This is a genomic window from Sphingomonas sp. P3_C5 (assembly GCF_056402635.1).
The window spans coordinates 1-55,895 of sequence record NZ_JBFUHA010000002.1; the positions used below are offsets into that span (position 1 = coordinate 1).

The 55,895-nt window shown below is 65.0% G+C and carries 56 protein-coding genes (1 of these 56 running past the window's edge); 27 read left to right on the top strand and 29 right to left on the bottom strand.

The window, feature by feature from the left end:
• Window positions 1–1,460 (top strand): terminase (locus AC1DVS_RS06125; protein ID WP_478021283.1); only part of this gene is annotated, 1,460 nt, incomplete at its 5' end.
• Between the two features lie 17 nt (window positions 1,461–1,477).
• Here AC1DVS_RS06125 and AC1DVS_RS06130 read toward each other — a convergent pair.
• From AC1DVS_RS06130 to AC1DVS_RS06145, 4 genes are all read right to left on the bottom strand, one after another.
• Complete coding sequence (locus tag AC1DVS_RS06130) at window positions 1,478–2,020, bottom strand: GNAT family N-acetyltransferase (RefSeq protein WP_478021285.1); 543 nt, start codon at window positions 2,018–2,020, stop codon at window positions 1,478–1,480.
• Between the two features lie 81 nt (window positions 2,021–2,101).
• Window positions 2,102–4,726: a TonB-dependent receptor plug domain-containing protein gene (locus AC1DVS_RS06135; protein WP_478021287.1), complete on the bottom strand. Its 2,625-nt coding sequence runs from the start codon at window positions 4,724–4,726 to the stop codon at window positions 2,102–2,104.
• A 174-nt stretch (window positions 4,727–4,900) separates the two neighbouring features.
• On the bottom strand, window positions 4,901–6,238 hold the full coding sequence (locus AC1DVS_RS06140) for a DUF3443 family protein (RefSeq protein WP_478021288.1): 1,338 nt from the start codon (window positions 6,236–6,238) through the stop codon (window positions 4,901–4,903).
• On the bottom strand, window positions 6,235–6,669 hold the full coding sequence (locus AC1DVS_RS06145) for a DUF2844 domain-containing protein (protein WP_478021289.1): 435 nt from the start codon (window positions 6,667–6,669) through the stop codon (window positions 6,235–6,237). Before AC1DVS_RS06145 ends, AC1DVS_RS06140 begins: the two co-directional genes overlap by 4 nt.
• A 190-nt stretch (window positions 6,670–6,859) precedes the next feature.
• Here AC1DVS_RS06145 and AC1DVS_RS06150 point away from each other — a divergent pair, with 190 nt between their 5' ends.
• From AC1DVS_RS06150 to AC1DVS_RS06175, 6 genes are all read left to right on the top strand, one after another.
• Window positions 6,860–7,228, top strand: a complete 369-nt coding sequence (locus tag AC1DVS_RS06150) for a GntR family transcriptional regulator (protein WP_478021290.1) — start codon at window positions 6,860–6,862, stop codon at window positions 7,226–7,228.
• A gap of 3 nt (window positions 7,229–7,231) precedes the next feature.
• Window positions 7,232–8,143, top strand: a complete 912-nt coding sequence (locus AC1DVS_RS06155; protein ID WP_478021292.1) for an ABC transporter ATP-binding protein — start codon at window positions 7,232–7,234, stop codon at window positions 8,141–8,143.
• On the top strand, window positions 8,140–8,829 hold the full coding sequence (locus tag AC1DVS_RS06160) for an ABC-2 transporter permease (protein ID WP_478021293.1): 690 nt from the start codon (window positions 8,140–8,142) through the stop codon (window positions 8,827–8,829). Before AC1DVS_RS06155 ends, AC1DVS_RS06160 begins: the two co-directional genes overlap by 4 nt.
• Window positions 8,830–8,945: 116 nt before the next feature.
• Window positions 8,946–10,109, top strand: coding sequence for a hypothetical protein (locus AC1DVS_RS06165; protein ID WP_478021295.1), 1,164 nt, complete (start codon window positions 8,946–8,948; stop codon window positions 10,107–10,109).
• Window positions 10,110–10,144: 35 nt separating this feature from the next.
• On the top strand, window positions 10,145–11,251 hold the full coding sequence (locus AC1DVS_RS06170) for a DUF2336 domain-containing protein (RefSeq protein WP_478021297.1): 1,107 nt from the start codon (window positions 10,145–10,147) through the stop codon (window positions 11,249–11,251).
• Window positions 11,248–12,630: a sensor histidine kinase gene (locus AC1DVS_RS06175; RefSeq protein ID WP_478021299.1), complete on the top strand. Its 1,383-nt coding sequence runs from the start codon at window positions 11,248–11,250 to the stop codon at window positions 12,628–12,630. The genes AC1DVS_RS06170 and AC1DVS_RS06175 overlap by 4 nt, the downstream gene beginning before the upstream one ends.
• A 147-nt stretch (window positions 12,631–12,777) precedes the next feature.
• Here AC1DVS_RS06175 and AC1DVS_RS06180 read toward each other — a convergent pair whose 3' ends face one another.
• Genes AC1DVS_RS06180 through gltX form a run of 3 tightly spaced genes read right to left on the bottom strand, consistent with a single transcriptional unit; the run spans window position 12,778 to window position 15,713 of the window.
• Window positions 12,778–12,963 carry a hypothetical protein gene (locus tag AC1DVS_RS06180; protein ID WP_478021301.1) on the bottom strand — a complete coding sequence of 62 codons (186 nt, stop codon included), beginning with the start codon at window positions 12,961–12,963 and terminating at the stop codon, window positions 12,778–12,780.
• Complete coding sequence (locus AC1DVS_RS06185) at window positions 12,960–14,246, bottom strand: citrate synthase (RefSeq protein ID WP_478021303.1); 1,287 nt, start codon at window positions 14,244–14,246, stop codon at window positions 12,960–12,962. Before AC1DVS_RS06185 ends, AC1DVS_RS06180 begins: the two co-directional genes overlap by 4 nt.
• A 21-nt stretch (window positions 14,247–14,267) precedes the next feature.
• Window positions 14,268–15,713: a glutamate--tRNA ligase gene (gene gltX / locus AC1DVS_RS06190; protein WP_478021304.1), complete on the bottom strand. Its 1,446-nt coding sequence runs from the start codon at window positions 15,711–15,713 to the stop codon at window positions 14,268–14,270.
• A gap of 79 nt (window positions 15,714–15,792) precedes the next feature.
• Here gltX and AC1DVS_RS06195 point away from each other — a divergent pair, with 79 nt between their 5' ends.
• Both AC1DVS_RS06195 and AC1DVS_RS06200 read left to right on the top strand, forming a co-directional pair.
• Window positions 15,793–18,009 carry a ComEC/Rec2 family competence protein gene (locus AC1DVS_RS06195; protein ID WP_478022091.1) on the top strand — a complete coding sequence of 739 codons (2,217 nt, stop codon included), beginning with the start codon at window positions 15,793–15,795 and terminating at the stop codon, window positions 18,007–18,009.
• Window positions 18,006–18,638: a 2OG-Fe(II) oxygenase gene (locus AC1DVS_RS06200; RefSeq protein WP_478021306.1), complete on the top strand. Its 633-nt coding sequence runs from the start codon at window positions 18,006–18,008 to the stop codon at window positions 18,636–18,638. Before AC1DVS_RS06195 ends, AC1DVS_RS06200 begins: the two co-directional genes overlap by 4 nt.
• Here the strand turns inward: AC1DVS_RS06200 and lexA are convergent.
• The 3 genes from lexA to AC1DVS_RS06215 all read right to left on the bottom strand — a co-directional run bounded on the left by lexA (window position 18,632) and on the right by AC1DVS_RS06215 (window position 21,314).
• A complete protein-coding gene (gene lexA, locus AC1DVS_RS06205; RefSeq protein ID WP_478021308.1) occupies window positions 18,632–19,312 on the bottom strand; it encodes a transcriptional repressor LexA in 681 nt (226 codons plus the stop codon). The genes AC1DVS_RS06200 and lexA overlap by 7 nt on opposite strands.
• A 69-nt stretch (window positions 19,313–19,381) precedes the next feature.
• Entirely contained in the window at window positions 19,382–20,581 is a 1,200-nt protein-coding gene (locus tag AC1DVS_RS06210) for a molybdopterin molybdotransferase MoeA (RefSeq protein WP_478021310.1), read from the bottom strand.
• A gap of 52 nt (window positions 20,582–20,633) precedes the next feature.
• On the bottom strand, window positions 20,634–21,314 hold the full coding sequence (locus tag AC1DVS_RS06215; protein WP_478021311.1) for a 2OG-Fe(II) oxygenase: 681 nt from the start codon (window positions 21,312–21,314) through the stop codon (window positions 20,634–20,636).
• 177 nt (window positions 21,315–21,491) lie between these two features.
• On the opposite strand from AC1DVS_RS06215, the gene AC1DVS_RS06220 reads away from it, so the two are divergent.
• Window positions 21,492–23,039 (top strand): TolB family protein, encoded by a 1,548-nt coding sequence (locus AC1DVS_RS06220; protein ID WP_478021312.1) that lies wholly within the window; start codon window positions 21,492–21,494, stop codon window positions 23,037–23,039.
• Here the strand turns inward: AC1DVS_RS06220 and moaC are convergent.
• From moaC to AC1DVS_RS06245, 5 genes are all read right to left on the bottom strand, one after another.
• A complete protein-coding gene (gene moaC, locus AC1DVS_RS06225; RefSeq protein ID WP_478021314.1) occupies window positions 23,005–23,505 on the bottom strand; it encodes a cyclic pyranopterin monophosphate synthase MoaC in 501 nt (166 codons plus the stop codon). The genes AC1DVS_RS06220 and moaC overlap by 35 nt on opposite strands.
• Window positions 23,502–24,287, bottom strand: coding sequence for an indole-3-glycerol phosphate synthase TrpC (gene trpC, locus AC1DVS_RS06230; protein WP_478021315.1), 786 nt, complete (start codon window positions 24,285–24,287; stop codon window positions 23,502–23,504). The genes moaC and trpC overlap by 4 nt, the downstream gene beginning before the upstream one ends.
• A complete protein-coding gene (gene trpD / locus AC1DVS_RS06235; RefSeq protein ID WP_478022093.1) occupies window positions 24,284–25,279 on the bottom strand; it encodes an anthranilate phosphoribosyltransferase in 996 nt (331 codons plus the stop codon). Before trpD ends, trpC begins: the two co-directional genes overlap by 4 nt.
• 118 nt (window positions 25,280–25,397) lie before the next feature.
• Window positions 25,398–25,982 (bottom strand): anthranilate synthase component II, encoded by a 585-nt coding sequence (locus tag AC1DVS_RS06240; protein ID WP_478021317.1) that lies wholly within the window; start codon window positions 25,980–25,982, stop codon window positions 25,398–25,400.
• 11 nt (window positions 25,983–25,993) lie between these two features.
• Window positions 25,994–26,752 carry a phosphodiester glycosidase family protein gene (locus AC1DVS_RS06245; protein ID WP_478021319.1) on the bottom strand — a complete coding sequence of 253 codons (759 nt, stop codon included), beginning with the start codon at window positions 26,750–26,752 and terminating at the stop codon, window positions 25,994–25,996.
• Window positions 26,753–26,896: 144 nt separating this feature from the next.
• Between AC1DVS_RS06245 and AC1DVS_RS06250 the strand changes: the two genes are divergently transcribed.
• Complete coding sequence (locus tag AC1DVS_RS06250; RefSeq protein WP_478021321.1) at window positions 26,897–27,319, top strand: hypothetical protein; 423 nt, start codon at window positions 26,897–26,899, stop codon at window positions 27,317–27,319.
• 167 nt (window positions 27,320–27,486) lie between these two features.
• Here the strand turns inward: AC1DVS_RS06250 and trpE are convergent, their stop codons facing one another.
• Both trpE and AC1DVS_RS06260 read right to left on the bottom strand, forming a co-directional pair.
• The gene (gene trpE, locus AC1DVS_RS06255) at window positions 27,487–29,022 is read right to left on the bottom strand and encodes an anthranilate synthase component I (protein WP_478021323.1); all 1,536 of its coding nucleotides are present in this window, start codon (window positions 29,020–29,022) and stop codon (window positions 27,487–27,489) included.
• Window positions 29,006–30,973 (bottom strand): peptidylprolyl isomerase, encoded by a 1,968-nt coding sequence (locus AC1DVS_RS06260; protein WP_478021325.1) that lies wholly within the window; start codon window positions 30,971–30,973, stop codon window positions 29,006–29,008. The genes trpE and AC1DVS_RS06260 overlap by 17 nt, the downstream gene beginning before the upstream one ends.
• 135 nt (window positions 30,974–31,108) lie before the next feature.
• Here AC1DVS_RS06260 and tpiA point away from each other — a divergent pair, with 135 nt between their 5' ends.
• The 3 genes from tpiA (at window position 31,109) to AC1DVS_RS06275 (ending at window position 33,567) form a co-directional block, all read left to right on the top strand.
• Window positions 31,109–31,858 (top strand): triose-phosphate isomerase, encoded by a 750-nt coding sequence (tpiA, locus tag AC1DVS_RS06265; protein ID WP_478021327.1) that lies wholly within the window; start codon window positions 31,109–31,111, stop codon window positions 31,856–31,858.
• Between the two features lie 297 nt (window positions 31,859–32,155).
• Entirely contained in the window at window positions 32,156–32,959 is an 804-nt protein-coding gene (locus AC1DVS_RS06270; protein ID WP_478021329.1) for a helix-turn-helix domain-containing protein, read from the top strand.
• A 68-nt stretch (window positions 32,960–33,027) separates the two neighbouring features.
• The gene (locus AC1DVS_RS06275) at window positions 33,028–33,567 is read left to right on the top strand and encodes a hypothetical protein (RefSeq protein ID WP_478021331.1); all 540 of its coding nucleotides are present in this window, start codon (window positions 33,028–33,030) and stop codon (window positions 33,565–33,567) included.
• Here AC1DVS_RS06275 and AC1DVS_RS06280 read toward each other — a convergent pair.
• The 4 genes from AC1DVS_RS06280 to AC1DVS_RS06295 all read right to left on the bottom strand — a co-directional run bounded on the left by AC1DVS_RS06280 (window position 33,564) and on the right by AC1DVS_RS06295 (window position 36,986).
• Window positions 33,564–34,193: a class I SAM-dependent methyltransferase gene (locus tag AC1DVS_RS06280; RefSeq protein ID WP_478021333.1), complete on the bottom strand. Its 630-nt coding sequence runs from the start codon at window positions 34,191–34,193 to the stop codon at window positions 33,564–33,566. The two genes, AC1DVS_RS06275 and AC1DVS_RS06280, sit on opposite strands and share 4 nt — an antisense overlap.
• Before the next feature lie 58 nt (window positions 34,194–34,251).
• Window positions 34,252–35,076, bottom strand: a complete 825-nt coding sequence (locus AC1DVS_RS06285) for a sterol desaturase family protein (RefSeq protein ID WP_478021335.1) — start codon at window positions 35,074–35,076, stop codon at window positions 34,252–34,254.
• Window positions 35,073–35,732, bottom strand: a complete 660-nt coding sequence (locus tag AC1DVS_RS06290) for a class I SAM-dependent methyltransferase (protein ID WP_478021336.1) — start codon at window positions 35,730–35,732, stop codon at window positions 35,073–35,075. Before AC1DVS_RS06290 ends, AC1DVS_RS06285 begins: the two co-directional genes overlap by 4 nt.
• Before the next feature lie 195 nt (window positions 35,733–35,927).
• Entirely contained in the window at window positions 35,928–36,986 is a 1,059-nt protein-coding gene (locus tag AC1DVS_RS06295) for a helix-turn-helix domain-containing protein (RefSeq protein WP_478021338.1), read from the bottom strand.
• Between the two features lie 134 nt (window positions 36,987–37,120).
• Here AC1DVS_RS06295 and AC1DVS_RS06300 point away from each other — a divergent pair, with 134 nt between their 5' ends.
• From AC1DVS_RS06300 to AC1DVS_RS06330, 7 genes are all read left to right on the top strand, one after another.
• Complete coding sequence (locus AC1DVS_RS06300; RefSeq protein WP_478021339.1) at window positions 37,121–37,441, top strand: ArsR/SmtB family transcription factor; 321 nt, start codon at window positions 37,121–37,123, stop codon at window positions 37,439–37,441.
• A complete protein-coding gene (locus AC1DVS_RS06305; RefSeq protein ID WP_478021341.1) occupies window positions 37,438–37,923 on the top strand; it encodes an SRPBCC family protein in 486 nt (161 codons plus the stop codon). The genes AC1DVS_RS06300 and AC1DVS_RS06305 overlap by 4 nt, the downstream gene beginning before the upstream one ends.
• Before the next feature lie 80 nt (window positions 37,924–38,003).
• The gene (locus AC1DVS_RS06310) at window positions 38,004–38,399 is read left to right on the top strand and encodes an MAPEG family protein (RefSeq protein WP_478021342.1); all 396 of its coding nucleotides are present in this window, start codon (window positions 38,004–38,006) and stop codon (window positions 38,397–38,399) included.
• Window positions 38,400–38,482: 83 nt separating this feature from the next.
• Window positions 38,483–38,608 (top strand): hypothetical protein, encoded by a 126-nt coding sequence (locus AC1DVS_RS06315; protein ID WP_478021344.1) that lies wholly within the window; start codon window positions 38,483–38,485, stop codon window positions 38,606–38,608.
• A 253-nt stretch (window positions 38,609–38,861) separates the two neighbouring features.
• On the top strand, window positions 38,862–39,386 hold the full coding sequence (locus tag AC1DVS_RS06320; RefSeq protein WP_478021346.1) for a helix-turn-helix domain-containing protein: 525 nt from the start codon (window positions 38,862–38,864) through the stop codon (window positions 39,384–39,386).
• 104 nt (window positions 39,387–39,490) lie between these two features.
• The gene (locus AC1DVS_RS06325) at window positions 39,491–40,207 is read left to right on the top strand and encodes a VC0807 family protein (RefSeq protein ID WP_478021348.1); all 717 of its coding nucleotides are present in this window, start codon (window positions 39,491–39,493) and stop codon (window positions 40,205–40,207) included.
• Between the two features lie 164 nt (window positions 40,208–40,371).
• On the top strand, window positions 40,372–41,538 hold the full coding sequence (locus AC1DVS_RS06330; protein WP_478021350.1) for a hypothetical protein: 1,167 nt from the start codon (window positions 40,372–40,374) through the stop codon (window positions 41,536–41,538).
• 52 nt (window positions 41,539–41,590) lie between these two features.
• On the opposite strand, the gene AC1DVS_RS06335 is transcribed toward AC1DVS_RS06330, so the two are convergent.
• Window positions 41,591–41,989, bottom strand: coding sequence for an SRPBCC family protein (locus AC1DVS_RS06335; RefSeq protein WP_478021352.1), 399 nt, complete (start codon window positions 41,987–41,989; stop codon window positions 41,591–41,593).
• Window positions 41,990–42,038: 49 nt separating this feature from the next.
• On the opposite strand from AC1DVS_RS06335, the gene AC1DVS_RS06340 reads away from it, so the two are divergent.
• Window positions 42,039–42,713: a bifunctional transcriptional activator/DNA repair enzyme AdaA gene (locus AC1DVS_RS06340; protein WP_478021354.1), complete on the top strand. Its 675-nt coding sequence runs from the start codon at window positions 42,039–42,041 to the stop codon at window positions 42,711–42,713.
• 10 nt (window positions 42,714–42,723) lie between these two features.
• On the opposite strand, the gene AC1DVS_RS06345 is transcribed toward AC1DVS_RS06340, so the two are convergent.
• Complete coding sequence (locus AC1DVS_RS06345) at window positions 42,724–43,812, bottom strand: pectinesterase family protein (protein WP_478021356.1); 1,089 nt, start codon at window positions 43,810–43,812, stop codon at window positions 42,724–42,726.
• A 20-nt stretch (window positions 43,813–43,832) separates the two neighbouring features.
• Entirely contained in the window at window positions 43,833–47,279 is a 3,447-nt protein-coding gene (locus AC1DVS_RS06350; RefSeq protein WP_478021358.1) for a TonB-dependent receptor domain-containing protein, read from the bottom strand.
• A gap of 225 nt (window positions 47,280–47,504) precedes the next feature.
• Between AC1DVS_RS06350 and AC1DVS_RS06355 the strand changes: the two genes are divergently transcribed.
• Entirely contained in the window at window positions 47,505–48,350 is an 846-nt protein-coding gene (locus tag AC1DVS_RS06355) for a rhamnogalacturonan acetylesterase (RefSeq protein ID WP_478021360.1), read from the top strand.
• Window positions 48,351–48,414: 64 nt separating this feature from the next.
• Window positions 48,415–49,296: a DMT family transporter gene (locus tag AC1DVS_RS06360; RefSeq protein WP_478021362.1), complete on the top strand. Its 882-nt coding sequence runs from the start codon at window positions 48,415–48,417 to the stop codon at window positions 49,294–49,296.
• Window positions 49,297–49,341: 45 nt separating this feature from the next.
• Here AC1DVS_RS06360 and AC1DVS_RS06365 read toward each other — a convergent pair whose 3' ends face one another.
• Window positions 49,342–50,421 (bottom strand): Kelch repeat-containing protein, encoded by a 1,080-nt coding sequence (locus AC1DVS_RS06365; protein ID WP_478021364.1) that lies wholly within the window; start codon window positions 50,419–50,421, stop codon window positions 49,342–49,344.
• Between the two features lie 203 nt (window positions 50,422–50,624).
• On the opposite strand from AC1DVS_RS06365, the gene eat reads away from it, so the two are divergent.
• The 3 genes from eat (at window position 50,625) to AC1DVS_RS06380 (ending at window position 53,179) form a co-directional block, all read left to right on the top strand.
• Window positions 50,625–51,983, top strand: a complete 1,359-nt coding sequence (gene eat / locus AC1DVS_RS06370) for an ethanolamine permease (protein ID WP_478021365.1) — start codon at window positions 50,625–50,627, stop codon at window positions 51,981–51,983.
• A gap of 26 nt (window positions 51,984–52,009) precedes the next feature.
• A complete protein-coding gene (locus AC1DVS_RS06375) occupies window positions 52,010–52,474 on the top strand; it encodes a YcxB family protein (protein WP_478021367.1) in 465 nt (154 codons plus the stop codon).
• 138 nt (window positions 52,475–52,612) lie between these two features.
• The gene (locus tag AC1DVS_RS06380) at window positions 52,613–53,179 is read left to right on the top strand and encodes a cupin domain-containing protein (protein ID WP_478021368.1); all 567 of its coding nucleotides are present in this window, start codon (window positions 52,613–52,615) and stop codon (window positions 53,177–53,179) included.
• Between the two features lie 93 nt (window positions 53,180–53,272).
• Here AC1DVS_RS06380 and AC1DVS_RS06385 read toward each other — a convergent pair whose 3' ends face one another.
• The 4 genes from AC1DVS_RS06385 to AC1DVS_RS06400 all read right to left on the bottom strand — a co-directional run.
• Window positions 53,273–54,142 (bottom strand): OmpA family protein, encoded by an 870-nt coding sequence (locus AC1DVS_RS06385; RefSeq protein WP_478021370.1) that lies wholly within the window; start codon window positions 54,140–54,142, stop codon window positions 53,273–53,275.
• Window positions 54,126–54,443, bottom strand: coding sequence for a hypothetical protein (locus AC1DVS_RS06390; protein WP_478021372.1), 318 nt, complete (start codon window positions 54,441–54,443; stop codon window positions 54,126–54,128). The genes AC1DVS_RS06385 and AC1DVS_RS06390 overlap by 17 nt, the downstream gene beginning before the upstream one ends.
• 92 nt (window positions 54,444–54,535) lie before the next feature.
• Window positions 54,536–55,300 (bottom strand): hypothetical protein, encoded by a 765-nt coding sequence (locus AC1DVS_RS06395; RefSeq protein WP_478021374.1) that lies wholly within the window; start codon window positions 55,298–55,300, stop codon window positions 54,536–54,538.
• 4 nt (window positions 55,301–55,304) lie between these two features.
• Window positions 55,305–55,895: the 3' portion of a hypothetical protein gene (locus AC1DVS_RS06400; RefSeq protein ID WP_478021376.1), read on the bottom strand. Its footprint extends 684 nt past the window's final position; the window shows 591 of its 1,275 coding nt (coding positions 685–1,275); its start codon lies beyond the right edge, outside the window — the gene reads right to left on this strand; its stop codon occupies window positions 55,305–55,307.

Genomic DNA, 55,895 nt, shown 5'->3' on the forward strand with positions numbered 1-55,895 from the left:
TCGCCGGCCCGCGCGCCTGGCAAAGTGACGTCATGGCGGCAATCGGATCGCACCTAACCGATCCTGCCACGCGCTTCACGCCGTGCCGGATCGCCCGCGCGTCGGGCCACGGCATCGGCAAGTCAGCGCTGATCGCGATGCTGGTCAAATGGGGGCTGGATACGGGGATGGATACGCGTGTGGTCGTCACCGCCAACACCGAGAACCAGCTGCTCACCAAGACCAGCCCCGAGATCATCAAATGGCATAATTTGTCGATGACGAAAGACTGGTTCCGCCCGACCGCGACGGCGCTCGTCTCCACAACGCCGGGGCATGACCGCAGCTGGCGATCCGACCTCGTCACCTGGTCGGTCACCAATACCGAGGCGTTCGCTGGCCTCCACAATCAGGGCAAGCGCATCATCCTGGTGTTCGATGAAGCCTCGGGCATCCCCTCGAAGGTCTGGGAGGTGGCGCTCGGCGCGCTCACCGACGAGGAGACCGAGATCATCTTCCTCGCCTTCGGCAACCCCACCCATAATACCGGCCCGTTCCGCGAATGCTTCGGCCGCTTCCGAAACCTGTGGGACGCAAAGCAGATCGACAGCCGCGATGTGGAGGGCACCAACAAGGCCTATCTCGACGAGCTGGTCGAAACCTATGGCGAAGACAGCGACATCGTCCGCGTCCGTGTCCGCGGCCAGTTCCCGTCGAGCTCGTCGATGCAGTTCATCGGGACCGCGCTGGTCGACGCCGCCCGCGTCCGCCCCGCCTATCCCCTGATCAGCGACCCGATCATCTTCGGCCTCGACTGCGCGCGGTTCGGCGACGATCATTCGACGCTCGCCATCCGCCATGGCCGCGATGCCCGCACAAGGCCGTGGAAGCGCTGGCACAAGCAGGACTCGATGACGCTCGCCGGCGATGTCGCGCTTCAGGCGCAGCTCCACTGCCCCGATGCGATCTTCGTCGATGCGGGGAATATCGGGGCGGCGGTGATCGACCGGCTGCGGCAATTGGGTGTCCCCAATGTCCATGAAGTCTGGTTCGGCGCCCAGGGCCGGGAGGCGCACTGGGCGGGCGAGATGCGGGTCAAGACAGCCAACAAGCGCTCCGAGATGTGGACCAATATGCGCGGCTGGCTCGAAGGCGGCGCGATCCCCGACGAGGAGACGCTCGCCACTGACCTGACCGGGGTCGAATATGGCTATGCCGCCGACCAGGTCTCGATCCAGCTCGAGAAGAAGGAGCATATGAAAGCCCGCGGCCTCGCCTCGCCCGACGATGCCGATGCGCTTGCACTAACCTTCGCCGAACCGGTGATGCCGCTCACGATCCAGCCCTATGTCCATCCCTCGCGTGACGAATGGCGGCAGGATAGCCGCAGCGACCGCCAGCCGGAGGGGGACGAGTACCAGGAACTCTGCCGCCAGCTTTCTGAGCCGAACCCGTTCTGGCCCCGGGACATCTATGATTGATGCCGGGCTCCGCCGGTTCAGTCCGGAAGCGCCTTGCCCATGCGGATCAGCGGGACAGTGACGCCGTTGATCGGCGCCGAGGAGACATGCTCGATCGGCAGATAGCCGCAGGCGCGGTAGAGTGGTTCGCCCGACAGCGTGGCCATCATCTCCACCCGCTTGAAACCATGCGCGCGGGCGGCCGCCTCGCACAGGTTCATGATCAGGCGGCCGACGCCCTGCCGGGCGAAATCGGGATCCGTGTACATGGCGCGGATGCGGGCTGCGTCTATTGCCGGGTCGAGCGGCTCGGGCTCGCGGGTCACGACGCTGTCGTCGCCGCCATAGAGCGTCGCGCGCCAGCTCCAGCCGCCGCAGCCGGCGATCGCGCCGCCGCTCTCGATGATGAAATAGGTCTGGTCGCGCACCAGCTGGCTGTCGAGGCCCATCACCTTGTGGCTGGCGCCGACCTGTTCGGGCGAGAGGAAGCCCTGCTGGAGATGGCCGATCGAGCGGCGCATCAGCGCGCGCAGGGTTTCGAGATCCTCGATCCGGGCGAGACGGTGGGTGAAGCTGGGCATTGGCCTATCATGTTCCGAACCGGCCGGAAGTCAAAGGATCCGGAAGCGCGGCGGCGCTCCCGGATCCATTGCTTGCGCGGATCAGTATTTGGCGCGCACGCGAACATACCAGAGGCCGCCGTTGAAGCCGAACGGACCGCCGTTGCGCGGGAAGATCTGGCCGTCGGCGGTGCTGTAGGTGATCGGATAGACCGCGTTGGCAGCCGATTGCTTGATCTTGTCCGGACGGGTGTCGAGCAGATTGGCGGCACCGACCGTCAGGGTATAATGACGGGCAAAGGTGTAGCTGACGTCCAGGTCGGTCGTGAATTTCGAGCTGAAACGCTGGCCGGGATAATCGACCTCGTTCTGCCACCAGCTGTAGAAATTCTCGCGTGCGGTGATGCTGAGATCCCCCATCGACCAGTTGGTCGTGAAGATCGCGCGGTGGTTCGGCGCGAGATGGGCGACGTCGATGACCTGCGCGTCGCTGATCACCGATGTGTCCCGCTTGGTCACGGTGCTCTTGTTGTAATTATAGGCGAGGGTGAAGTTGAGCAGCGCCTCGCTGAGCGTGGTGCGATAGGTGGCGACCACATCGACGCCCTGCGTCCGCGTGTTGAAGCCGTTGGTGAAGTAATTGATGTTGCCGCCGGCGCCGACCGCCGCGAGCGCCGGTTGGGCGATGACGTCCGCCGCCGTCACCGTGAAGTTCTGGGTGATGCCGATGCGGTTGCGCACATCGATGCGGTATCCGTCGACCGTCAGCGTCAGCGCGCTGATCGGCGTTGCGACGAAGCCGACGCCGTAATTGGTCGATTCCTCGGGCTTCAGCGTCTTCGCCCCATAATAGCGGGCGATTGCGGTGCTGACGGGATAAGTGCCGGTCTGCACCTGGTTGCCCGCGACGAAGTTGGTGGTGAGGATCTCGTCGTTCGACTGCCCCGGCGACGGCGCATGGAAGCCGCTGCCGATGGTGCCGCGGACCGAGAAGCCGTCGACGATCTTCCAGATCGCGTTGAACTTGCCGACCCAGGCGCTGCCGAAGGTATCATAATGCTCGTAGCGGCCGGCGACGCCGACGCTCAGCGCCTTCACGATATCGGTTTCGAGCGCGACATAGCCGGCATAGCTGGCCTGGCTCCAGCTGCCCGAAGCCTCGGGGCTGGTGCCGCCATAGCCGCTTGCACCGGGCGACTGGCTGGCGACGTCGGTTGGGAGATGACTGTAAACACCGGGGCTGACCAGCGTATAGAGCTGCTGCACGGCATAGGGCCCGGCGCCATAGGATTGCGGATCGCCGGCGGTCTGCTGATAGGTTTCCTTGCGCCATTCGCCGCCACCCGAAATCGTCAGCGGGCTCGCCAGGCCGATCTCGAGCGGATAGCTGAGATCGAGATTGGCGTCGGCTTCCTCCTGCACCAGCGTGCCGAACTTGAAGCTGGTCTTGGATTGAGGGCCGAAGGAAGCGCTCAGCGAGCCGTACATCGAAAGATCGAGTGTGTTGCGGCTCAGCGTCCCCGACAGGTCATAATGGAGGCCGCCAAGATCGCCCTTGTAGCCGGCGGTGCCGTAGATCTCCTCAGTCACGCCAACGAATTGCGGCGTGAAGCCTGCCGGATAGATCGTGCGGAACTTGAACGTATTGGCGTCCCTTACGAAGCCGCCGGCCGGGCAGGTCGGGGTGGCGGCGGGGCAGGGCGTCAGATAGATCGGATTGAACGACCCATTGGCGCCCAGCGTATGGGTTACGCCTGCCTGATCGACCGCGGTGGTGGTGAGAACCGGGCGATAATTGAAGCTCTCGGTCGAGCTGCTGTGCGCGAAATTGACGAACAGATAGAGCTTGGAATTGTCGGTGACGTCGATCGCCGAATTGAGCAGCAGCTTGTAGCCGTGCGACGGCGAGGAGCCCCAGAGCTGGGCCGGCTTTGGATAATTGGGGATTTGCGGGGCGAGCGCCGGGACCAGCGCCGCGAAGTTGGCGGCGGCGGGCCGCGTCGCGCCGCGGCTGGTCTGCTCGTCCTTGTGATATTCGGCGCTCAGATTGATGAAGCCGATATCGCCGATGCCGAGCCCGTAATTGCCTGCGATCTGGTAGCTCTTGCCGTCGCCATCCTGGTAATATTGGCCGAAGCGGCCGACCACATCGAGGCCGGAAACCTCCTTCAAGCCGTAGTTGAGCACGCCGGCGATCGCGTCCGAACCATATTGCGCGGTTGCACCGTCGCGCAGCACTTCGAGGCTCTTGATCGCAATCGAGGGGATCGCGGAAATATCCGAGCCCTGCGAGCCGAAGGAGAGGCCGGTGTCGCCGCCGGTATAGACCTGGACCAGCGCGCTGCGATTATAGCGCTTGCCGTTCATCATCACGAGAACTTCGTCGCTCGGCAGCCCGCGCAGCGAGGGTGCGCGGACGAAGCTCGATGCGTCGGAGATCGTGTTCTGGCCGACATAGAAGGACGGGACGACGTTCTTCACCTGATCGAGCATGTCGGCTGCGGGTTGCGCGTTGAGCTCGGCCGAACTGATGATGTCGATCGGCGATGCGGAGGTCGTCACGGTCCGGTCGGTACGGCGCGTGCCGATGACGACGATGTCGCTCTTGTCGTCGTCAGCGCTTGCGGTTTGCGCGGCGGCGGCGTCGCTCAGCAACAGTGCCGTGGCAATTGCTGTCGATGTGAAAAGAACGCGCGCGCGATATGCTGCTTTGACTTGTCCAGCCATTGGAGATGCCCCTTTTACCTTGAATACGGTCTATTAACCGCCGTTCAGGGCATCCCCTCGGTAGGTATCGAAAGCTACGCTCGCCCGGGACATTGTCAATCCCGGGACTGCCGCACAAAACCACTTCGGCGCATTACTTGGGCGGTTGGGCCGGCCGCGCTCGATCCATTCCGATCAGAAAGCGAGATACGGCCCCAGCACCGAGCCCGCCTGGCGGCCCTCGATAGCGGTATAGACGCTGCGCCCGAAGAAGAAGGGCATGCCGAAATCGAAGCTGTTGGCGAAGGGCAAGGGCGGGGTGACGAGGGTTGGGTTGATGCCGAGCCCGGGCGCGACGTGCGAGGAATTGGCGACGTTGAGCGGACTGTACAGGGTGAAGGCGCCGCTCGCCGTTGCGCCGTTGGTCGCGGTCAGCGTCGGCGAGAGCGACACTGGCGAGAGCGGGCAATAAAAGGCGATCAGGCCGCTATCGGTGCAGGGGTTCAGGCTGGTGTCGATGAAGAAATAATCATTGCTGCCGCTGTCGATGAAACTCTGGGTCAGCGACTTGCCCTTGTAGGTCGCGGTGAGCAGGCCCGGCCCGCGATTGCTCGACGAAGTGGTGGCGGGCAGGATGTTCGCTGCGGTCAGGCTGTTGTTCGCCTGGGTGCCGATGCCGAAGGTCACCGTGCCGGTCAGGGTCGGCACGCCGGCTTGGGCGACCGCGGGCATGGTCAGGATCGTGCCGTTATTGTCGACCGGGAAGGCGGCGACCGGATTGGGCAGTTGCTCGAACGGCGCCGAGGCATTGGCCGCGCGGCCGATGATCGCGCTGCATCCGGCGGCCGGGCAATCATAATAGATTGCGGCCGACTGGCCTCCGTTCACGGTGCAGAAGCTGCCGCAATCGGTGATGGTCGTGCCGACGCCGATGATGCCGTTGGCGCCGAAATCCTGCACCGTCACGATCGGGCTGCCGCCGCCCGCCGAGCAGGTCGCTGGAATTGTCGCGAAGGTGCCGGTGTCGCCGATCGTCTGGAACGGCATGTTGGCGACCTTCTCCCCCGCGATCGAAAAATCGGCGTGGCGCACCGATCCGAAGGCGAAGGAGTTCACATATTGATAGCATTCGCCGACCGCATTGTGGCTTGCGTCGCTCTGGGTCGGCAGTGCCGCGAGCAGGCTCGCATTGAGCACCGGCTGGACGATCCGGAGGCCGACCGAGCCGGTGTCGAGGATGATATGGTCGATCGTCTGGCAGTTGCTGGTCGATCCCGGCGCGCAGATGGTGATCGTCACATAGGGTTCGTTGAACGCGGCATAGCCATCGGGGCCCAAGCCGAGCGCGGCGGGGCCGGCATCGAGCGTGACGGTGGCGGTGTTCAGGACTGCGGTTGGCGTGGGGGTTGGTGTTGGTGTCGGCGCGGGGGTCGGCGTGGGCGTTGGGGCGGGCGTCGAGGTGCCGCCGCCGCCGCTGCATCCGGCGAGCGCGAGCGCTGCGAGCAACGCGGTGAAGGGGCGGACCTTGATCATGGCTCCTGCGCCAGATCGCTGGTCGAATATCCGCTCGGCGCAAGCGAGGGGATGAAGGCGACGCCGCTGAACCAGCCCATATGGCCGCTGGTCTGGATCTGCAGATCGGGCTGGCTGACCTGGAGCGGGCGACGCAGCGAGTGCATCGTCCGGCCGATCGTTCCGCTCGAACCCTGCAGCGCGGCGAAGTGGCGGCCGAGCAGGGTGCGCAGATCGGGCTTGCCGGGGCCGGACCAGGTGATCGCGAAGACCTGGCCTTTGGCGTTGGTGAACTCGCGCACCACGCCGCCATTGGCGCGGGTGATGTCGTGGCGCGAGTAACTGTCCTTGGCGACCGTGGCGATGCGGGTGCCGATATGAGCGCTGTCCGCCTTCACGCTTGCGGCGCTGCCACCCAGTTCGGCATGCGCGCAGGCCGGGGCGAGGAGCATGAAGGCGAGGGGGAGTATGAGAGACCTGGAACCTGGGGGCACGATCAGCGAACTTTCGTGAAAAATGAACCGGTTACGCTGCGGGCTCCCGACCGTTGCGAACCGGGTGGAGAGTATCGGTCGGCGGACGGCTGTCAAGCGGATACGCTGCCGGGGTTGACTGGGGGTGGCAGCTGTATATACTGTGTATATGGAATTTGGATTTACGTTTTCACAGACCGACAGCCGCCCGCTGTATCAGCAGATCATGGAGCAGATAAAACAACGCATCGCGGTGGGCGACTGGCCGCCCAACACGCCGCTGCCATCGATCAGGGAGCTCGCGACGGGGATCAAGGTCAGCATCATCACCGTCAAGCGCGCCTATCTCGAACTGGAGCGCGAGGGGGTCATCGTCACCCAGCAGGGCAGGGGGAGCCGGGTCAACGACACGGTCGATCTGAGGACGATCCAGCGAAAAGAGCTGCTCCATCACCTGAAACAGGCCGGGAAGCTGGCGGACACGCTCGGCATTCCGGACGACGAATTACTGCGCCTGATAGATCAGAACAGGGAATAAAAAATGCATCTACCCATGGCCATCGAGTGCAGGGGCATCAGCAAATGCTATCCGCATTTTCAATTGCGCGACGTCGATCTGTCCTTCGAGCAAGGCACCGTGATGGGCCTTGTCGGCCCCAACGGCGCCGGAAAATCGACGATCCTGCGCATCGTGATGGGGCTTCTCGGCCCGGAAAGCGGTTCAGTGAAGGTTCTGGGCTATTCCATGCCCGACGAGCAGATCGCCGCAAAACGCAATATCGGCTTCGTTGCCGAGGACATGCGGCTTTACGAAAGCGAGACCATCGCTTTCCACATGGACTTCGTGCGGTCGATCTTCGACTCCTGGGACGAAGATTATGCCGGCCTTTTGCTGCGCCGCTTCGATCTCAACAGGAACCAGAAGGTCAAGGGGCTGTCACACGGCCAGAGGGTCAAGGCGACTTTGTTGCTGGCGCTCGCACGCCGCCCGAACCTGCTGGTGTTCGACGAGCCGACAACGGGTCTCGATCCTGCGGTCCGCAAGGAAGTGCTCGACGAGATGATGAACGCGCTCGAGGATGAAACGCGCTCGATCCTGTTCTCGTCGCACAACACTTTGGATGTCGAGCAGATCTCCGATTACATCACCTTCGTCCATGGTGGCCGCGTCCTCGATTCCCGCAACAAGGAGGATTTCATCGATGGCTGGCGCCGGCTGCGCCTGACCAACGCCAATGCGGCAGCTCTGCCGAAGCTGCGCAATATCAAGGGCGTGCAGCGGAGCGGGCGTCTGTGGTCGGTTATCGTCAACGATTATGACGATGAGGTGCCGGGGGAGTTCACCGCCGCCGGACTTGAGGTCAACGCCGTCGAGCGGCTGACACTCGAAGAAATATTCCTGGCCAATGTCAATTTCGCCAAGGCGAACGCCCAGCCGGAGCTTGCATCATGAGCGCGTCGATCGTCCCCCAACTCGTCCGCAAAGACTTCCGGTTGATGAGCCGCACCATAGCAATGTTCGGCCTGGTCAGCCTTGTCGCTATCGGCATCCTGGCGGCGCTGTACGGGCAGGTGCCGACATGGATGCTGCTCAATATGGGCTTCCTGCTGCTGATGAGCCCGGTGGGCACCTGCGGCATCGTCATCCTCATGAAGACCAACGTCTTCGAAAAGGAAAAGTCGACTCAGCCCTTCATCATGAGCCTGCCGGTGACAGTGAAGGAATTCACCCGGGCCAAGCTGCTGGTCAATCTGCCCGTGTTCGGCGCCGGCTGGCTGGCGATCAGCGCGATCGGATTCTACTTCGCCTTCGGGCTTGGCCTTTTCCCGCTCAGCACGGTTCCCTTTGCGGCGATGATCTCGCTTGGCGGCTTCCTCGCCTATACCGCCATCCTCTGCGTCAGCCTGATGTTCCAGTCGCTCGGGATTACCGTGCTGTCCATCGCGATCGTGGAGATGGCCACGACGGGCTATCTGTCGACGATCGCCTATCTCGATCCGATCGCCCACCATGTCGCAGGCCCCCACGCCGTCTGGAATTCGGCGGCGATCGCGATCGCTGGAGCGCAGGTCGGTGTGGCTATCTTGCTGATCGTGGCGACCATGTTCATCCAGAACATGAAGCGGGATTTCATCTGATCGGCGCGCTGCTGAAATCGGGCGTTCGAGCACAGCAGGCTGGCGACCACCGGGCGCCTGGAGGCGCTGATCGCCGCCGTGTTGCGGGAAAGGCGGACACGCCCTACCAGCCCATCATGCTTGCCGGACTGATTTTCGCGACTGAGGATGCCGATGATCGGCCGGGAACGCTGGCCGCGACGCTGCCGTTCGGCGGGCTGACGCTGATCGAGTTCCAGGCGCGGCTGCTGGTCGCGGCGGGGGCGTCGCAGATCATCCTGGTGATCGAGCGGCTCACGCCCGAGTTGCTCGGCGCGATCAACCGGATCGGGCGGCGCGGGGCGTCCGTCGACGCGGTTCGCACCGCGGGCGAGGCGGCCGAGAAGCTCCATCCGCTGTCGCGGGTGATGGCCGTCGCCGATGGGCTGATGACGACCAACGAGATGATGACCCCGATGCTCGCGGTCCCCGGCGATGTGCTGCTCGTTACGGACGATCGCGAGGGCGCCAGCCGCTATGAGCGGGTCGGCGTGCGGACTGCCTGGGCGGGGCTTGCCCTGCTCGACCCGAAACGAATCGCCGAGGTGGCGGCGATGCCGAAGGATTATGATTTCCAGTCGACCCTGTTGCGGGTCGCGGCGCAGTCGGGCGCGGAGCAGGTGCGGCTGCCGGCGGGCGCCGCCGCCGAGGCGCATGGCATTGAGCGCGATTCGCGGCGGCTGGCGGAGAAGGGCAGGGCGATCCTTTCGGCGCTGGTGCCACGGCCACGGCCCTGGGCCGATCATTTCATCCTCGCGCCGCTGGCCCGCCTCGCGCTGCCGCGGCTGGTCGCGAAGAACGTGCCGAGCGTGGCGGTGGGCGGATCGGCGGCGGTGCTTGCGGCGGGGGGATTCGCTGCGCTCTGGTTCGGCTGGCCGGCGAGCGGGTTGCTGCTGGCGATTCTCGCGATGATCGGGTTTTCGATCGGCGAGACGGTTGCGAATCTGCGCGACGAGGCGCTCGGGGTCCGCCTCCAGCGCATTGCCTTGCTGGCGACTCCAGCGTTGGCCGCGCTGCTGCTTGGGCGGGGCTCGGCTGCGGGCTGGGTGGCGGCGATCGCTGCGATCCTGGCCGCCGCGCTTGTCGAGCGCGCCGGCACTGCCGCGACGCGCCGGCGCTGGTGGGCAAGCCCGCTGGCCTATCCATTGATAATGTTGCCGATTATCGTGTGGGCGCCACCACTCGCGGCGCTCGCTTTTGCAGGCGTTTATGCAGCCGCAACGCTCAGCGGAGCCATTGAGGCGTTTCGTGAAAAGCCTTAGGCTGGTTTTAACGATAAATCCCTAGATCAAGGTGCATGTCGAGTAATGACGGCGACATGGATGACGGCACCCACCGGGGGGTCAGCAAGCTGCTCTCTCGCGCGGCTGCAGCAGACATGCGCGCCGATTACCGGCTCGCGGTCGCGGTCGACGATTTCTTTTTGCCGGCCGATGCGCGGATCGACGAACGGCTGCGTGCGGTGCTTGGCCGCACCCTCGAGGCGCTGGTCACGGCGATCGACAACGCGGTGCGGCGCCACGCCGCGCGCCTGCTCTCCAACCGCAATGCCGAGCTTGCCGCCGCGCTCGAAACCGCGCCTCCGGTGTACGGCCGGCTGGTCGCGGCCGGCCTGCTGCGCGAGCCTGAGCTGATGCGCGAAATGGTCGGACGCGCGCGCCAGGATGTACTCGCCGAGGCCCTGCCGATCGACGCGCCGGAGGATCCTGATCGCGCGAGCCTGCTCGCGAGACTCATCCAGCATCCCGACACCGTGGTCGCCAGCGCGTCCATGGCGCTGCTCGCCGCGGAGAGCCGGCGGCGCGGCGAGACCGAGGGGCTGCCGACTCGCACCGATCTTCCCGCCGAGCTCCATCACCGGCTGGTCTGGTGGGTTGCGGCTGCCCTGCGCGAACCGATTGCCGAGCCGGCGGGTGAGGCGCTGCCCATGCTCGACCGCGCGCTTGTCGAGGCGGCTTCGCGCAGCTTTGCGGCGCATGACGAGGGCGAGCGGCTCGAAGCGACCGCGATGCGGCTGGCGGCGGCGCTGGATGCCCGCGCCGACGAGCTCGCGCCGCTGCTGGTCGAGGCGATTGCCGATCGCCGACCGGCCTTGTGCGCGGCGCTGATCGCCCATGCGCTGGGCGTCGAGTATAGCGATGCGCGCGAGATCCTGCTCGACCCCGAAGCGGCACGGCTGTGGCTGGTGCTGCGCGCGCTCGAGGTCGATCGTGCGTCGATCGCGCGAATCGGTCTTGCGCTGAGCGAGGCTGATCCGCGCCGCGACCTGGACAGTTTTGCCGACGAGCTTGACGATATCGCGGCGACGCCGGGCGAGAGGGCTCGTGCCGCGCTCGCGCCCTTGTTGTTGCAGCCGGATTATCGCATCGCGCTGCTGGCGCTGAGCAGGGGAGGCCACGCATGAACGTGACTGAACCGATGCTGCCGCCGGTGCGCGGGCTGATCGACCGCGACGGCCGTCTCATCAAGGCGGACAAGAAGCTCCACGAACTCAATGCCCGCGCGGGCGGTGGCATTGGCCAGCCGATCGCGATCCCGCAGATCGCGACTCTGTCGCGGCTTGCGCAGCGGCTCGGCATTCTCGTCTCGCGCGGCGTGGTTGCGGCGGATGGCGATGACGATGTCGAGCTCTGGGTCCGCGCCGAACCCGGCACCGAGGGCGTAAGGCTGACGGTCACCGGCTGGCGCACCCGTGCCGCCTGGTATCCGGAGGCGGCGCAGGGCGAGCGCGACGGCGATTTCCTGCGCAACGCCGGCGACTGGTCGTGGGAAACCGATTCGGCGCTCCGCATCACGTTCCTGTCGATCAACGCCGGGGCGAGTTTCGGCTTCGATTCGGGCGCAATGCTCGGACAGCCGCTGACCAAATTATTCGCGCTCGGAGAGGATCGCGAGGGCGCGTTCCCGATCCTTGGCGGACTCGCGATGCACCAGCGCTTCGAAGACCAGCGCGCGACGATCCGCGCGAGCGGGCGGCAGGTGCGCCTGTCCGCCGCGCCGCGAACTGACCCGAGCGGCGTGTTCGCCGGCTTTGTCGGTTCGGCGCACATGGTCGAGGATGAAACGCCGGCGCCAGTCGCCACCCCGCCCGAGGCGCCGCGCGAGAGTGTTTCCGAGGCGTTTGCCGTCCGGCTCGACCGCGCGCTGCGGACGCCGCTTGGGCGGATCATCGCCAATGCCGACAGCATCAATGCCCAGTCCGAAGGGCCGCTGCGCCAGGATTATGCCGATTACGCGGCTGATATCGCGAGCGCCGGGCGGCATCTGATGGGGCTGGTCGACGATCTCGTCGATCTCCAGGCGATCGAACGGCCCGATTTCGTGGTGGCGAAGGAACCGGTCGATCTTGCCGATGTCGCGCGGCGTGCGGCCGGGCTGCTCGCGGTCCGCGCATCCGAGGCGCAGGTCTGGATCGACAAGCCGGCGCCGCAGGACATATTGCCCGCGACGGGCGAGTTTCGCCGGGCATTGCAGGTGCTGGTCAACCTGATCGGCAATGCAGTGCGCTATTCGCCCGCTGAAGGCATGGTGTGGATCCGCGCCGAGCGCGAGAATGGCTTTGCCGCGATCATCGTCGCCGATCAGGGCAAGGGCATCGCCGCCGGCGACCAGGAACGGATCTTCGAGAAGTTCGAGCGAGTCGATCCCCGCGAGCCGGGTGGCAGCGGGCTTGGCCTGTACATCGCGCGGCGGCTGGCGCGGGCGATGGGCGGCGATGTGACGGTGGACAGCGCGCCGGGCCAGGGCGCGCGGTTCGTGTTTACGTTGCCCTATGGGGAATAGATTCCCCTTTCCGACTAACTACCTCGTCACCCCGGACATGTTCCGGGGTCCACCGTGCCGAAAACCAAACGGCGATGAGTTTGCGGAACAGTGGATGCCGGAACAAGTCCGGCATGACGGCTGGGGTCAGTCGATCGCGTCTCTGTGCTACCGCCGTCCGATCCTGATCAGCACGATCCCGATCACCGCGAGCAAGGCGCCCCATAACGACCAGATACGCTGGTCGAGCATGAAGCTCGATGCCGGCCAGTGGATATAGCCCGTGCCCTGGCCGATCCAGAGCAACCCCATCAATACGGCGAGCACACCGATGATGGTGGTCACGGCTTTCACGCGCGCTTGTCCACAGGAACATAGTCGCGCTGGACCGGGCCGGTGTAGAGCTGGCGCGGCCGGCCGATCTTCTGCGCCGGATCCGAGATCATCTCGTTCCACTGCGCGACCCAACCGACGGTGCGGGCGAGCGCGAACAGCGCGGTGAACATCGTGGTCGGGAAGCCGATCGCCGAGAGGATCACGCCCGAATAGAAATCGACGTTCGGGAACAGCTTCTTCTCGATGAAATACGGATCGCTGAGCGCCAGTTCCTCGAGCCGCAGCGCGACGTCGAACACGGGATCGCTGACGCCGAGCGCGCCGAGCACCTCACGCACCGTCTCCTGCATCACGGTCGCACGCGGATCGTAATTCTTGTAGACCCGGTGGCCGAAGCCCATCAGCCGGAACGGGTCGTTCTTGTCCTTGGCGCGGGCGATATAGTGCGGGATGCGATCGACGGTGCCGATCTCGCGCAGCATGTTGAGCGCGGCCTCATTGGCGCCGCCATGCGCCGGGCCCCACAGACAGGCGATGCCGGCCGCGATGCACGCAAAGGGGTTGGCACCCGACGAGCCGGCGAGCCGGACGGTCGAGGTCGAGGCGTTCTGCTCATGATCGGCATGGAGGATGAAGATGCGGTCGAGCGCCTTCTCCACGATCGGGTTGACCACATAGGGCTCGGCCGGAACGCCGAACGTCATGCGCAGGAAGTTGCCGGTGTAGGACAGGCTGTTGTCGGGATAGAGGAAGGGCTGACCGACGGAGTATTTATATGCCATCGCAGCGATGGTCGGCATCTTCGCGATCAGCCGGTGGCTGGCGACCATGCGCTGGTGCGGATCGGTAATGTCCGCTGAATCATGATAGAAGGCCGAGAGCGCGCCGACGATGCCGCACATGATCGCCATCGGATGCGCATCGCGCCGGAAGCCGCGATAGAAGGTCGCGAGCTGCTCGTGCAGCATGGTGTGGCGGGTGATGGTGTAGCTGAAATGATCGAGCTCGGCCTTGCCCGGCAGTTCGCCGTTCAGCAGGAGGTACGAGACCTCCATGAAGCTTGATTCCCGAGCGAGCTGGCCGATCGGATAGCCGCGGTGGAGCAGCACGCCCTCATCGCCGTCGATATAAGTGAGCGCTGACTCGCAGCTCGCCGTCGAGGTGAAGCCGGGATCATAGGTGAACATGCCGGTATCGGCGTAGAGCTTGCGGATATCGATGACTTCCGGGCCGACGCTGCCGGCAAGAACCGCATAATCATGATTCCCGATATTGATCCGGGGGGGCGCGGCGTCGCTCATCAAATGTCCTTTCTCGAACCCTCAACCAGTCATCCGGTCGGCGATGCGTCCCAGGCTTTCCTCGCGCCCGAGCAGCTCGAGCACATCGAAAATCCCGGGTGAGGTCTTGCGCCCGGTCAGCGCTGCCCGCAACGGCTGCGCGACCTGGCCAAGCTTCACTCCCGCATCGTCCGCCACCCGGCGAACCGCGTCTTCGAGCGCCTCTGCATCCCAGTTGCCGACCGCGTCAAGGGCAGCGTGCAGGCGCCCCAGCAGCACGGGTGCATCACCCGAGAGCAAAGATGCTGCATCGCCGTCCATTTCCAGTGGGCGAGTGCGAAACAAAAAGGCCGCGCCGGACACAAGCTCGTTGAGATTCGCAGCGCGAGGCTTCAACGATTCCATGCTGCGCTGAAGCATTTCGCGCTGCTGTGCCGTGAGTTCGAACCCGAGTCGCGGGGTCACCAGCTCAGCCAGGCGATCATTGTCCGCGCTGCGGATATAATGACCGTTCAGGTTCTCGAGCTTCTTCAAATCGAACCGACTTGGTGATTTCCCGACATCGCCGAGATCGAACCACTCAGTCGCCTGCTCGCGGCTGATGATCTCGTCATCGCCGTGCCCCCAGCCGAGCCGGAGCAGATAATTGCTCAATGCTTCCGGCAGGATACCGAGTTCGTCGCGGTAATATTCGACGCCGACCGCGCCGTGCCGCTTCGACATCTTGCCGCCGTCGCTGCCATGGATCATCGGGATGTGCGCATAGGTCGGTTCGGGCCATCCCATCGCCGTGATGATCGGCAGCTGCCGGAAGGCATTGTTGAGATGGTCGTCGCCGCGGATGACGTGAGTCACGCCCATGTCGTGATCGTCAACCACGACCGCGAGCATATAGGTCGGCGTGCCGTCAGAGCGCAGCAGGACGAGATCGTCGAGCTCGGCATTCTGGACGGTAATGCTGCCCTGGACCTTGTCGTCGATCGTGGTGGCGCCTTCTTTCGGCGCCTTGAGACGCACGACGAAGGGCGCGCCTTCGGGCGCATCGGCGGGGTCGCGATCGCGCCAGCGGCCATCATAGCGCATCGGCTTGCCGGCAGCCTTCTGGCTTTCGCGCAAAGCGGTGAGCTCATCGGGGGTGGCGTAGCATTTATACGCGTTCCCCTGTTCAACCATCTGATACGCGATATCCGCATGACGCCTGGCGCGCACGAACTGGAAGACGGCATCGCCGTCCCAATCCAGGCCCAGCCATTGCATCGAACTCAGGATCGCGTCGATCGCCGGCTGGGTCGAGCGGGCGCGATCGGTATCCTCGATGCGCAGCAGGAACTTGCCGCCGTGATGGCGCGCGAACAGCCAGTTGAACAGCGCCGTGCGCGCGCCGCCGATGTGCAGATAGCCCGTGGGCGACGGCGCGAAACGCGTCACCACCGCCGGGTTGGCGGGCGTGCCGGTATCGGCCGCCGCAGTATCAGACCTTGCGCCCAAACGCGCTTGCTCCCAGACTTGAAAATCAATGGCCAGTATAGCCGCCGAGGCCCCTAGCACGCGACCTACGCTGCTCCAAATGGCGGCTGGCGGGTGGATTCACAATGGCAAGACGGCTCTCGAGCGGTGGCTCGAGGCCGAGCGCGACCAGCTTCCCCTGTGGATACCGGTGATGTTGGGCGCCGGCATCATCGCCTGGTTCCTGACGCCCGATCCGACCTGGTGGAAAGCGACGTTGCTGGTGCTTGCCGGTGTTGCGCTGCTCGCATTCGCGATCGGCCGGGGTGGCCGGGCCGGGCGTGTCGTCGCGGTGGCGGCGTTGCTGGCGGCGGCGGGGCTGGCGCTGATCTGGTGGCGGGCGGAGAATGCCAGCGCGGCGATCCTGAAGCGGCCTGCGATCGTGACATTCGAGGCGCGGGTCGAGCGAATCGACCCGTTGCCGGCGCGTGATCTCGTGCGGTTGAGGCTGACGCCAGTGCGGGTGATCGCGACGCCGGACCCGCCGAGCCAGGCGCGGCGTGGCGGTGGGCGCCGTGATAATCGCGGATTCGCGCGGAAGCCGCAGGAGACCGTCACGCTGCCGCCGCATATCCGCGTGAACCTCGCCGTGGGGGACGTGCCCAAGGGCCTGTCGCGGGGTGCAACGATCCAGCTCGGCGCGCGCCTGATGCCGCCACCCGAGCCGGCGGTGCCGGGCGCTTATGATTATGGCCGGGTGGCGTGGTTCGACGGGATTGGCGCGACCGGACGTGGTTTCGGCCCGGTAACGATCACAGCACCCGGCATATCGAGCGGGAGCGGGCTGCGAGAAAGGCTGTCGCAGCATATCCAGGCAAGTGCGCCCGGCGGCGCGGGCGCGATTGCCGCCGCGCTGGCGACCGGCGATCAGGGCGCGATCCCGCAGGCCGACAATGATGCGATGCGGCGCTCGGGCCTGGCGCATCTGCTGTCGGTGAGTGGGCTGCATATCACCGCCGTGGTCGGTGCGGTGATGTTCCTGGTGTTGCGCCTGCTTGCGCTCAGCCCCTGGCTGGCGCTGCGGTTCAGGCTGCCGTTGATCGCGGCGGGCGCGGGGGCGCTGGCGGCGATCGGCTATACGCTGCTGACCGGCGCCGAGGTGCCGACCATCCGGTCTTGCGTGGCGGCGCTGCTGGTGCTGGTGGCGCTGGCAATGGGGCGCGAAGCCCTGACGCTGCGGTTGGTCGCGACCGGGGCGTTTATCGTCCTGCTGCTCTATCCAGAGTCCCTGGCGGGGCCGAGCTTCCAGCTGTCTTTCGCTGCGGTGGCTGCGATCATAGCTCTGCACGAGCATCCGCGGATCAAAGCGTGGTTTGCGCCGCGCGAGGAACGGCGGCTGCGCAAGATCGGGCGCGATCTGACCTCGCTGCTGCTGACCGGCATCGTCGTCGAACTGGCGCTGATCCCAATCTCCCTGTTCCATTTCCACAAGGCGGGCGTTTATGGGTCGGTCGCCAATATCATAGCGATCCCGCTGACGACCTTCGTGACGATGCCGCTCGAGGCGCTTGCCTTGCTGTTCGACCTGATAGGCCTGGGCGCGCCCTTCTGGTGGCTGACCGCGCGGTCGCTCGATCTGTTGCTGTGGATCGCACACACCACCGCCAGCATACCCGGCTCGGTTGCAGCGCTGCCGGCGATGCCTGGGGCAGCCTACGGCCTGATGGTGATCGGCGGCCTGTGGATCGCCTTATGGCGTACGAAGTGGCGCCGGCTGGGCGCAGTGCCGCTTGCGATGGGCGCGATATGGGCGCTGCTTACGCCCGCACCCGATCTGCTGGTGACCGGCGATGGCAGGCATCTCGCGATCCGGACGCCGAGCGGCGGGCTGGCGCTGCTCCGCGACCGGATCGGTGACTATACGGCTGACATGCTGGCGGAGAATAGCGGTGTCGATGACGACCCCTTGCTGCTTTCCGATCAGCCCTATGCGCGGTGCAGCCGGGATCTGTGCCTCATACAACGGCAGGCGGGCGGGCGAGACTGGCGCATCCTTGCGACGCGCAGCGCCTATCTGGTGCCGGTGGCCGAACTGATCGCTGCATGCGGCACGGCTGATATCGTTGTCAGCGAACGCCGCTTGCCTATGACCTGCCGCCCGCGCTGGCTGAAGCTCGACCGCCCGACCCTGGCGCAGACGGGTGGCGTTGCCGTGTCCCTGTCGAACGGGCGCGTGGTGACGGTCAGGCAGGCGGGCGATGCGCACCCCTGGCTGATGCCTACTCCGCCGATAGCCCCGTTGCGCACGTATCGCCGACACGCGATAAACGGGCCGTGAACGCCCTTTCGAGCCTCGACCAGCCTTCTCCACACATGCAATGGCGGGACTTCCTGCCAGTCGAGGAGCATCAGGCGATCCTGGACTGGGCGCTGGCCAATCAGGCCAGCTTCGCGCCATCACGTGTCGGGCGCGGCGAGCTCAGGGCGGACTTCCGGAGCTCGGCCACGGCAATGGCGCCCCATTATCCCTGGAAGGATAGGTTCCGGCACCGAGTGCGCGACGCGGTGCCCGAACTGGCGCGGGGGCTTGGTTTAGCGGCGTTCGAGGTGGCGCACATCCAGCTTTCGCTGATCGCCTATAATGATGGCGACTTCTACCGCGAGCATACCGACACTGAATCCCGTCGCAATCGCGCGGATATCGAGCCTGCCGGTGACCGTGTGCTGAGTGCGGTCTATTATTTCCACCGCGAGCCCAAAGCCTATTCGGGTGGCGCACTGCGGCTCCACCCGTTCAATCCCGCGAGCGACCGCTTCGAGGATGTTCAGCCCGAGCAGAACAGCCTGACCGCATTCGCGTCCTTCGCGCGCCACGAAGTACGTCCGGTCATCTGCCCGTCACGCAACTTCGAGGATTCGCGCTTCGCGATCAATTGCTGGGTGCGGCGGGCGCGGGCGGCTCAATAGCGCCGAAGCAACCCCGCCAGCTTGCCCTGCACGCGCACCTGATCCGGCGCATAACGCTGCGGATCATAAGCGCGGTTGGCGGGATCGAGCCGGATCATCGCACCTTCGCGGCGGAAATATTTGAGCGTCGCCTCACTGTCCTCGATCAGCGCCACGACGATCTCGCCGTCGCGGGCGACATCGGTGCGGCGGATCAGCGCATAATCGCCATCGAGGATGCCGGCTTCGACCATCGAATCCCCGGATACTTCGAGCGCATAATGTTCGCCGCCGCCGAGCAGCGCCGCAGGTACCGCGAGCATCGAGTGGCCTTCGAACGCCTCGATCGGCACACCGGCCGCGATCCGGCCGTGCAGCGGGATTTCGATCACGTCATTGGCGGGCTCCGGAAGCTTGCGGACATTGCCGGGAGTGGGGCTGGCCGGCGTCGCGGCAGCCGCCTTGCGCGCGGTCTCCGGCCGTTCCGGCATGCGCAGCACTTCAAGCGCGCGGGCGCGGTTCGGCAGGCGGCGGATAAACTTGCGCTCCTCGAGCGCGCTGATCAGGCGGTGGACGCCCGACTTCGATTTGAGATCGAGGGCTTCCTTCATCTCCTCGAACGAGGGCGACACGCCGGTTTCGGCGAGGCGATCATTGATGAAGCAGATCAGCTCGTGCTGCTTGCGCGTTAGCATCCCATTTCTCCGTCGGAACAGACTGGGAACGTTTACGCAATGTTCCAACCGCCTGTCAAGCGCCCCCTGTCAGACGATGCTGAGGATTTCCACCGAGTCGCCCGGTACGGCCGCTGGCGCATGGGGTCTGCGCACGATCAGGCTGTCGGCGCGGGCCAGGGTGCGGAGCATCGAACTGTCTTGCAACCCCAGGGAAAAGACGCGGCCGTCCCGCGTTTCGGCGCGAAGATAGTCTTCGCGGTGGTCGTTCGCCGGCAGGTCTTCGCCGAGGATCGCGGCAATGGTGCGAGGCAGCGGATCGGCTGCGCCGGACATCGCCGCGATCAGCGGGCGGACGAACAGGAATGCGGTGACGAAGGCAGAGACCGGATTGCCGGGCAGGCCGAGCACGACCGCCTTGCCGAGCCGGCCGGCCATCATCGGCTTGCCGGGGCGGAGTGCAATCCGCCAGAAATCGAGGCTGCCGCCTGCTGCCTCGAGCCCGGGACGGACAAGATCGTGATCGCCGACCGATGCGCCGCCGGTGGTGACGAGGATATCCGCATCGACCCGGGCAAAGGCGTCCGCGATGACGTCCAGCTGGTCGGGCAGGATGCCGAGATTGAGGATGTCGACGGGCAGATCGGTCAGCATCGCGGCGAGCATGGCGCCGTTGGATTCCGGGAGTACGGAGTCGCTGAGTGCGGTGCCGGGGGCGACGAGCTCGTCGCCAGTCGCGACGATGGCGACGCGCAGGCGGCGATGAACCGGGAGTGCGCCGTGTCCGCCGGTTGCCGCCACGGCGATCCGCGCGGGCGTGAGCCGATCGCCCTTTGCGATGAGCAGGTCGCCAGTCGAGAAGTCGAGGCCCTTGCGGCGGATGTTCCGGCCGAGGTTCTTCGGCCCTTCGCCGGCGAGCGTTATCTGGTCGCCGTCGCGCGCTGCCTCTTCCTGGACGAGCACGGTATCGGCGCCGGCGGGCATCGCCGCACCGGTGAAGATGCGCACGGTTTCGCCGGTGCCGACGGTGCCAGGGAACGCGCGCCCGGCGGCGCTCTCACCGATCAGGGTGAGCGGGCCGGGCAGATCAGCGAAGCGGATGGCATATCCATCCATCGCCGAGAGATCGGCGGCGGGCTGGGTGCGGAGCGCGCGGATGTCGTCGGCCGCCCAGCGGCCGGCGGCGTCGCGAATGGGGATCGTCTCGGTGTCGATCGGCGGTGCGAGCGCGAACAGGCGTGTCCGGGCTTCGGTGACGGCGAGGAGAGGCGAGGAGGTTTTCGGAGGCATTGCGACGCCCTAGCGCCTCGGATTGCGGGAGACCATCGCGGCGAGATGCACGTCAGGGCCGCCCGGTGCCGTCCAGGAACCAGCCGGTATAGGTCCTCCTGGGACCGCCGGCGGTGACCGGCCATACGCGGTGTTCGAGCTGATCGGAGACTTCGAAGATCAGCGCCGAACCAAGCTCGGTGTGCCGATGCCGGGCCAGCAACTCTCCGCTTTGCTTGGCGCGCAGTTCGAACAGGCCGCCGTCATAGGAATGCTCGCTGAGGTTGATCGTGATCGCCAGACGCCGCGACGGGTCCTCAGGCAGATCGTCGTGCCAGTTCAGCGAAGGGGGATCTTGAGGCTGGATCTGCATCACGCGGCCGAAGGTGCCGTGCAGGGGGCAGCAGCCGGTCACCTGATTGAGCCACTCGAACAGGTTTTGCCGTTTCAGCGCGAGCGTGAGTGCGCCGCCGGCAATACCGGGCACCTCCCGCTCGCGTTGCGCGACGTCGGTTTCAGTATCCCTGACGAAGCTCGCCTTGCCGCAGAGGCGCAGCAGAGTCTGCAGAAACGCAGGCTCGAGGAGGCCCGACAACGCAACCGCGCGGTGTCGCGTAAAGCTCTCCAGGGCTTCCGACGGATCGCCCGCGATGTCGGTGTGCTGCGCGCCGACCACTACCGGCGACTGGATCGAAGCCAGGCGCGGGGGCTGGCGGATGCCATCGTCGACAATCGGCTGGGAAAGGAGTGGCATCGTTATAATCCCGTCTTCCCGGTTCCTATCTCTTATCGTGGGGCGGCGCCACAAGAGTTGGTCCGGCTTTCCTTCTCGTATCGGCGGCCTTGCCGCTCGCCTTGCGTGGGCGTTAGCGGTACCATTCACGCAAAGGAACCGGACGGCGCCGCCGATCCGCGACACGCTGGAGGGGTTATGAAAGCGAACCGCATCATTGCCATAAGCACGCTGCTGGGACTGGCGCTGGGTGGCGCCGCGGACGCGCGAAAGGCGGGTCCGAAGCTCGGCGTTTTCGAGCAGCAAGCCGATATCGGCGCGACTGCGCTGCCGGGCGCGGTATCGTTCGATCCGGCGACCAAGACCTATCGCGTGACGGGCGGCGGCGCCAATATCTGGGCGGAGAAAGATGCGTTCCACTTCGTCTGGACACGGCGTTCGGGTGATCTCCATGTCGCTGCCGATATCGATTGGATCGGCCGTGGTGGCGATCCGCACCGCAAGGCGGGGATGATGATCCGCCAGAATTTGACCCCGGGATCCCCCTTTGCCGATGTGATGATCCACGGCAATGGCGCAGCCGCGCTGCAGTATCGCGAAGTTCAGGATGGGCCGACGCGGGAGATTTCGTCGAACATCAAGGCGCCGCACGGCATCAGACTCGAGCGTGAGGGCGAGTATGTCTATTTCTCGGTGACGGGCGCGGACGGCAAGCTGCACCATGCGGGCGGCAATTTCCGGATCGCGTTGCCGGGCCCGTCCTATGTCGGCCTTGCTGTCTCGGCGCACGACAACAAGGTGAAGGAGACGGCTGTTTTCAGCAACGTGGCACTGTCAGTGCCGGTGCTCGCTGTCGTGCCCGACACGGGCTATCCGGCGAAGGTCGAGAGCACGCTCGAGGTGATGCCGGTCGGCGTCGACGATGTGTACAGGCGCGTGGTGCGGCATTTCGACGGGAAGATCGAGGCGCCGAACTGGACGCGGGACGGCAGTTCGCTGGTCTACAACAGCGGCGGGCTGATCTACCGGATCCCGGTGGGTGGCGGTGAGCCGGCCGTCATCGACACCGGGCCCAATCGCAAGAACAACAACGATCATGGGATCTCGCCCGACGGATCGCAGCTGATCATCTCCGACCAGTCAGAGGCGGACAATCTCTCGCGCATCTACCTGCTGCCGCTCGCCGGCTCGAGCGCGCCTCGGCTGATGATCAGCCATGCTGATGCGCGCTCCTACTGGCATGGCTGGTCGCCGGACGGGAAGACGATCGCCTATGTGTTCGTGCGCTCCGAGACCAACGACTATGATGTCTATGCCCAGGATCTGGCGGGCGGGCCGGAGCGGCCGCTGATCAAGGGGCCTGGGGTCGATGACGGGCCTGAATATACGCCCGATGGGCGCTTCCTCTATTTCAACTCGACCCGGACCGGGGCGATGCAGATCTGGCGGGCGCATGCTGACGGCAGCGACCCGGAGCAGGTGACGAGGGACGCGAACTACCGCGACTGGTTCCCGCATATCTCACCTGACGAGAAGTGGATTGCGTACGTGTCGTTCGGGCTCGATGTCGATTTGGGCGACCATCCGCCGAACCGCGACGTGATGCTGAAGATCATGCCGGCCGACGGCAGCGCGCCGCCGCGGGTGCTGACGCGGCTGTTCGGCGGGCAGGGGACGATGAACGTCCCGTCCTGGTCGCCGGACAGCAAGTTCATCGCGTTTGTGAGCTATCGGCTGGTTCGCTGACCGCCTTCCAGTCGCCCGACTTGCCGCCGGTCTTGGTGAGCAGGCGGATGCCGGTGATCGTCATGGCTTTGTCGATCGCCTTGGCCATGTCGTAGATCGTCAGCAGCGTGACCGAGACAGCGGTGAGGGCTTCCATCTCGACGCCGGTCTTCGCATCGGTGGCGGCGGTGGCGGTGGCCGTTACGCCGGCGTCGTCCACCGCAAGATCGATCGCGATACGGGTCAGGGGCAGGGGATGGCAGAGCGGGATGAGCTCGGCGGTCTTCTTCGCCGCCATGATGCCGGCGACGCGGGCGACGGCGAGGACATCGCCTTTCAGGGCTGTGCCGGTGCGGATCGCGGTGGCGGCTTCGGGCGACATGGTGATGCGGCCGGTGGCGACCGCTTCGCGGGCGGTCGTCGCCTTGGCCGAGACATCGACCATGTGCGCGGCACCGGCCTCGTCGAGATGGGTGAGGCCGCTCATCCCACCAGCGCCCGGGTTGCCGCCTCGAGATCGGGCTGGCGCATCAGCGCTTCGCCGATCAGGAAACAATGTATGCCGTGTTCGGCCATGCGGTCGAGATCGGCGCGGATGGTGAGGCCGCTTTCGGCGACGAAGGTGCAGTCCTTCGGAGCCTTGTCGACGAGGCGGTAGCTGTTCTCGAAATCGACGGTGAAATCGCGCAGGTTGCGGTTGTTGACGCCGATCAGACGCGATTTGAGCTTCATCGCGCGCTCGAGTTCCTTCGCGTCATGGACTTCGACCAGCACATCCATCTCGCATTCGATGGCGCTCGCTTCGATCTCGGCGAGGAGGCCATCGTCGAGCGCGGCCATGATCAGCAGGATCGCGTCGGCGCCGATCGCGCGGGATTCGGGGACCTGCCAGGGATCGACCATGAAATCCTTGCGCAGCACCGGCAAATCGCAGGCATTGCGGGCGGCGGTGAGATAGGAGTCGGCGCCCTGGAACCAGGGTTCGTCCGTCAGCACTGACAGGCACGCTGCACCGCCGGCCTGATAGGCGCGGGCGTGTGCGGGCGGGTCGAAATCGGCGCGGATCAGGCCCTTGGAGGGGCTTGCCTTCTTGATCTCGGCGATGAGCGCGTGGCCGGTCGCGGCACGGGCGTCGAGCGCGGCGCGAAAGCCCCGCGGCGGGCTCTGGCGATCGGCGGCGGCGTCGAGATCGGCGAGCGGCATCGTCGCCTTGCGGGCGGCGACCTCGGCGCGCTTGGTTTCGAGGATACGGTCGAGAATGTCAGTCATGGATATGCGATCCAGCGGTTCAGCAGCGCGTTCGCGGCACCCGAATCGAGCGCTTCGGCAGCGATGGCGACACCTTCAGGGAGGTCAGTTGCGCGGGCGGCGACCATCAGCGCGGCCGCTGCGTTGAGCAGCACCGCGTCGCGATAGGCGCCGTGCTCACCAGTGAGCAGGCGGCGGAGGGCGGCGGCATTATATTCGGGATCGCCGCCGCGGATGGCCGCGATGGCGTGGCGCGGGAGGCCGGCATCCTCGGGAGCGATACGCGGTGGCATCGACAGGGTGCCGACGCTGATTGCGATGGTCGGGCCGGCCCCCGAGACTTCGTCCAGGCCTTCCTCGCCCGAGACGACCAGCGCTGCCTCGGTGCCGAGCTGTTCGAGCGCCTCGGCATAGGGGGCTGCGTAATCGGGGCGGGCGATGCCGATCAGCTGGCGGGTCACGCGCGCCGGATTGGCGAGCGGGCCCATCAGGTTGAAAATGGTGCGGCGGCCGATCTTGCGGCGGATCGGGGTGATGCGCTTCATCGCCGGGTGATGGTTGCCGGCGAACAGGAAGGCGATGCCGATATCGCGCAGGCTCGCCTCGGCGTTGAGCCCGGCGCGCTCCATGTCGAGCCCGAGCGCCTCGAGCGTGTCGGCGGCCCCTGCCTTGGAGGAGGCGGCGCGGTTGCCGTGTTTCGCGACCGGGACGCCGCAAGCCGCGACGACGATCGAGACAGCGGTGGAGACGTTGAGGGTGTGGTGGCCGTCGCCGCCGGTGCCGCAGACATCGATCGCGCCATGGGGTGCGTCGATGGGGATGAGGCGGGCGCGGAGTGCACGAGCCGCTTCCGCGATCTCGATGCTGGTCTCGCCGCGATCGGCGAGCGCGATGAGGAACTCGGCGATCGCTTCTTCCGAGGTCTTCGCGTCGAGGATGTCGGCGAAGGCCTGCGCCGCGCTTTCGTGGGAGAGCGGAGTCGAGGGATCGGGAAGGAGGGTGAGAGTCGTCACGCCACCACCGTCATGCCGGACTTGTTCCGGCATCCACGGTTCCGCAGGAGCCGGACCGTCTGCGTGCGCGGAACAGTGGACCCCGGAACACGTCCGGGGTGACGGAGCTCTGTGGAAATCACGCCAGCGCCTTTACGTCGATCCCGGCGAGCCTGACGAAATTGGCCAGCAGCGCATGGCCGTGTTCGGTCGCTATGCTCTCCGGGTGGAACTGGACGCCGTGGATCGGGAGCGTCTTGTGGCGGAAGCCCATCACCGAGCCATCGTCGGCGGTGGCGTTGACGATCAGGTCTGCCGGAATGTCCTCGACGATCAGCGAATGATAGCGAGTCGCGGTGAAGGGCGAGGGCAGGCCTTCGAACAGGCCGGTGCCGTCATGGGTGACTGGTGAGGTCTTGCCGTGCATCAGACCGCCACGAACGACATGGCCGCCGAAATGCTGGCCGATCGCCTGATGGCCGAGGCACACGCCGAGCAGCGGCTTCTCGGCATCGGCACAGGCGGCGACGAGATCGAGGCTGATGCCTGCCTCATTCGGCGTGCAGGGCCCGGGCGAGATCAGGAAGCCCTGCGCATTGCTCGCGATCGCGTCGCGGGCGGTGAGGGTGTCGTTGCGCACCACTTTCACTTCGGCACCGAGCTCCATCAGATAATGGACCAGGTTCCAGGTGAAGCTGTCGTAATTGTCGATGACGAGGATCATGGGCGAGGCCGCTACCGCTTTTGCAGCACGACCACAATCGGGCCGATCTTTGCGCCTGCATCCATGCGTCCCGCGACAGGATCCCACAGGCGGGAAATCGAGCCGTCGAAATAGAGCGCGTCAGCGCAACCGAGCTTGCGGAACAGCCTTGAGAAGCGGCCGAACGAGACCGGCACGTCGCTGATCGCGAAGAGCGCGTGGCGGTTGGCGGCAATGCCGACGCCGTTGCGGATGTTGAGCGAGACGCCGTTCGCGTCGAAGCCCGGATTGATCGCGCCCTTCACGACCAGCATCGGGCCTGACTGGGTGGCGAAGTCCGGGAACGGCGCGGTGCGGGCGGCGAAGGCGGCGGTAGTGGCGATGTGCCAGCCTTTCGCATCGCCGAAGAAGACGCCATTCGGTGGGGGCGTGTAGAAATTGCCGCGGCCAGTGCGGCGGTTGAGCGCGACCTGGCGCTTGCCGTTTTCGACATAGAGGCCGATCGGCTCGCCGGTGACGCCGTACATGCCGGCGTTCATCGCAAAGGCTATGCGTTTCGCGTCCTTGCCGAGCCGGGCGGGGAGGGCGGTGAAGTCGCGCATTGGCACGCCGGCCGGGTTGCGATTGGTGAGGAGGATGCTGTGCCTGGCCGGATCGGCGTCACACACAGTGAAGGGCGTGTCCTCGAAGCGGACGGTGCGGCAGGCCGAGGCAGGCGCGGGCGGTTGCGCGCCGCAGCTCGCCGACAATGAGGCGAGGAGGATGCAGGCGAGCGGGAAGAGCGGTCTCACCGGCAATGTCCTGTTTGTGAGGCGATTTCGGGTTGGGCCATAGCGAGCGGGCGCTTTCATGCCTAGATTGGGACAGACTGATGCTTCATTCAGGGTGGAGCAATCCCCGGCAGTCGACGTTGGTGCCTGCACAGGAGACCCTTCATGCTTCGTATCCTCGCCATTGCCGCCCTGCTGTCTTTGCCCGCGGTGGCGAGTGCCCAGACGGCGCCCGACGCCAAACAGGCAGAATCGGGCAAGCCGCCCGCGCGGATCCGCAATGTGACGATCAACCCCAATGAACCATGCCCTGCCTCGACCAACGACGAGATCGTGGTGTGCTCGACCCTCACTGAACCCTATCGTATCCCCAAGGCACTGCGGAACCCGCCCAGGACCGACGCCGCGAGCCAGAGCTGGGTCAACCGCGCCGCCACGATGGATGAAGTCGGGCGCCGCGCGGGCGGCTTGCCGGACACCTGCTCGCCGGTCGGCTCGGGCGGGCAGACCGGGTGCACCGCGATGATGCTCCAGCAATATGCCGCCGAGAAGGCCGAGAAGAAGCGTCAGGACAGCGCCGTTCCCTGATTTGAAATAAGCCCCTCCCCTTCAGGGGAGGGGTTGGGGTGGGGGCGTGCGTCTGCGCGCTCAAAAAGACTCGTCGCTCCAAGATCGAAGCGTCGATCGGGGCATCGAACCCCGCCCGTCGCTGCCCCACCCCCAACCCCTCCCCTGAAGGGGAGGGGCTTAGTTGGCTACTGCCCGAATCCGGCATCGCTTGCCCGCGCCACGGCTTCGCGGGCGGCGGCGAGGAGGGCGCCGGCCTTGGCTTCGCACTCGCGCTGCTCATAGGCCGGCTCGCTGTCGGCGACGATGCCGGCGCCGGCCTGGACGTGCATGACGCCGTCTTTCACCACAGCGGTGCGCAGCACGATGCAGCTGTCCATCGAGCCATCGGGCGAGAAATAGCCGACTGCACCGGCATAGGCGCCGCGTACCTCGGGCTCGAGCTCGGCGATCACCTGGCAGGCGCGGACCTTGGGCGCGCCGCTGACGGTGCCGGCGGGGAAGCCGGCGAACATCGCATCGAGCGCGTCATGCTCGGGCGCCAGCCGGCCGACGACGTTCGAGACGATGTGCATGACATGGCTGTAGAATTCAGTCGTGTAGCTCGCGGTGACGCGGACGCTGCCGGCCTCGGCGACGCGGCCGACATCGTTGCGGCCGAGATCGAGCAGCATGAGATGCTCGGCGCGCTCCTTGGGATCGGCGAGCAGGCTCTCGCGATTGGCTTCGTCCTCGGCCGCCGTCTTGCCGCGCGGACGGGTGCCGGCGATCGGACGGATCGTGACTTCGCCATGCCGCACGCGGACCAGGATCTCTGGGCTCGACCCGGTGATGGCGAAGCCGGGCAGATCGAGATGATAGAGGAAGGGCGAGGGGTTGATGCGACGGAGGGCGCGGTAGAGCTCGAAGGCGGGCAACTTGAAGGGCGCGGTGAAGCGCTGGGCGAGCACGACCTGGAAGATGTCTCCGGCGTAGATATACTCCTTGGCCCGCGCGATCATCGCTGCGTAGCGGCCCGCGGGGAGCGCCGGGGTGAAGGCGATATCCGCCAGGTCCACCGCGCGCACGGGCGGCGGGAGCGCTGCGCTGGCGAGGCGCGCGGCGACTGCGTCGATGCGGTCCTGCGCTTCGGCGGCGATCGCTTCAGGGCGGCGTGACGCATCGGGCCAGACGGGCGCGACGAGGAACAGCGCGTCAGCGAGGCGATCGAAGATCAGCACCACGGTCGGGCGCACGAACATCATGTCGGGCAGACCGAGCGGATCGCTGTCGGGGCGGTTCAGCCGCTCGACGAGGCCGACCGTCTCATAGCCGAAATAGCCGACCAGACAGGCGAGCGCCGGGGGCAGATCGGCGGGCACGTCCATGCGGCAGCCGGCCGCGAGATCGCGGAGCGCCTGAAGCGCCGGCACCGCGCAGGGTTCGAAGGCGGTACGATCCGTCAGCCAGTGGCGGTTGATCTCGGCCTGCGAACCTTGCGCACGGAAGACGAGATCGGGCGCGAGGCCGATCATGCTGTGCCGGCCGCGCGTCTCACCGCCCTCGACCGATTCGAGCAGATAGTCGCCGCGGCCGGGCTCGATCAGCTTCAGCGCGGCGGCGACCGGCGTTTCCGTGTCGGCGATCTGGCGGCGCCAGACCAGGGCCGGGCGACCCGCGGTGAGCGCGGTGATCGCAGCCTCGACGGGAGTCCCGGTGCTTTCCGCGTTAATTGGAACCGCCATGGCCGGTCAGCGCCGCCTTGACATCAGCGAGCGCCTTGGGGTTCTTCTTCACGCCGAGCTGTTTGCGCACCGCTTCGCTGAACTGCTGCGCATATTCGCGGGCCGTTATCTGGCCGAGTTCGCTGCGCGCCTGTTCGAGCAGAACCGGGTTGCCCCTGGCGTCGCCGGGCACAATGTGATCGAGATAGAGGATGTACCAGCCGGCCTTGCCGGGCGCTTCGAGCATCTTGGCGGTTTTCGCCTTCATGCTGAACATCAGCATCAGCGGCCCGCGCGCGGGGTTGTTCTCCGGTATCGAATTGGCCTGGCCGCGCGCCGTATCCGGAACCGGCTTGACCGCCGGGAGCTGGAGCTTGGTCTCGGCGAGCGACTGGGCGATCGGCATGCCCTTGTTGATACGTGCTACGACGTCGATCGCGGACTGACGCGAGGCGCGCTGGGCGCGGTCGATGATGAAATCATGCGCGACGCCTTCGCGGATCTGGGCGAGGGGGCGTGCCGCAGCGGGGATGACCTTGGCGAGCTTCACGATGGCGAAGCTGCCGTCGGGGCCCATCGGTGCGATCTGCGGATCATCCTCCGCTTCCTGGCCGAAGCCGGCGGCGACCGCCTGGGCGAAGGCGGGGTCTGCCTTGGAGGCGGGATCGTCGGGGTTGGTGCCGTTCTTGAGCAAAGGCGGCGACACGGCGGCGGTGAGCTTGTTGTCGCGGATCAGCTCATCGAAGGTCGCGTGATGCGCGATCGCATCGTCGATCTTGTCATGCAGATCGGTGATGACCAGCTGGGTTTTCTCAGTGGTCAAAGTCGTGACCAGCTCGGGCCGCGCCTGTTCGAGCGACTTGCCGGGGATCTGCTGGATCCCATCCACCCGCACCACGACATAGCCAAGGCCGGTACGGATCGGGCCGACGACGGTGCCCTTGGGCGCGCTGAACGCCGCATTGGCGATCTCGGGCGAGCTTTGTTTGACATAGGCCGCCTTCTCGACTGCCTGAAGCGCATTGGCCTCCAGGCCGGCGGCGCGGGCTGCGTCAGCAATCGGCGTGCCGGCTTTCACCTTGGCGGCGAGCGCGGCGGCGGCGGCCTGATCGGCCACGACGACCTGGACCAGATCGCGCCGCTCGGTCGGGGCGAACAGCGCTTTGGCCTTCTGATAGGCCTGTGCGATCTCGGCCTCAGTCGGCGTCGTCAGTGCCTTCAGCATATCAGGCGTGACGAGCGCATAGCGGACCGAGCGGCGCTCCGGCACGGTGTAGCGCGTGAGGTTGCGCTTGTAGAAGGTGGCGAGCTCCGCATCGGTGGGCGGCGCGCCCTGGCCCATTGCCGGTGTCGGGATGAAGCCGAGCTGGCCGCCGCGCTTTTCGAGCTCGAGCGAGGCATAGGGCAGGGCAATGCCGGTCGGGACCTGATAGGCGCCGAAATTCGGCATCGCGGGGTTGCCGACGATCGGCAGGATGAGGTGCTGGCTGAGGGTCGACCGCGCCACCTGATCATGAAGCTGGCGGTCGCTCACATGGCCTTGCGCCAGCGCCTGATCGTAGAGGGTCTGGCTGAACTTGCCGTCCAGGCCCTTGAAATCGGGCGCGCTCGCGATGCGACCATCGACCAGCTGCTTCGACGCGACCATGCCCTGCAGCTCGGCGAACTGAGCGAGCGCGGTCTGGGTGATAATCCCATCGAGCGTGTTGTCGACGCCGCCGCCGTTGACGAACTGGACGATGTCGACCGTGGGCTGCTCCTGGCGCATATTCTGGAGCGCGATATCGGTGCGGCGGCGCAGCTCGGCGACCGGGACGTCTTCCTTGCCGACGGTCGCAACCGAATCGACGGAAATGCCGCCGCCCGTGAAATTGCCGCCGATGCCGAAGGAGATGGCGATCAGGATCAGCACGCCCATCGTCACGATGACGCCGACCTTCGAGAACGTGATGCGACGGATAAAGGTGAGCATGGGCGGAACGGGCCGATCTGATGGAGGCTTGAACGAAAAGGTGAGCGCCACGCTTTAAGGGGAGCGGTGCGCTCCTTCAAGCTTGTGCGATCGCGCCGCCGCGCTATCGGCTGACGCACAAGAGGGAGAAGGCTTTTGGCGAGACGCAGGCTGGTTGCTGGCAACTGGAAGATGAATGGCGATCTGGCGGCGCTGGCCGAGCTGGACGCAATCGCGGCGGCGGCCGCGGCGGCCCCTGAGCTTGACGTTGCGATAGCGGTGCCGGCGACGCTGATCATGGCGGCGGCGGCGCGCGTGCCCGCGCTCTCGATCGGCGCCGAGGATGTGCACCCGGCGGAGAAGGGCGCGCATACCGGCTGTGTTTCGGCCGGGATGGTGCGCGATGTCGGCGGGCGCTTCTCGATCGTCGGGCATAGCGAGCGGCGTGCCGATTGCCATGAGACCGACAACGAAGTCCGCGCCAAGGCCGAGGCGTTGCACGCCGGCGGGCTGAGCGCGATCCTGTGCGTCGGCGAGACCCTGGCCGAGCGCGATGCGGGGCATGCCGAACTGGTGGTGACGAGCCAGCTCGCCGCCTCGCTGCCCGAGGGCGCCGCGGCCGGATGGCTGTCGATCGCCTATGAGCCGGTCTGGGCGATCGGGACGGGGCGGACGCCGACCGTGGCTGATGTCGCGGCGATGCACGGCGCGATCCGCGGGCAGTTGCGGGCGCTGATGGGCAATGAGGCCGAGCTGATCCGAATCCTCTATGGCGGATCGGTGACGGGTGAGAATGCGGCCGAGCTGCTTGGCGCGGGCGATGTCGACGGGGCGCTGGTGGGTGGCGCCAGCCTGACCGCCGCGAAGTTCGTGCCGATCATCGAGGCGGCCGTCGCGCTGGGGTGACGGTTATTGAGGGTTGTTGCACCTGTCGCCAAAATGCCCGAGCGCCGTCCGCCCGGGACGGTAGGACGGTTTGGCTGGCATGGCTCTTCCCCCGCGCCGGGGGCGACGCGGCGATTTAGCTAAAGCAAGTGCTGCAGGCGGACAATCACGCGCCGGACCACCACCGACCGCTTGATCGGCAGATTCGCGTGTACAGGCGCGCAGATTACACCAGCTTTCGCAGAGCGCCATGGGACGCCGACGTGCTTGCATCAAACGAGTTTTGCCGATCACAGCGCGATATGAAATAGTCGATGCATGTCGCCGACCTTCGCGGACCACTCGCCCTCACCGGCGCTCGGGCAGCTCGTCCGGTCGATCTGGAGTCTCGGCTACCGGGCCGGAGACAGTTTGCCCGGCCTTATCACCCCCGATGGGCGCGTCGAGTTCGTCTTCCAGACCGGCGAGCCATGCGCACTCGCGACCGCTTCGGACAGCCTGATCCCTACGCCCCGCGCAATGATATTCGGGCTGCGCCATGGGACGCTGCGCATGGTCCCGACCGGCGACAATCTGATGGTCGCCTTCCGCGTCACCCCGGCGGTGGCGTCGGTCATTCTGGGCGGTGGTCTCGTTGACTGCTGGGATCGACCAGTCGCGCTGTCTGACCTGATCGGCGCCGACGCAGATCGACTGCTCGACCGGCTCGCCAATGCGCCGCGCGAGGCCTTCGGGGCCATCCTCGAGCACTGGCTGCTGTCGCGCCTGGTTGATTGGGATGCGGCCGACGCCCGCCATTTCGCCTTGCAGCACTCGCTGTTCTCGGCGTTCGCAGCCGAGCCGGTTTCGGCGGCGGCCGAAGCGTTCGGCGTCACCAGCCGTACGCTCAGGCGGCATTGCGAGCGCTATGCCGGCCTCTCGCCCAAGCAGCTGATGATGTCCGGCCGCATGTTGCGCGCCTGCGGCATGCTTCGGTGCGAACCCGCGATGCCGATCGTCGAGATTGCCGGCCGGCTCGGCTTCAACGACCAGTCCGCGTTCACCAACGCCTTCCGCCACTATTTCGAGACGACGCCCGTACGGCTGCGGGCCGAGCCACTGGTCTTTTGCGAGCCGCACTGATCGGCTGTCCGCTTTTTGCAAGACCGCAGCGGCTTCGCAAACTAACCTGTCCTTCGATCGGAGGACCTATGAAGCTACTGACGCTCACCATCTCGCTATTGGTCGCCATCGCCGCACCCGCGCTCGCGCAGGAGGCGAAGCCGGACCCGCTGGCATCGGTGGCATTGCTGACGGGTAACTGGGCCGGGGTGGGCGAAGGAGAGCCCGGAACGTCGGCCGCCACGCGGCACGGTGAACGCGCGCATCAGGACCATTTCATCCGCATCGAAGGACGATCCGTCTATCCCAGACAGGAGAAGAACAAGTCGGGAGAAGTGCATACCCAGACCGATTGGTGGAGCTACGACCGCGCCCGCAAGCTGCTGGTGCTGCGTCAGTTCGATAATCTCGGTTTCGTCTCGACCTATGTGCAGGATCGTGAGGCAAGCCGGCCGGGGCACATCGTGATGGTGTCCGAGAATCTGGAGAACGTGCCGCCGGGCTGGAAGGCGCGTTACGCCTACGATTTTCTCGGCGATGACGAATATCAGGAGCGCTTCGAACTCGACGCCGGCAAGGGACTGGAAACCTACACGTTCAACCGTTTTTTACGCGCCAGGACGCCTTAGCCGCGCCAGAACAGATGATAGCGGAACGCCTGCTCGGCGCCCCATGGCGTCCGGTGCAGCTCGTCGCGCGCTTCGATCAGCCTGAATTCGTAGCCAAGCAGCTGCGCGAGACTATCGGCATCGTGCTGGACGATCTCGAGGCCGCTGCATTTGAGTGGGCCGCCCGGTGCGAACCCTGCGATAATCGCCCAGCCGCAGGGTTTGAGTGCGGCCCGGAGCGTGTCGAAATAAGCCTCCTGGCCGTCGCGCGAGGTCAGGAAGTGGAGAACGGCGCGATCGTGCCATAGATCGACCGGCGCGCCCGGTCGCCAGCGCTTGACGTCCGATGCAATCCATTCGACACGCTCAGCATCGCCGCCAAGCCGCGCGCGCGAATGCCGCAATGCTTCGTCGGAGATGTCGAGAACCGCGAGAGAGCCATGGCCCGAAGCCAGCAGATGATCGACAAGCGTCGAGGCGCCTCCGCCCACGTCGATGATTGCGGCCTCTTTTGGAAGGCCTGCTGCCTCGATCAGGTCGAGCGAAACGGCGGGCCGGTCCTGGAACCAGCTGACTTCGCCGGGCGCCTTGGCGCCGTAGACAGTTTGCCAATGCGCGTGACGTTCGTCTTCGATCGTGTCGGTCATCTGTCCCTCGCTCCATCTCATGTTGGGGATCGCCCGCCGTCTGCGCAACGGTGCCTGCTCAGGATCCGCGGATTGCCGGGACCGGCCCAGGTTTGCGAGCCGCGCGCGAGCGCTCGACGATTTCGGCGACGCGCGCCTGATAATCGGGATGCTCGGTACCCATCCAGCGGTCCCACCAGCTGAAATAGAGCGCGTAGTTGTAGCGCCCGCTCTGGTGGTGCAGGTCGTGGTGTGTGGTGGTGTTGAGCCATCCCCACAGCCGCGAACGCCGTCCCGAGACCGGCGACAGCTCGACGCCGGCATGGCCGATCACGTTGCGCACGATTTGCCAGGTGACGAAGATGAACACCGCCCAGTCGTGCATCGGCACGAGCGCGATCCAGAGCGGCACGAACCCGACGATCACGACCGCCTCGGGAATGTCGAAGGCGTAGGCGGTCCAGGGCGTCGGCGTCCTCGACTTGTGATGCGTCCGGTGGAACAGCCGGAACAGCCGCGGATGGTGCATCGCGCGGTGCGTCCAATAGAAATAGGCGTCGTGCGCGACGATCATCAGTGCGAGCGTCGCGGCGAAATAGACGCGGCCGGCGATCGCAAAGTCGTCGTAGACGGTGATCCAGCCAGCCTTGATAGCGAGGTACAGCCCGAAGCCGGTCAACGAGAAGATCATCACGGTGCGCAGCGAGGCGCCGATCTCGCGCCGATAGTCGCTCGCGCCGGCGAAGCGGGTCTGGATCTTGCGGCTGCGCAACCCGAAACGCCAGAATACCGTGATGATCAGGCTGACGAGCCCGGCGGTGGCAAGATAGCGTCCGCCTTCGATCGAAACGATCTTCGGAAGAATCGTGGTCGCGTCGCGAAACAGGGTGTCGAGCCAGGTCATGCGCTTGCTCCGGTGGATTCGGGTTGAGAGCGTTTCACGGCCACGAGGAGGACCGGCGCCGAATGCTGCTCGGCTGAGATATCGCCCGGCAGATCGACGACGAAGCCGGCCCTCTCGAGTGCGGCGACCATCTCGTCCAGCGCCGGAAAGCGGTAGACGTCGGCAGGGAAAGTCCGCACGGCCGCCTTGTTCGCATCGGTGCTGAACACCAGCGCGAGCTGCGCGCCGGGCTTCAGGACGCGCGCGATCTCGCGCAGCGCGGCGTCGAGATTGGTCCAGAAATAGACGACATGGACGCACATCGCCTTGTCGAACGCCGCGTCCGGAAAGGGCAGCGCGTCAGCGGTTGCGATCCTGACCTCTACGCGTCGCGCGCGGACCAGCCCTTTGTTTCGTTGGACGGCGATCTCGGCCATCAGCTCGGACGGGTCCACTCCGACAACGCGGCCTTTGCGAGCGAGCGCCGCCAGCGCGGTCAAGCTGCGTCCATGGCCGCAACCGATATCGAGAACGCAATCGCGCTCGTTGACCTCGATGGCCTCGATCGCGCGCCGGTTCTTGTCCCAGGTCTCGCGCGCCATGATGGCCGCGACGATCCGCCCAACCACGCCTTTCGCGTTGCGTGCCTGCTCGGCAATGAAGCGAGGCCTGCGCATGGTTAGCGCCTGCCCGAAAGCTGGCCGATCCGGATCGGCGGATGAGATTTGACAGGCGGCACACGATGCTCCGACACGCCGGAATGGCGCCGGCCGGTGACTTGGCAGGTCGCGTCGGGGCAGTCTCGCCGTGTTCGAAATCAGGCTAGCCGAAATCGAACCGCGGTTCGCCGAATCCGAAAAGAATAGGCAGGATCAATCTCTTGCGGTTGCGTTTGTCCCCAGCGTCTCGGTCCGGAACTCGCTCGGAGTCCTTCCTGTTTCGGCACGGAACGCCCGGTTGAACGGGCCGAGTGACTGGAATCCGGCGTCGAGCGCGATCGTTGAGATCGGCACTTCGCGTTGCGCCGGATCGGCGAGCGCTTCCATTGCCTCGGCGAGTCGCCATTGGTTGATAAAAGCATTGAAGTTGCGATGGCCGAGCTGCCGATTGATTAGCCGACGCAGGCGATATTCGGGCATCCGCAGCCTGACCGCCAGCACCGCAATGGTAAGTCCCGGCTCGCGCGACAGCCGCTCCTCGCGCATCAGCCGGTCGAGCATGGTTGCGGCGCGTGCGTCCTCCTCGGCGAGATCGGCTGGTTCGTCGGGCACTTCATCGACTGGCGCTCCGCGGCTCGGACCGAATAGTGCCGGATCGGCGCGCAGGAAAGCGAGCATTCCAGCCATGCTCATCGCGAAGAGGAGCGCAGCCGCGATCGGCGAGAATCCCCGCGCCGATCGCCACAGGATCTCGCCGGACTCTACGATCGTGACGGCGAACGCGTAGGCGGCACCGGCAGCAAGCACCGGTCCGCGCAGTCGCCGGCGCGGCTCTACCAGGTCGCTTTTCCACCCCGCCGCGATGACGAACAACACATGCGCCATCAGGAGCGCGCCGATGAGATTGTGCACTAGCCAGAAAGCCTTGGCGACATCTCCCGTTGTAAACCTTGCGCCGACGCCGAGCATCAGCAGCGCGGCAGCGGGCAGGAGCCGTGGAAGCTCGAGGCGCGCACGATCCTCGAACAGTTCAGTAGCAAACAGCCAGAACAATCCCGCGGCCATCACCGAGAATGACCAGACCGGGACCCAGGCTATTCCGAGCGCGGGCCGGATTTCCGGCAGCTGCGTCAGCGTGTGCGCGGCGGCGGCGAGGCAAAACAGGACACCGGCCAAGCGCGCTCGCGCAAATCCGCCGCGTCCGATCGCGAGCGCTAGGCCGAGGAAACCGCCCATCGCGCCGCCGCGTAGCAAGAGTTCGAGAATCGGCACCATCGACCGTTAGCACGGCTGTTGCGGGCTGTAGAACGGGGCTTCGTCGATCGCTTCCGCGCGGAGGCTCGGAGAGCTGCCGGGGCGCTGGGGTTTGACTCCGTGATACGCGTAAGGCAATACTTACGCGTTCTATGGCGACTCAAGCAACCAATCGTTGGGCGGCACTGGCGGACCCGACCCGGCGGACGATCTTCGAGCGGCTGGTCGAGCGTCCGCGCGCGGTCCGCGATCTGGCCGGTCAGATGCCGGTCAGCCGTCCGGCGGTTTCGCAGCATCTGAAGGTGCTGAAGGATGCTGGCCTGGTCATCGACATACGGTCGGGCAAGCAGCGCATCTATCAGGTCGACCATGCGGGACTGGCAGCGTTCCGGGCCGATCTTGACAGCTACTGGAACAAGACGCTCGCCGCCTACAAGACGGTCGTCGAGCAGCAAGACGAGGAGATCCGATGAATATCCAGGCTATGGGCTCGGTGGTGCAGACATCGATTGTCGTCGAGGCGCCGATCGCGCGCGCGTTCAAAGTCTTCACCGAGGACTTCGGCAGCTTCAAGCCCGCCGAGCACAATATGCTCGGCGTCGAGATCGCCGAGACCGTGTTCGAGGTCAAGGTCGGCGGCTTCCTCTATGACCGAGGCACCGACGGGAGCGTCTGCCGCTGGGCGCAGGTGCTCGCCTATGATCCGCCCAACAGCGTGGTGCTGAGCTGGAACATCAGCCCGCAATGGCAGCTCGAGGAAGACAAGCAGAAGACCAGCGAATGGGAAGTACGGTTCATTGCCGAAACCCCGGGCCGCACCCGCGTCGAGATCGAGCACCGCAACCTCGAGCGTCATGGCGAGGGCTGGGAGAGCGTCCGCGACGGCGTGGCCGGAGGTCAGGGTTGGCCGCTCTACCTGCAGCGCTACGCCGACCGGATGGCCAGGGACGACTGACGACGGCGGTCACCTCTGCAAAATACTGACGATAGTGCGCCTGGACGCCAGTCCGGGCGCACTGCAACCTGGGAGGAACCATGCACACCTATAGCTATGTGTCGCTCGTCACGCTGTTGACGGCACTGGTCTATTTCTGGATGGCCACGCAGGTTGCTCGGACCCGCAAAAAGGTCGGCATATTGGCACCGACGATGTCTGGCGATCCGTTGCTCGAGCGTACGATCCGGGCGCATACCAACACGCTCGAATGGATGCCGATCTTCCTGCCGTCGCTGTGGCTGTTCGCGATCTACTGGAGCGAGCCGGTCGCTGCTGGCATCGGGCTCATCTGGATCGTCGGGCGCATTGTCTATTTCTTCGGCTATCGCTCGGCCCCCTCGAAGCGCTTCCCCGGCTTCTTCATTCAGGCCCTCGCGGTCACCGTCCTGCTCCTCGGCGCGCTCGGACGGATCCTGTATCTGCTGGCGACATGAATTCTCGCGACACGGGCGATCAGTTACAGTGAAAGGTGCGAAAGCCCCTTAATGCAAACGAGCATGATGATAACGCGAGAGGAATGAGCGCTGCGCGTGTCAAAGGCTGCGGCAAGCATTATATTGAATATAAATACTTTATATTCAATGTCTTAAGTGAAAAATTCCTGCGCCGCGCCGCCGCCGGAAAAGTGTCAGCACCCGCATGACATTCCCAACAGCCACCCGCGATTCAAACCGCGCGTCACACTCCCTCTCCACCACCCCATCCAACAGCCCACCCCCCGGATAGGCATGACATAATTCACCCGCCCCACGCGCCCATTTCTACCCATTCCCCCTCGTAAAACCCCACACCCCGCACCGCATCCGCCCCCGAATTATGTCACAACCAACCCACCACAGCCCGCGCGCGCCGGCACGTTGATTCAACCCCACCGCACCCCGCGCTACCCAGTCCTCATGACCGCAGGACGCCCCACCACCTATCGCCCCGAATATGCCGAGCAGGCGCGCAAGCTGTGCCGTAACGGCGCAACCGATCGCGAGATCGCCGATATCCTCAGCGTCTGTGTGCGCACCTTCTATCGGTGGCGCGCCGAATATGACGCATTCGCCGAGGCGCTCACCGCCGGCAAGGAATTCGCCGACGACCGCGTCGAGCGCGCGCTTTACGAGCGCGCCTGCGGATATGAATATTCCGATGTGAAGATCTTCCATCCCAGCGGCGCGAAGGAGCCGGTCATCGTGCCGGTGACGGTCCATGTCCCCGCCGATGTCGGCGCGGCCAGGCAATGGCTCGCCACGCGCCGGCCGCCTGCGCCTCCCAAACCCCCGGAGGATCCAGGCATCGCCGAGCAGTTCCGCAGGGCGCAGGAACGCTACGACAGGATCATGGCCGAAAAAGCAGCCGAAGAGGCGATCCGCTTCGAAGAACGCGTCGCCGCCGGGATCGCCGAAGCGCTCGCCAGGCACGAGTTGCGGTGACACCCGGTGTCGAGATTGGGGGCGCTGTCGTCGCTCCGGCGCACGAGCTTGTGACTTCCACTCACCGCCCTATCCTGCCGCACGAACCAACAGGGAGCCGACAGGTGGACGCGAAACCGGGGCTGATCGCCCGCATCACCGGCATGGTCCGAAAGAACGGCGCCTATATTTTCCTCGAGGCGCTGGTCAATTTCATCCTGCCGTTCGTGATCTACACTTATGCCGAGGCGCCGCTGGGCGATGTCCGGGCGTTGCTCGTCTCGTCGGCGCCGCCGATCCTGTGGAGCCTCATTGAGTTCGCGCGGCACCGGCGGGTCGATGCGCTGTCCGTGCTGGTGGTGGGCGGCATCGTATTGTCGTTGCTGGCGATGCTCGGCGGGGGCGGGGCGCAGTTCCTTCAGCTTCGCGAGAAGCTCGTCACCGGGGTGATCGGACTGGCATTTGTCGGCTCGGCGCTGATCGGCAAGCCGCTGATCTATGAGCTTGCGCGGGCGAGCATGCGGCGCAAGTCCGAAGGCGAGGCGCAGCAGTTCGAGATGCTCCAGGCCCGTGCCGGCTTTCGCCGGACAATGACGTTGATGACGGTCGTGTGGGGCCTGGGCCTGCTTGTCGATGTCGCGATATCGGTGGTGCTGGTCTTCACCCTGAGCATCCGGGCGTATCTGATCGTCAATCCGATCCTCGGCTATGGCATCTTGGGCGGGCTGAGCCTGTGGTCCTTTCTCTACGGCCAGCGGGCCAGGCGGCGTGGCGAGGCGCGCCGGGCTGCGGAGGCGGCTGCGCTTGCGGGTGGGGCGGATTCCGGGGGTGGCGGGGGATGATTGCCCGCTTGCGTGACAGAAGAGCCTCGCGCACTTTGCCGATTCTATAGGGGGAGCAGCCGCTTATGCCGGGCCGATGGATTTTCTCGATAACTCTGGCTCTTCTCGCAATGGGGGCGAATGCTGCGCCGCCTGCGCGCGATCCGCTGTCCCTTGCGACGAACGTGAGTGGAGGGGCGATCGAAAAGAACGGGACTCTCTGGTTCTCGGGCTGGACCGACGGGATGAGCTTCTTCCTGCCGCCGGACGACGGAATCGATGCCAGCAGCCTGTTCGAAACCCTCAAGGCCGCATCCGGGGAGGGGCGCGCCGTCACCGTCACCTTTGATCCGGCGAGTGGTCGGTTCGACGCAGCGCGAGGTCGGATCGCTTATCGGATTTGCGCGCTTGCGAATGGAAAGGAGCATTTTGGCCGGCAGGATGGCGTATGCCCGGCCAAGGGCGCTTCGGCACCCTTCGGCTTGATCATTTCCAAACCGCTGGTGCTCGGTGTTGCCGACAGCGCCACCGGTCGCGGCGAAAGCATCAGCGAGCTGAACGCTGCGCTTGAAGACGCGAAGCTCGATCCGATTCTGCGGGTCATCGCGCTGCACGCGCGCAGTGAGGCGCATGGCATGGCGGCACTGAGGAACCATGCGGACGCGGATATGCATTCCATCGCTGCGCTTCATGACGTGGTGGCCTGGAGCGCGCTGGTTCCCGAAGACCGTGAGGCCTGGCTGACGGCCGCACAGCTGCTTACCGATCTTGGCGCCTATGACGACGCAATCCAGTCCTATCGGGCGATAGCCGTTCATTGGACGGAGGAGCGATATCGCAGCGCGGTTCGAATCGGCGCGATCTACCGTATCGAGGGGCGAAACGAGGATGCGCTTGCCGAGCTGGACAAGCTTGTCGCGGCCGATGGACCGCAAGTGGGAATGAAGTTCCACTATCATCGCGGCTGGACGCTCACATTGCTCGGGCGCTTCGACGAGGCGATACGCGAACTATCCGATGGCCTGAAGAACCAACCGGACTATCCCTGGGCCAGATTCCGTCGCGCCTGCGCCTATGGAGCAATCGGCAGAATAGCGGATGCCGCCGCCGATCAGCGGCTCGGGGCCAGCCAGTTGGCGACCTATTTTGCGACCGAGACACAACCTCTCGAATCAGAGCGCGCCGACGTTGCCCATGCGAATGCGGTGGCCGATCAGCTCGACGCGCTTGCGAGCAAGGCAAGCACGTCGTCCGTTAAAGTCGCTTGCGAGGGATATACGGAGGCGCAGCCAAAGCGGGGCCGCAGCGGCTTGCTCAGGAGTTCGGACGTTGCCGCTGCGGTGAAGCGCTGACCCCGCCGGCATCAGCGCGTGCCTGCCTGTCGGCAATCGACTCATAGCTGAATCAGCTGCCCTCCAGATGCGCCTTCATCGTCGAAAGGCCTTTGGCCATCATTGGGGAGAAGCGTTCGACCAGGTCCGCCGGGAGGACGTCGGCCGTCCATGTGACCAGCGTGCCGCCTTCGGCATCGTGCACCGTCATAACGCCGTTGTGATGCTCGACGCTCTTGATGCTCCAGGCAAGCCGGCGCCGTTCGTCGTCATTGTCGACAATGACCTCGTCTGCCACGGCTCCGTTGGCGAAGGTGACGCGGCGTGTCGGAGTGGGCACGCCGTCGAGCATTTCGGTTGCGGTGACGAAGCCCGGGACGAGCCGGGAATGGAGTGCGCCCACGTCGCGCACGGCATCCCAGACGAATTCGGGCGGCTGGTTGATGAGAATCTGATGGTGGATCGCAGGCATCGAAAATCTCCTTCTGTTCGCTGCCGCCTGATTAATCTTCGCGGTTGGCGTGCGCTCGCAGGAAACGGACCTGGTCATCGGTCGACCGACGACACCGCTCGCGATTTCAGATAACAATCAACGCATGAGCGGTGTTGCCGGCCCCATGCTGAATTTCGAGGAATGCGAGCGTGTTCGCTATGCGCGGGACCCCGCTTTCGATGGGGTGATCTTCATCGGCGTCACGTCGACGCGGATCTATTGCCGGCCAGTGTGCCCGGTACGCCAGCCGCTTAGCCGGAATGTACGCTACTTCCCAAGTGCGGCGGCTGCCGAGGATGCCGGCTTCAGGCCTTGCCTTCGGTGCCGTCCCGAAACTGCGCCGCACACGCCGGCCTGGAGTGGCTCACGGGCGACGGTTACCCGGGCGCTGCGGCTGATTTCGGAAGGTGCGCTGGACGAGAAAGGGGTGGACGATCTTGCGGAACGGCTCGGCGTCGGAGCGCGGCAACTCGCGCGGCTCTTTCGCAAGCACCTTGGTACGACACCTACCGCCGCGGCGCGCACCTCGCGTATCCAGCGCGCGAAACAGCTGATCGACCAGACTGAACTGCAGATGACGGAGATTGCCCACCTCGCGGGCTTTCGCAGCCTGCGATCCTTCAATGCGGCGTTTCAGCTGGTGTACCGGCGGCCGCCTAGCTCGTTGCGGCGCAGGGCCCCCGCATCGGGCGATCCGGTCTAGCCGCGTCCGATCAGAGCGGATCCAGCAGTCTGGCGCGGGCCGCGGGGTCGAGTGTGCGCGAGCGTCTGATGCCTTGGGCGCCGGGGCCGGTGTTCCCGGCTTCGTAGAATCTCGCTGTTTCCGGCCGGAGAGCCAAGCGCTCGCCGCTCCTGGCGTTGTAGGACATTTCGGTCCAGCCGGTCGGCGCGATGTGCGGGCCCATGAAGCACTCCCAATAGGCTGCCATGCCCAGTGCCTGCGGATCGCCGTAGCGTCCGTCCGGAAAGTCGCGCGTTGGCCGCCATGGTCGTCCGAGGAACACGGTGCCGTCCGGAACGCCGCGCTCGGCGGTGAGGTGGCAGCGGTGGAAGATCAGGCCGGCCTCCTGATCGACCTTGGTGCTTGGCGCGGCGATGCAGCCGCCGGGTGGCTGGCCGGGGGGCCGGGTGCGCGAGCGGATCTCGCAATTGCGCAGGAGCGTCCGTCCGGCGCCGAAGATGAAATCCACCGTGCCGGTGACCAAACAGCGCTTGAACAATGCGGTGCCGGAATCGGTGAACAGGCTGTCCTGCCGGCCCAATATATCGGCGTTGCGCAGGATTGCGCCGTTGCTGCCTGCCGCGAGCATCAGCGCGACCGCTTGCTGGCCGCCCGGCCAGTCGCCCAGCACCAGCCCGGTACGCCGTGCCTCCTCTGCCGGATCGAAGCCGTTTTCGATCGTCAGGTTTTCGGCGTGGAATCCCGGTGCTGACACGGTCAGCGTGGCGCTGCCGGATGTGCCCCAGGGCGTGCCGGCGGGGTTCTTCAATCCGGCCGCAGCATCGTAGCGCAGCCGTGTGTGCTGGCGATCTTCGCCGGTTATCGAGACGTTCGCAGTCCGAACCGCGAGCTTCTCAGTCCAGGTGCCAGCACCCAGCCAGATGCGGAACGGACCTGTCGGAGGCGCGGCTGCCAGCGCCTCGCCTAGGCTTTTGAAATGGGTGCCCGCCGGGCCGGCCTGGTCAGGCTTCGCGACGACCGCGTCATAGCGAGAAGACGCCCTGACCGGCCAGGCGAGCAGCGCAGCAGCGCCGCTCGCCAATAACGTCCGCCGGTCAGGGCCGCTTCGGGATGAGGTCATTCAGGACAGGCTAGTCCGCATCAGAACTTCACGCGAGCGCCGACGCGGAAGATGCGGCCCGTCGCGCCATATTGCGACACGACCGGGTTGTCCTGATAGGCTTCGCGCTCGTTGGCCTGGTTGGTCAGGTTCTGCGCTTCCAGACTGACGCTGAAGGCCTTGTTGAAGGAGTAGCTGGCCGATGCATCCACATTCAGCGTCGCCTTGCTGAAGATGAAGTCGTTGACCAGCGGCGCGGTGCAGGGGCCGCCGGGCACGTTGTTGGCGGCGACCGTCCCGGGCGAGGCGGGGACCGGGGTGATGATACCGGGCGAACACGGCCCCGAGGCGATCGGGAAGGTGGTGCTGTAGCCCTTGCGATAGGCGGCCGAGACGCGCGTGCGGAACTTGCTCGACTGATAATAAAGCGTCGCGTTGAACGATTGCGGCGACACGCCGAGGAACGGCGCCTTGGCGGTTGTCTGCGGGACCGCCGCGGCGGTCGCGGTAGCCGCTGCGCCGGGATCGAGGATATAGTTCAGCTGCGACTTGATGTAGCTGTAATTCAGGATCGCACCGAAATTCTTGAGGAAGCCGGGCAGGAAGGTGAAATCCTGCTGATAGCTGACTTCGATGCCACGCAGATACCCGCCCGGCGCATCGCGGAACTGGCGCACATCGAACGGATTGTCCGCATCGATATAGGCAAGTGAGTTGGCGTTGGTAGTGCCCGCTCGGATCGACGCGATCGCGTCCGCCGACAGGATCGCCGACAGTGGCGTGGTGAAGATAATCGTCTGCGGGAAGCTCTTGATCTGCTTGTTGTACGCCGCGACGGAGAACAGGCCGCCCTTCGCGAAATACCATTCGATGCTGAGATCCTCATTGGTCGCCCGGAACGGCGACAGCTTGGGATTGCCCACGGTCAGGCGCGCGCCCGAGGTGTCGCCGTTGGTCGGCACGCTGAGGCCGCTGGTGATCGGCGAGAGGTTGCTGAGCAGCGGACGCGCAATCACCTTCGACGCTCCGAAACGCACGATGACGTTGTGGATCGGCTCGTAGTTGAGGTTGATCGACGGCAGGAAGTCCCGATAATCATTGGTGCCGACGATCGGGCGGCCATTCTGGGTGTTGCCCTCCGCATTGACCCTAGTGAACGCTTCACGCGCGCCGATATTGCCACGCAGCGTCTGGCCGAACAGCGGGATCTTGAAGTCGAGCTGGAGGTAAAGCGCGCGATCCTGCTCCTGAACCGAATAGCGGTTGGGCGCGCCCGAACGCTTGTTGGTGAGAGTCCAGTCACCCCATTTGTTGATGCAGTTGCAATCGAACTGATACAGGTTGCGGAACGCGTTGATGTTCGGCGCCCAAAAGGATGACGCCGTGCCCGCCGGGGTGTTCAGGCCCTGGCCGAACTGGATCAGTTGGCCCGTTGCCGCCGCCGAGCTATGCGCCTCGAGCAAGGTCGGGTTGAGCGTATCGGTATTGCGTTCGAGCAGATCGGTGTCGAAGTCGAACTGGCGATAGGAGCCGCCGAAGCCGAGGTTGAACTCGTCCGAAAGCTTCCAGTCGAAATCGGCCTTCGCGGTCCTGAACGTGTTCCGCACCATGCGCTCGTAATGGCGGATAGCCGAGAAGCCCTTCACCATCTGCCAGTTGGCCGGATCGGCGGCGTCGAAGCCGAGATCGATGACCGGCATGCTGCCGCCGCCGCGTTCGTCGTACGTAAAGGTTCCCGGGGAATCCATGCGGTTATATTCGACCAGCAGGCCAGTGGTGTAGTTGGTCGAGCGCGACTGGCCGTAGACCGCGTCCATTTTGAAATTGTCGGAGAATTCATGTTTGACGTCGAACGAGCCTTGCCAGAACACCGTGGTGTAGGTCGCGGCGTCGGCACCCGAACGGAAATCGACATTGCGCAACTTCAGATAGTCGGCGACCCCGTTGCTGACATTGGCGTCGAGCACGTCGACCGCCGGACGCCCGATCAATTCGCCGCGATAGGCCAGGCCGTTGCTGGTGGGAATGTAGCCAACCGAATTCGGGTTGTTGTAATAATCATAGGGATCGAGATTGTTCGGATTGGTGCTGAAGATATTGGCGTTCGACGGGCTGGTGCCCCCCGGCGTGACCGCCGCGTTGCCCAGAATTGACGGAACCAGCACCCCCGCCGAGTTGAGCGCCGTCGCGAAAGCCGGTGTGGTGCCATACAGGGATGCGCCGCAATCCTGAGTTGGCGCGAGACTGGTTACGGCGGCCGGCGTGCAGATACCCGGATACAGGCCACGTGCGGTGCCCGGGGCCTGACGCCCGATCGCGGTGTTATAGGTCGCGTTGGTATTGTTGCGGTTCAGGCCGACGGTCGACACCTGATAGAAGACGCTGTCATTCTTGAAGCGCGAATAGGCGCCGTCGATGGTGATCGTCGTCCTGTCGTCGGGCTGCCACTGCATCGAGCCGGTCAGGCCGAGCCGCTGGGTCTTGACGTTCTGCTGCTGGATCGTCGCGAGCGCTGGGATGCGCACGATCGAATCGTCGAAACGGCCGGGCGTGTTGTAGGGCGCGCCGGGATAAAGCTTGGCATAAGCTACCGGATCCGATCCGGTCTGGAACCCGACCGCCTGAGGATTGGTGATGGCTGACCCGAATGTCGTGCCGACAGGTGCCGAAAAACCGGCGCGCTGGGGATTTTCGTTCCCGAGAAAATCGGACTGGCGATAGAGATAATCCGACTGGCCGGGCGCGCGCAGATAGGAATCGATTTCGTTGTCGCTCTTCGAATAGGCGCCCGAAAAGAGGAGGCCGAACTTGCCGTCGAAGAAACGACGGCTAACCAGCCCGGCGATGCGCGGGTTGTGCTTCTTCGACTGTTGATAATATTGGTCCTCGACCGACAGTGCGAAGGCTCCCTTCGCGTAATCGAACGGGCGGCCGGTGGTGAGATCGATGGTTGCGCCGAGCGAACCCTCGTCGGTTTCGGCCATTGGCGTCTTCTGCACTTTCAGCGAACTGAACAGCTCCGACGCGAAGGTATTATAGTCGAATGCGCGGCTGCGGTTGGGCGCGGTGCCTGAATCGTTGGATCCGGCGGTCGACAGCGCCTCGAGCCCGTTCAGTCGCGTGCGGTTGAAATCGCCGTTCAGGCCACGGACGGTGATCGTCCGGCCCTCGCCATTGTCGCGGTCGATCGACACGCCGGGCAGGCGCTGGAGCGACTCAGCGAGGTTCGAATCGGGGAAATCAGCGATATCCTCAGCGGTGATCGCGTCGATCTGGACGTCCGACACGCGCTTGGCGTTGATCGAGTTGCGCAGCGAGGCGCGGAACCCGATGACGACGATGTCCTTTTCAACCGAGGCCGCGGGTGCGGTCTCGTCGGCGGCGGCTTGTGGTGCGTCAGGCGCGGCCTGAGCATGTGCCATGATCGGCGCCGACAAGGCGATCGCAAGCAGCGAGGCGCCTGTGCGCAGGAATTTTCCCTGTGTCATTGTTCTTTCCCCTCCAACAATCCGTCGAACGCGGATTCTGTCCATGCGACCTTCGTCAATTGTCCAGCGGTGTCAATAGAAGACTTAGCAGGCTCAAAAGGTGGGATGGAGCCGCTTCCATGGCACTGTGTACGAGGGAAATGGCGCAAAACTGCGCTATCTTTTCAGCGCGGCACGATAAAGATAGAGAAACCGGTGTCAAAAAAATATGGAGAGGGCGGGATTATGAGCGCATTTTTGGCTGCGATGCTGTTCCAGATGGCGGTTGCCACGCCAGCCGCCGATCCGCCGGTGGCCAGAATCAATCCCTCAAAGATCATTCTGGTCGGCGATTCGACGACTCAGGTGAATAGCGGCTGGGGCGGCAGTTTCTGCGCGACCCGGGTCACGTCGTTTGCCGCCTGTATCGACCTTGGGCGCGGCGGGCGCAGTTCGAAGAGCTATCGTGCCGAGGGATCATGGGACCTCGCCATCGCCGAGATGAAGACGCCGGGCTACGCCAATATCTGGGTGATGATCCAGTTCGGGCATAACGACCAGCCGGGCAAGCCGGGCCGTTCGACCGATCTGGCCACTGAATTCCCCGCCAATCTCAGACATTATGTCGAAGATGTTCGGGCAGCCGGCGCCAAGCCGATCCTGGTGACGCCGCTCACCCGGCGCTTCTTCAAGAATGGCGAGATCACGCATGACCTCGACCCCTGGGCCGATGCGGTGCGCAAGGTGGCGAAGGACATGAACGTGCCGTTGATCGATCTCAATGCGCGGTCCGCGGCGATCATCCAGGCGATGGGGCCGGTGATGGCCGGGCATTATTCGCTCGGGCTTCCGGACTCGAACATGCTTGCCTCGGCGCTTGGCGGGAATAGTGGCGAAAAGCCGGTCGGCACCCCCACGCCGCCCGCGCCTGTGGTGCCACCGACGCCCGATGGCTTGCCGCGCGTCGGGGTGCGCGGCGACGGGTTCGACTATACCCATCTCAATCGCGACGGCGCCGATCTGTTCGCTGAAGTGGTCGCTGCCGAACTGGCGAAGACGATACCGCAGATGCGCCCGATCCTGATTCCGTAACGGCGCCTGAGCGCGCTCACGCCGCACTAGCCAAGCGCGAGCCTCTCCCGCACAGAGTATAGCCATGCGCCTGCGCGATTTTGCCCTGCTCGTTGCGATCTGCCTGACCTGGGGCTCGAGCAATGTGCTGAGCAAGATCGTGGTGGGCCAGTGGCATATCCCGCCGCTGTTCTTCGCGGCCGCGCGGTTCGCGATCGTCTTTGCAGTGACGATCCCCTGGTTGCTGCCGGTGCCGCGACCCATCTGGCGGATCGTGCTGGTGGGTGCGCTGATGGGCGCGGGCAATTTCGCCTTGCTGTTCCTCGGGTTGCAGACGGCTTCTCCCTCGATGGCTGCGGTGGTGATCCAGGCGGGGGTGCCGATCACGACGTTATTGTCGGTCGCGATCCTCGGCGAGCGCATTCGCTGGCGGCGCGGCGCGGGGATCGCGCTGACGCTGGCGGGGGTGCTGCTCGTCGTGTGGCGGCCGGGGTTCGTGATATCCGCCGGATTGCTGTTCGTGTTGGGGGCAGCGTTCGCCGGTTCGCTGGGCGCGATCATGATGAAGCAGATGGACGCGGTCGCGCCGCTGCGCTTCCAGGCCTGGGTCGGGCTGACCGGCGTCGTATCGCTCGGCGCGGCATCCGCTGCCTTCGAGGGCCATCAATGGCAGGCGTCGGTCGCGGCGGGCTGGCCCTTCCTGGCCGCTTTGCTGTTCTCAGCGTTGTTCGTTTCGGTCTGCGCACACAGTGCTTATTATTGGCTGATCGCGCGGTACGAGGCCAATCTCCTGGCGCCACTGACGCTGATGACCCCGCTCTCGACGATCGCGCTCGGCGTGATGATCACCGGCGACCGGCTGGACGGGCGGATGATCCTGGGGGCAGTGCTGGCGCTGCTCGGTGTGCTCGTTATCGCGCTGCGCCGAAGTACGGCGCCTTTGGTTGAAGCTCGGGAGCAGGCATAAACGCGTATCGAACTCGGGACGGGACAGGAGGCGCGTGTCGGGCCCTCACCGCGGGACGATCATCGGCGCGCCCCCGCCGAGCGAGACCCGCGCGTTGACGTCGGTTCTTACCAGGATGAAGTCCGGATGGCTGAAGCTGACGCGCACGCCGCCAATGGTACGGAACGGCGGGTAGGCCTGCATCGTGACCTTGCCCGGACCAGTCACGCGATACAGGCCATCCAGGCCGGCAATCCAGGCAGCCCCCTCCCGAACCGTCGCGCCATAGAATGCCACGGTCGAGAAGGGTTCATCGCGCTTCTCGTCATTCCCATCGGAGAAGCCGCTGTCATAAGGTTTGAAATAGAGCCGCTGGATCTGCGATCCGCAAACCTCGACGAGCCGGCCGTGCGAGAACATATGGACCAATCCAACGGTGACCAGCAGGCAGTCCGGCTTCCACGGTTCGGGCACGATGGCGTTGACTGGATCGCAGCTCGTGCTGAGCGGCCCACTGCAAAGATCGCCCTCCGTGCTTCGCGCGAGCGCCCTCACCTGGCCTGTGAGGCGATCAATCCGCCTCAGACCGCCGCCCCATTCGCCGGCATCGATGCCGAGATAGAGGCTTTCCTCCGTGGCATACGTAGCCCGCATTACGCCGCCGTGCATCGGTTCCGTCAAGGTCACGCTCGCCTGACGGTCGCCCGTCACCGTGATCAGGCGTCGCTGTGTGAGCAGCGAGATCCGGCCTTGGGCGCAGGACAGGGCAAGGAGATAATCGCCGTCGGTCGGCACGCTAGCGAAAGCGGTCCATTGGCTCTTTGACCGACTGCGCAGCGTCCAACTTGTCGAATCTTTGCGCGCCCCTGTTGCCGCAACGATCCGGCCGTCCAGAACGCACAGCGCATGAACGGATTCTGGAAGGGTTGCTGGCGCCCATCTGTTCTCGTCGGGGGCAATGCTGCTGAGCTTACCGCTGTCGGCGAGAACCCATAGCCGCCCGTCGGCGAAAACAGCCTGGGTGATGAAGGATTCCTGGCCTGGCCGCACCGGTTCGATCTGCGCAGCCGCCGATAGCGGGACGGCCGAGCCGAGCAGCATGGGGAGTGCCAGCGCGAACAGGGCCAGCCGCAACGGTTCGAACATCAGTCACTCCGATTTCGGCAAGCGCCCGCGATCCAGGTATAGCGGACTGGCGGCCCGGCGCACGCGATTAAGGCCATCTATCCTGCCATCCCGCAAGGACGGCGCTTCCCCTCGCGCCATTCTGCCCGCACTATGGCATCTGGGCCGGCGCCCAGCGCACAAGAGCCGGTGGGGAGGTCTTCGCGGTTTCGACAGGGGGTATCGTGCAGGACCATCAGGACGTCACGCTCGCCAGGACTCTGAACGTGTTCCATCTGTGGGGCATCGCCGTGGGGCTGGTGATCTCGGGCGAATATTTCGGCTGGAGCTATGGCTGGGGACAGGCGGGGACGCTGGGTTTCCTGATCACCACCGTGCTCATCGCGTTGCTCTATGTGGCCTTCATCTTCAGCTTCACTGAGCTGACTACCGCGATCCCGCAGGCCGGCGGACCGTTCGCGTACAGCTATCGCGCATTCGGTAGGGTCGGCGGAGCGATTGCCGGGTTCGCGACGCTGATCGAATTCGTGTTTGCGCCGCCGGCGATTGCGCTGGCGATCGGGGCGTATCTGCATGTCCAGTTCCCCGGGCTCGAGCCGAAGCATGCCGCGCTCGGCGCTTATGTGGTGTTCGTGCTGCTCAACATCATCGGCGTGCGGATCGCCGCGACGTTCGAACTGTTCGTGACCCTGCTCGCGGTCGGCGAGTTGCTGGTGTTCATGGGGGTGGTCGCGCCCGCCTTCAGCTGGGCGAATTTCGCGGCGGGCGGCTGGTCCGGCCAGTCGCATTTCACGCTCGGTTCGATCGGCGGGATGTTCGCGGCGATCCCGTTCGCGATCTGGTTCTTCTTGGCGATCGAGGGCGTTGCGATGGCGGCTGAGGAAGCGCGCGAGCCGCGTCGGACGATTCCGATCGCCTATATCGCCGGGATCCTGACGCTGACGGCGCTGGCGTTCGGGGTGATGATCCTGGCCGGCGGCGCGGGCGACTGGAAGGCGCTTTCGAACGTCAACGATCCGCTGCCGCAGGCGATGCGGGGTGTGGTCGGCACGTCGAGCGGCTGGCTGCACATGCTGGTGTGGCTCGGGCTGTTCGGATTGATCGCCTCATTTCACGGCATCATCATGGGCTATGCGCGGCAGATCTATGCGCTGTCGCGGGCCGGATTCCTGCCCATGCCGTTCGCGCGGCTGCATCCGCGCTTCCGCACGCCGGATGTAGCCACGATTGCGGGCGGGTTGATCGGCGTGGCGGTGATCTACAGCGACAGCCTGATCGCGATTGCGGGCCAGTCGTTGACGGCCAGCATCGTGACCATGTCGGTGTTCGGTGCCCTGGTGATGTACGGGATGAGCATGGCCAGCCTGTTTCGCCTGCGGCATACGGAGCCCGGGCTCGACCGGCCGTTCCGAGCGCCGCTTTATCCTTTCGCGCCCGGCTTTGCGCTGGTGATGGCGGTCGTCGCGCTGGCGGCGATGGTCTATTATAATGTCCAGATATTCCTGCTGTTTGTCGCGCTGATGGCGGTTCTGGTCTCGGTTGCGGTGTTTGTCGGGAACGATCGATCGCCGAGGGTCAACTAAACTGTCACCAAAATGGAGTTCGACGTATGGGCTTTCAGAAGATTGGACCATATGACCTGAACCGCGGTGATGTGATCGCGGCATCCTTGGTCATTTCCTTCCTCACCGGCTCGACCGGAACGCGCATCAGGGTTGGCATATGGTTCCTGTTTCCTTTGGGGATGATTGGCGCTGGTATCGCGTTGGGCGAGCCCTTCCTCATCGCCATTGGTTTGCCGATGCTCGTGCTTATCTTCGTCGCTCCGGCTTTGGGTTCCCTCAAGCGCGCCAAGGGCATTTATCTATTTTGCGATCCCGACGGTCTCGTCGCTGAAACGGCAGAGGTTAGAACCACCTATAAATGGACAACGATCTGGTCGTTCAGAAAGGTCGGATCGCGCCTTTTCATCATGGTCAGCCGGGGATCCGCGCTGGTGGTCGCGGATCGCGTGACGAGCCCGGACAACATGGCTGATCTGATCGCGACCCTGGCCCAACATCAATCCGCATAACCGTCGACGATGCGGCGGCGTTGCGGGCCTGCGCGCCTTCGTCGAAGATCTGTTGTTCGTGGTCCAGTATGTGCGGTTTCTAGCGAGGACGCGGCGGATCATTCCCGGCATCAGGAAACAGCCCGTTGGAGAAAACGCATGACCCTACCGTCCCTGCCGCCGGTGCGCCGGGTGTTGACCGCGATCGACGACGCCGGCGCGTCCTTTCTTGCCGAGGATGGGCCGAGCCCGGCGGAATTCGCCTTTCCGGGCACGCCGTTCCGCAGCACCAATATCTGGCGGACCGCGTCTGCACCCGCGCCGGTCGAAGCCGGGGACGACATCACCGAGCATCGCGGGGTGTTACCGCCAGCGGGCGGGAGTGTGCTGCGGGTGATCGATTTTCCCCCGCAAAGGGGTACGCGCGACGAGCAGGCGGCGCTGGCGGCTCAGGTATTCGCGGCGCTTTATCCGGATGCGAAGCACCATGCCGGCAGCGAGCGGAGCGCCGGGATGCATACGACCGATACGGTCGATTACGCGATCGTGCTGGCGGGCGAGATCGTCGCGGTGATGGACCGGGACGAGACGCTGATGAAGGCGGGCGATATCCTGATCCAGCGCGGCACCAGCCATAGCTGGGAGAACCGCAGCGAGGCGATGGCGCGCGTGGCGTTTGTGCTGATCGATGCGACGCGGGGTGGGATTTCGGGACGTCGAGCATAACGGCAGGGGAGGGTAAAGTTGGCGATCATGAGCGAACACCGATGGAAAGTCACATAGCCGCATACTTATCGGGAAAATGCGCGTTCGGGCGGCTCAATGTTCCATTGTCTGTACGTATAGTCGCCGCTCATCGAGCTGGATCGTCATCTTGCGCGGCGCGATGTCGAGCTTTGTCGACGTTGCATCAGGCGCCACTCGTTGCTTATCTGGCCTGACGATTGCGATGTGCGCGCGAGGCGGTTCTTCCTCGGCGACAGCAGCGCGCCTCACCGCCCGGACATCGAGAAGGCAGCGCAGTTTCGCCGCTGGATCGCCGGTTTGGCACACCAGATCATATTGGTGCTCGAGCCAGTTGGCGACCGCTTCAGGACGAGCGCCGAGCAGGAATTCCACTCGGCGATTGTACGACATGTTCGCGTCGGTCGTGTTGGGGTAGAGCGGGAGGCTTTCGCCGAAGCCGATGCTCCAGATCGGGTAGGACTGAGTCCGAAAACTTGCGAGCGCCGTAGTCACCGCTTTGGCGCGCCTGATCGACAGGTTATGATTATAATCCTCACCGCCGCGGCTGTCCGTATGGCCTGCAACGAAGACATTCACGTCGGGCACATCGCCATCAAGCATTTTCGCCATTGCCCGGATGATGGGGTAGGCGGAGGGAAGAATCTGGTCGCTGGCAGTATTGAAGAAGGTGTTCTCCGGAAAAACGACCCTGAGAACGGGGACATCATGTCGAAAAGTCGCCGGCATATTGGCGGCTGTCACGACATAGTCGTGAAATTCCGGCGGGGGGTTGATATTATAGCTTTCGACAAATCTCCTGAGACGGGAATATCGCGTTTGATGCTCAAGCGCGATGGCTTCGTCGGTTGAAAGATATTGAATGGTCTGCGGAACGGCGGAGGTCGAGACGCCGAACAGCGCAATCATGGCCGGAATTCTGATCGACTTAAGCACCCGCTTCATATTCGGCTCTCGCCTCCGCTGAGATTGCCGCAAGATTCGGATCGTCAGGCTGCAGAAACTCGATGTCGTACCAGTTCTGCAGTCCCTCCGACTGGCGCACCCGATAGGTGAAAGTCCCAGTCCGGCTGCCGACCGTCACCTGTGCCGAACACATTCGCACATTGTATCCATTGCCCTTCTCCGCAAAATTGCCGACCGCGACGGCCCGGTTCAAACGGGCATAGTCCACCGGTCCATCAACGTGCGGGATAGCGATCAGCCGCTGCAACCCTCGCGCCGTTTCCTCGCAGTGCGGCGACATGTTAAAGGTCGAGCATCCAGCCAGCGCCAGGGGAATGAAGCAGCAAGATCGTCTCGGGCCAGTACGATGACGCTGGTACCGACATGGGCGCATCAGATGGTGACTACGTCGTCATCGCGGATATTGAGCTTCTTGAGCTTGTCGCCAGTTACCCAGGTGTCGCCGACCAGGCAAACCGCCTCGCTGTCGGTATTGGACGTAGCGCCATCGACACTGAGCCTGGTGTCGAGGCGGCGGCATTTTATGACATGGGGTTGATCGGAAACTTTCTGCAAGGTGGCGGATTCAGGCTTGATCAGGGTCTGGTACGGAACCCATTCATCGCCGACGAGGCAGCGATTGTCGGTCCGGCATCGAAAGGACCCGCTGCTGCTGACCACGAGCGGTACCGGTGCCGAAGGCGTCAAAACGGCATACAGCTGAGCGCCTTCGCTGCTCTCCCACGACGTCCGCTGGATCTTGCCCTCGTTGACAGCGTTGAGTTGCGCAGCCCGCAAGGCAGCTTTGTCTCTCTTGCTCGCGATCTTGACCATGACGGCGCAAACGCCGGCGCCGACCGCCGTGCCGATCAGTGCCCCCTTCTTGGCATTCCCCGCGACTGCCCCGACTAAGCCGCCGAGCAGGGCTCCGCCCAGCACCGAGCCGATGCATTTCCCAATCGCACGCTCTACATTCGTCTTGCCCTCGAGGCTGGATCCGCTCCCGCGAGCCCATTCCTCTACCACTGCCGGCTGAGCAACCGGTTTGGCAGCCGTTCTGACGTGCTGTCCCGACGCGACGGACAAAGCGGGCGCCGCCAGAGAGAATGCAGCGAGATATGCGGTGCCGCGCCATATCCCGCGAAGCGATTTGTTCACCACGTTACTTGCCCCCCTCTACGCGTTTCGCCTCGAACTTCAGATCACCGGCGCTGCCGACAAAGATGATCGGATCGAAGATCCGGCCGCTCAGCCTACCCGCGGTTTCGGTCGCTTCGATTATCCGCATTCCGCCAAAGGGGCCCTCCGGCAGTGGCTGAGGTGCGGGGCCGGGATCAGTGCGCCAACGTTGGCCGAGGCCGCCATTAGGGTCCCCGCGCAACGTGCAATGGTCTTCGTCCGAACAGCTGAATTGACCCGTAATCGGCGTCGCTCGAACACCTTTAGAGGCGGAATAGGAGATCCAGGAACTAACGAGATCGCCGGACGCAGTGGTTGCCAACCGGATATCCATCGGGCTCATCACATTCGGCGCCAGCGGCAGTTCTCCGGAATAGCGCACGATTTTCGTCGGGACTGGACCGAGCCCGTCCGGCGAGAACGGGGTCACGCGGCGGAGGTCGGCGCCGGAACTCAGCAGAAAGGCGGAGAGAAAAGCCTCGTTCAGACTGCTCACTGCTCCGCCCGAAGGGACGATATAGGCCTCGGTGAGTCCAAGATTGGCCTGGACGGCCGCCGCCGAGGTGAACCCGGC

Excerpts from the sequence above, each read along its gene's own strand:
- AC1DVS_RS06130 (WP_478021285.1), bottom strand. The coding sequence starts at position 2,020 with ATGCCCAGCTTCACCCACCGTCTCGCCCGGATCGAGGATCTCGAAACC.
- AC1DVS_RS06170 (WP_478021297.1), top strand. The coding sequence starts at position 10,145 with ATGTCGAGTAATGACGGCGACATGGATGACGGCACCCACCGGGGGGTC.
- trpC (WP_478021315.1), bottom strand. The coding sequence starts at position 24,287 with ATGACTGACATTCTCGACCGTATCCTCGAAACCAAGCGCGCCGAGGTC.
- AC1DVS_RS06185 (WP_478021303.1), bottom strand. The coding sequence starts at position 14,246 with ATGAGCGACGCCGCGCCCCCCCGGATCAATATCGGGAATCATGATTAT.
- AC1DVS_RS06135 (WP_478021287.1), bottom strand. The coding sequence starts at position 4,726 with ATGGCTGGACAAGTCAAAGCAGCATATCGCGCGCGCGTTCTTTTCACA.
- AC1DVS_RS06320 (WP_478021346.1), top strand. The coding sequence starts at position 38,862 with ATGACCGCAGGACGCCCCACCACCTATCGCCCCGAATATGCCGAGCAG.
- AC1DVS_RS06240 (WP_478021317.1), bottom strand. The coding sequence starts at position 25,982 with ATGATCCTCGTCATCGACAATTACGACAGCTTCACCTGGAACCTGGTC.
- AC1DVS_RS06350 (WP_478021358.1), bottom strand. The coding sequence starts at position 47,279 with ATGACACAGGGAAAATTCCTGCGCACAGGCGCCTCGCTGCTTGCGATC.
- AC1DVS_RS06290 (WP_478021336.1), bottom strand. The coding sequence starts at position 35,732 with ATGCGCAGGCCTCGCTTCATTGCCGAGCAGGCACGCAACGCGAAAGGC.
- moaC (WP_478021314.1), bottom strand. The coding sequence starts at position 23,505 with ATGAGCGGCCTCACCCATCTCGACGAGGCCGGTGCCGCGCACATGGTC.
- AC1DVS_RS06220 (WP_478021312.1), top strand. The coding sequence starts at position 21,492 with ATGAAAGCGAACCGCATCATTGCCATAAGCACGCTGCTGGGACTGGCG.
- AC1DVS_RS06345 (WP_478021356.1), bottom strand. The coding sequence starts at position 43,812 with ATGACCTCATCCCGAAGCGGCCCTGACCGGCGGACGTTATTGGCGAGC.
- AC1DVS_RS06300 (WP_478021339.1), top strand. The coding sequence starts at position 37,121 with ATGGCGACTCAAGCAACCAATCGTTGGGCGGCACTGGCGGACCCGACC.
- AC1DVS_RS06145 (WP_478021289.1), bottom strand. The coding sequence starts at position 6,669 with ATGCTCCTCGCCCCGGCCTGCGCGCATGCCGAACTGGGTGGCAGCGCC.
- AC1DVS_RS06280 (WP_478021333.1), bottom strand. The coding sequence starts at position 34,193 with ATGACCGACACGATCGAAGACGAACGTCACGCGCATTGGCAAACTGTC.
- AC1DVS_RS06355 (WP_478021360.1), top strand. The coding sequence starts at position 47,505 with ATGAGCGCATTTTTGGCTGCGATGCTGTTCCAGATGGCGGTTGCCACG.
- AC1DVS_RS06285 (WP_478021335.1), bottom strand. The coding sequence starts at position 35,076 with ATGACCTGGCTCGACACCCTGTTTCGCGACGCGACCACGATTCTTCCG.
- AC1DVS_RS06335 (WP_478021352.1), bottom strand. The coding sequence starts at position 41,989 with ATGCCTGCGATCCACCATCAGATTCTCATCAACCAGCCGCCCGAATTC.
- trpE (WP_478021323.1), bottom strand. The coding sequence starts at position 29,022 with ATGGCGGTTCCAATTAACGCGGAAAGCACCGGGACTCCCGTCGAGGCT.
- AC1DVS_RS06305 (WP_478021341.1), top strand. The coding sequence starts at position 37,438 with ATGAATATCCAGGCTATGGGCTCGGTGGTGCAGACATCGATTGTCGTC.
- AC1DVS_RS06275 (WP_478021331.1), top strand. The coding sequence starts at position 33,028 with ATGAAGCTACTGACGCTCACCATCTCGCTATTGGTCGCCATCGCCGCA.
- AC1DVS_RS06250 (WP_478021321.1), top strand. The coding sequence starts at position 26,897 with ATGCTTCGTATCCTCGCCATTGCCGCCCTGCTGTCTTTGCCCGCGGTG.
- AC1DVS_RS06215 (WP_478021311.1), bottom strand. The coding sequence starts at position 21,314 with ATGCCACTCCTTTCCCAGCCGATTGTCGACGATGGCATCCGCCAGCCC.
- AC1DVS_RS06270 (WP_478021329.1), top strand. The coding sequence starts at position 32,156 with ATGTCGCCGACCTTCGCGGACCACTCGCCCTCACCGGCGCTCGGGCAG.
- AC1DVS_RS06260 (WP_478021325.1), bottom strand. The coding sequence starts at position 30,973 with ATGCTCACCTTTATCCGTCGCATCACGTTCTCGAAGGTCGGCGTCATC.
- AC1DVS_RS06390 (WP_478021372.1), bottom strand. The coding sequence starts at position 54,443 with ATGTCGCCGCACTGCGAGGAAACGGCGCGAGGGTTGCAGCGGCTGATC.
- AC1DVS_RS06160 (WP_478021293.1), top strand. The coding sequence starts at position 8,140 with ATGAGCGCGTCGATCGTCCCCCAACTCGTCCGCAAAGACTTCCGGTTG.
- AC1DVS_RS06310 (WP_478021342.1), top strand. The coding sequence starts at position 38,004 with ATGCACACCTATAGCTATGTGTCGCTCGTCACGCTGTTGACGGCACTG.
- AC1DVS_RS06375 (WP_478021367.1), top strand. The coding sequence starts at position 52,010 with ATGGGCTTTCAGAAGATTGGACCATATGACCTGAACCGCGGTGATGTG.
- AC1DVS_RS06210 (WP_478021310.1), bottom strand. The coding sequence starts at position 20,581 with ATGCCTCCGAAAACCTCCTCGCCTCTCCTCGCCGTCACCGAAGCCCGG.
- AC1DVS_RS06155 (WP_478021292.1), top strand. The coding sequence starts at position 7,232 with ATGCATCTACCCATGGCCATCGAGTGCAGGGGCATCAGCAAATGCTAT.
- AC1DVS_RS06140 (WP_478021288.1), bottom strand. The coding sequence starts at position 6,238 with ATGATCAAGGTCCGCCCCTTCACCGCGTTGCTCGCAGCGCTCGCGCTC.
- AC1DVS_RS06365 (WP_478021364.1), bottom strand. The coding sequence starts at position 50,421 with ATGTTCGAACCGTTGCGGCTGGCCCTGTTCGCGCTGGCACTCCCCATG.
- AC1DVS_RS06315 (WP_478021344.1), top strand. The coding sequence starts at position 38,483 with ATGAGCGCTGCGCGTGTCAAAGGCTGCGGCAAGCATTATATTGAATAT.
- AC1DVS_RS06385 (WP_478021370.1), bottom strand. The coding sequence starts at position 54,142 with ATGAAGCGGGTGCTTAAGTCGATCAGAATTCCGGCCATGATTGCGCTG.
- AC1DVS_RS06175 (WP_478021299.1), top strand. The coding sequence starts at position 11,248 with ATGAACGTGACTGAACCGATGCTGCCGCCGGTGCGCGGGCTGATCGAC.
- AC1DVS_RS06195 (WP_478022091.1), top strand. The coding sequence starts at position 15,793 with ATGGCGGCTGGCGGGTGGATTCACAATGGCAAGACGGCTCTCGAGCGG.
- lexA (WP_478021308.1), bottom strand. The coding sequence starts at position 19,312 with ATGCTAACGCGCAAGCAGCACGAGCTGATCTGCTTCATCAATGATCGC.
- AC1DVS_RS06165 (WP_478021295.1), top strand. The coding sequence starts at position 8,946 with ATGCTTGCCGGACTGATTTTCGCGACTGAGGATGCCGATGATCGGCCG.
- AC1DVS_RS06380 (WP_478021368.1), top strand. The coding sequence starts at position 52,613 with ATGACCCTACCGTCCCTGCCGCCGGTGCGCCGGGTGTTGACCGCGATC.
- AC1DVS_RS06150 (WP_478021290.1), top strand. The coding sequence starts at position 6,860 with ATGGAATTTGGATTTACGTTTTCACAGACCGACAGCCGCCCGCTGTAT.
- AC1DVS_RS06360 (WP_478021362.1), top strand. The coding sequence starts at position 48,415 with ATGCGCCTGCGCGATTTTGCCCTGCTCGTTGCGATCTGCCTGACCTGG.